Consider the following 56220-nt stretch of genomic DNA (forward strand, 5'->3'; position numbering starts at 1 on the left):
TCGAGAGGCGACGCGCTGAAGGCCGCACCACCAAAGAGATTCGCCGATGCCTGAAACGCTACCTCGCGCGCCAGATCTACAAGATCCTCAACGCCACGACCATGACTGGACAAACATAGAAGGATCCCTATGCGACAACGCGGGGTTCTCAGTTCCATGTCATATTGAACGTTCGGCCGTCGCGGTGCGCGATGTGGTGTAAGGGTCTGCGGCCGGACTGCCTACGGCCGAGGGCGAGAAATACAGTAATCGCGTGGGCTGGTTCGATGTCGGCATGTTCTCGTGATCGACGCTGATGCCGTTGGAGAGTTTGAAGCGCCCGAGGTGCTGCCTGCGTCAGACAGGTCCACGATCACGGTGCCTCAGACTTCTGTTCCGCGCGTGCCTTGACATGCTCGAGACGCCGGTCCCAGCCGCGGGCGACGAGACCGAGCAGTTCAGATATCTCACTGATGCGGGATGGAGCCACTGAGTGCACCCGGCGATGCGATCGGCTGGCGGCCTCCACGATGCCGGCGTTCTCGAGAATCCTCATCTGCTTGGCCACCGCCTGGCGGCTTAGGTCGAGATCGCGCGCCACAGCTCCTGCAGAGTCCGGCGAGCGCGCCAGCCTCACCAGGATGCGGCGTCTGGTGCGGTCTGCCAGAGCCGTGAAGACACGGTCAGCCTCCTCGGAGAGCAGGCTGTCAGCATGATCCTGGCGGGAATCGTCTATCGATCGCATCACACGGTCTCGGCGAGCTTCCGGGCGATGTCGAGTTCCTCCGTCCAGCCCTGGGTGTTGTCCTCGAATCGCTGTCGTCGCTCGGCAGCGTCATCGCTGATTCCTGCGAAGCCTTTTTCGCGGACGGTAAGGAGCACCCCCTCGCCCTCTGGCTCGATGGTGAACTCGATGGTGTTGCTGGGAAAGTCATCGAGGGAGCCGGCGACCCCGCCGAGCCACCGGAACACGGCGCGGTAGGGAGGGTCGAGTTCCTCGGTGCCGATGGTGAACTCTCCGTGCGTAGGGTCGACCACGTGTGAGACTCCGTTTTCCGTGGTGATCTCGTGCTTGGTATAGGTGCCGTCGTTGATGAACCAGCCGGGTTCGCTGATGATGTCCCACACTGTGGGAGCGTCGGCCTCGATGTGAATGCTGCGGATGATTTCGTCGGGCACGTCGTCGGCGCTGATCGGGACGCCGGACTCCTCAGTCATGATGGTTCCTCTCTCCAATGTGATCGCGCTCTTGCCGTCGCTGATTGTCCAGTCTGGCACGCATTCCCTTTAGGTGCAACCATTCAGTTGCACCTAAAGGGCTGGCCCTGCGGCGTCGTATCGGAACGGCGCTGGTCGTCGTCGGCCATATGCTCCCGAAGGTGCGATCAGGGGCGGCGGCGCGATGGCGCTGCGCTACGGGCGCGACACAAGGTTCACCCAAGACCTCGACGCCGCACGAGTCCAGCCGCTTGCCAGGTTCCGAAGTGACTCCGAGGAGTCCCTGACCCTCGGATGAGCAGGCTTCTCCGGAACGCTGGTCGAGAAGGCGGCACCTCGTCCACCGGAGGTGCCCACGACGTATGTGATGCAGCCCTTCGAGGTGAAGCTCGATTATCGGGTCAGACCGTGGTGCACTGTGAAGACCGGGACTACTTTTGCTGCCTCACCGCGTTCTTCCCTCGGAGCAGTGTCGCCCTAGGCTTGTGGAGTCCGCGCTGTACCGAACGGCGTCGGGGCTGGCTGCGTATTCTTGAGGAGTGTCTTTCTTCGCCCCAGATATGAGCGCTGTGCCTGCTGGCTCGATCCTGTTGCGGGATGCGAGAACGAAAACTTCTCGTTTGGTGGAGCTGCGGAGTTTCCGCCTCGCTTCTTATCCGGTGACGTGGGAACTGTATTCGCGTGTGCTGGGTGTCAAGGTACCTGGCAATGAGGAGGCGGATGCGCCAGCACACTCGGTGTCATGGCTTCAAGCCGTGAACTGGTGCAATGCCCTGTCCGTCGAGGCGGGGCTCGCGCCGGCTTATGATGTCGGCCACGCCGGGGTGCTCTGGGATGTGAGCGCCGAGGGGTTCCGGCTACCGACGGAGGCGGAGTGGGAGTGGGCCTGCCGAGCGGAATCGACCGGCCCGCACTACAGTCCACTTCCGAACATTGCATGGACCGATGCTGACGCCGTGACTGGCGCGCAGCGGGTGGGGCGGAAACAGCCCAACGCCTTCGGGTTGTTCGACATGCTGGGCAACGTGTGGGAGTGGTGCTGGGACTACTCCGACCCAGCTCGGTACGCCGACTATCGCGTCCTGCGTGGCGGAGGATGGGCCGACAAGCATTGGAGCGTGCGCGCATCGGTGCGACGAGGCAGCATGCCGGGTGCACAACTGGACGACCTGGGTTTCCGGCTGGCCTTGGGTGCCGTAGGAGATGCCTCCGACCACGCCGCTCAGGGGTGGTCACAGCAGGCCGATCGGGAACGCGCGCAGATCAACGGTCCGATCCCCCCTGGCTGGACGCCGCTTCGGGGGATCTCCTACGGTTCGCCCGAACAAAGCTGAGACAGGGGCATGTGATGACTCCCGGGCAGATTGCGCTCATCGAACGCCTCCGCTCCCTGCTCGCTGACGAGCCGGTGGTGCGCGAAGTATCGATGTTCGGCGGCAGATCAGTGATGGTCAACGAAAAGATGATCGTCAGTGCCCTGAAAGATGGCGGCCTGCTGGTGCGGGTCGATGCCGAACAGCACGACGAACTCCTCGGCAGACCGGGAGCAGTGCAGGCCGAGATGGGGCCGGGGCGCGATATGGGTCCGGGCTGGATAGAGGTCGAGGCCAAGGCGATCAGTGACGATGAGCATCTGTCCTCCTGGGTCGGGATCGCGATGGAATACAACCGCTCGGTGACTGGCGGCCACCCATGAGCGCTCGGGACAGCTCTCCATCACGCACGGCTTGCCTCTCACATTGATGTCAGGTTTTAGCATAGGGGGCATGTCATAAGAACCCCGCAACTCAGCACCCCAGACCCGCGTCAAGCAGCTGCGCCTCGTCGTCCAGGTAGAGGACTTCGATACGGCGCTGGCATTCTACCGAGACGTTCTCGGTCTGCCTGAACGCGCTGCCTTCGAAGGTGAGGACGACGCGCGGGTCGCGATCCTCGATGCCGGCCAGGCAACCCTGGAACTTGCGAACCCCGCGCAGACGAAGATGATCGACGCTATTGAGGCCGACGGGCAGCCCAGCGCACGAATCCGGGTAGCATTCGAAGTTGACGATAGCTCCGAGACAACAGCCGCACTCGTTGAGAACGGAGCAGCCCTGGTCGCAGCCCCGACCGAGACGCCATGGCGATCCATCAACTCCAGGCTGCACGCTCCTGCCGACCTCGAAGTCACCCTGTTCCAAGAGCTTGAGCCGGCATCGACACGGCAGGCTCAATCAGGCTTCAAGCATCCCTGATCTACCCCGCGCGAATTCAACCAATGCGTCGACACCAGGTCGAGACTCTTCGAAGTCACTGCGCGAGCCAGACTGAGAACCGTATCATCACGCGGAAGTAGACGGAGCTATCTTTGCAATCGCATAGCGTTCCTTCCTCCGTGTAGTACCGCGCAAGTGGCGTCGAGAGCGACCGATCTCTGTTCGCGGCGGCAACCGAGGCACAGGGTCATCCTCATGTTCCGCTGCGGAGATTATCGAAAAGGGGTCTTGAACCTACTCACGGCCGCGACTCAAACACTGCCATGAAGCCGGTGGGTGGTCGCGATAACTGTTCATCAGTCGTTGGCGGGGCTTGATCGGAGCCCAAGGATTAGTCGTTGAGCGCTTTGGTGAGTGAGCCGATGGCCGCACGCTGGTCGGGGTCTAGGCGACTCGTGAAGTGCTCGCGGACCGCGCTCGCCAGGGGCTGATGGAGGCTCTCGAACGCTTCCCGGCCTGCTGGCAGGAGGGTCACCTCGACCCCGTTGCGCAGCTTCGTCCGAGACAGGTAGCCGCGATCCTCCATCCGCTTGAGCAGATGGGACAGTCGCGTGCGATCCCAGCCAGCGGCCGCGGCGAGGGCGTTCTGGCGGATCGTCCCCCGGGCGTCGTCGATATGTGCCAAGACCGTGAACTCTGGCTCGGTCAGTGACCCGTGCTGGAGCATGTCGGCGAGGATGCGTCCCTTGACCACCTCGTTGACCCGCTTCCACGCAAGCCACAGCTCGAGGTCACCCTCACCATCTGTTGACATATCTACACCTCCGGACATACTGTCGATGTGTCAACACTACTCGATAGAAGGACGACAATGAACGACTCTGCACCCATGACCACTCCACGCCCTGGTGGGATCTCCCCCTTCAACGGACGCACCGTGTCCCGTATCGGCTTCGGCGCTATGCAACTGCCCCGCCTCCATGAGGACCGCGAGAGTGCCGTTCGCCTGGTCCGCCGCGCCATCGAGCTCGGGGTGGACCATATCGACACCGCGCAGTTCTACGGTCACGGATTCTCCAACGAGGTCCTCTGCCAGGCCCTCGCCGAAGGAGACGACGTCATGGTCGTCTCGAAGGTTGGTTGGGACCCCGAGACCGAGGGCCCGCTGCCCATGCGCCTGGCCCAGCGGCCTGAGCAACTCCGAGCCAGCGTGAAAGAGAACCTCCGCACCCTGGGCCTCGAGCAGATCCCTGTGGTGAACCTGCGTCGCATCGACGTCGGCCCGCAGGTTCCCATCCCAGAGGGGCAAAGCGTGGATCTCGACGATCAGCTCGCCGAGATGGCGGCGATGCGTGACGAGGGCCTTATCGGCGGCATCGGGCTGAGCACCGTCACCGCCGACGTCGTGCGGCAGGCACTTCCTCTTGGCATCGCCTGCGTGCAAAATGCCTATAGCCTCGTCGACCGCTCCGACGAAGACCTCCTCAATCTCTGTGTGACCGAGGGCATCGCCTGGGTGCCGTATTTCCCCCTCGGCAGCGCCTTCCCCGGTTTCCCCAAGGTCGCTGAGGAGCCCGATGTGCAGTCCATCGCCGATCAGCTTGGCGCCAGCCCTGCTCAGGTCGGACTGGCATGGCTGCTTCACCACGCCGCCAACACCCTGCTCATCCCTGGCACCGCCTCGATCGACCACCTTGAAGCGAACATCGCCACCGGCGATGTCCACCTCGACGAAGAGATGACCGGCCGACTCGACCAGATCCCAGTCCGCACACCCGAACAGCACTGACCCCTAGCCAGAACCGACCTTGGCACTGGAGCGAACGTGGTGGTGCACCCGGTGGACCGTGACCTCGATGCACTCGGCCTCTTCAGTCATGATCGCCCCTCGCCCAGTCAGGCTGCACCCAGCGCGGGGAGAGCCAGGAGGCGGGAGCGACCCGCGGGGCCTGGACGAAGGCAGCAACAGCCGCATAAGGCCAGGTCAAGGCGACATTACAGCTCAGAAAATCTAGATGCATTGCAGCGAATACCGCATGTCCTCTTTCCAACCAGTAATGCATAGCCTTCGCTAGATCGAAAGCGGCGTTGCGCACTCTGGGTAGTGCTTTGTGAACAGGATTCTTGTTGCGGCGTGATTGACATGGAGGCGCTACAGCTGCTCGCCGGTCGGCCTGGTCCCCGCGGTCGTTTGTTTGCTCAACGGGGGATACTCCACCTGCGGTGTTCACCGACACGGCGATCGTCAAGCTGGCGGGACAGCATGCGGCGACACCGCGGATAGACCTGCGGTGGGATGAGCTGTCGGCAAGGGAGTCCGTGAGAGAGTCAGATGACATGCACCAGGGTGGACAACCCACAATCAACGGCTCAGGAGCCCGGCTGGATCCGATCAATACTATCGGCTAGATCCGAGAAACAGGCTCGGCTGATTCCGAGAAAAGCAGACGGCTAGTTCCGGATCTGCTGTAGGATCGAAGCATGAACGAGTTGTACTCGCGCCGCCTGAACCCAGCACTTCGGCAACGTCTCGACGAGACGCCAGTGCTGTTGCTCGAGGGACCGCGCAGCGTCGGCAAGTCCACACTCCTCGCCGAATTCGCCCCATCCGAGGAGCAGATAATCTTCGACCTCGACCAGGCGCAGTTCCGGCTGCTTGCACAGCAGAACGAAACCGCGCTCGTTGGCGGCGCAACACCGGTGCTCATCGACGAGTACCAGCGCGTCCCCGCACTCCTCGACGCGATCAAAGCACGCCTAAATCGCGATACCCGCCCGGGCATGTTCGTCCTCGCTGGCTCGGCGAGCTACGACTCCCTACCGAAAGGCACACAGGCGCTCACTGGCCGCATCCAGCGACTCCCGGTCATGCCGTTCACGCAGACCGAGATCGACGGCACCGACAACCACTTCATCGAGCGCGCATTCGAATCAGACATCCCCCACACGGCGACACCCGCGAGAACGACGCGAGCAGACTATGTCGACCGAGTGATGCGCGGGGGCATGCCGCTGGCGATCTCCGCAAGCTCCGCTGACACCCGCAACCGCTGGCTGCAAGGGCACATACGGCAGTCGTTGGAACGGGACGCCGGAGAGATCCGACGCATCCATCGCAAGGCCGACCTGCGGCACATCCTCACCCGGATCATCGGGCAGACAGCTGGGCTGCTCAACGTGAGCAAGATCGCTCAGGGACTAGAAGCCTCACGAGATACGGCGACCGCCTACATCGAGTTGCTGGAGTCTCTGTTCCTGATCAGCACTCTGCCCGCATGGGGCACCACTGTATCGTCGCGGAGCGTGTCTGCGCCGAAAGTGCACGTCCTCGACTCCGGCATCGGCGCGCATCTGCTGCGGCTGAGCAGCGCGAAGCTGCAGCGTCTCGACCCATCGTCGATGACGGAGTTCGGACACCTGCTGGAATCGTTCGTCGTGCAAGAGGCGATCCGGCAGACGACCTGGATGAGTTCGCTGGTCTCCGCCGGCCACTGGCGGACACGCGATAATGATGAGGTCGACCTCGTCCTGGAGCGCCACGACGGAACTGTCGTCGGCATCGAAGTCAAGGCCGGCGATCGAGTGGAGGGCAAGCAGCTCGCAGGGCTGAGAAAGCTACGGGATCGGCTCGGGACGGCATTCGTGGCAGGCATCGCCTTCCACCTCGGCCAAGTCGGCTACGAAACAGAAGACCGCATCCACTCACTGCCTATCGAGCGACTCTGGACCTGACTCACAGCCACCCCCGTGCTGGCCCAGCTGGCCTCTATATCCTCCGCAGTAAACTAAGAACCGCACAAAGAGCCAAAGTAGACGCACTTACTTTTGCGACTGCACGGGGTGCTTTCCTCTGCGTAGTAGCAAGCATGTTGGTTAATCGTTGCCTTGTGTCTGCCCGTCACCTGTGTTCGGGTGAACAGTGCGAGGAGGATCTTGGGTGGATGTATCAGGGGTTTTGGCAGTGCTCTGGCCTGCGGCATAGACGGAGCAGTTCTCACAGCGAGTGATGAGGTCGTGCTTGCAAGTCAGTACGTGAGTCAAGAAGGCTTCGGTGGCGTCGAGTTCCCGTCTACGGCTGCGTATCTGTTTCAGGTGCTGATCGATCACCTCGTCACGTCCTTTTTCATGACGATGCAGGATGAGACGGATCTCGGTCAGGCTCAGACCCACGCGCTGGCAGGCTTGAACGATGTGGAGCTTGCGGAGATGCTCTTCTGTGTAATCTCGATGCCCAGCACGGGTCCGGTCGGGCACGACGACCCTTTCATCCTCCCAGTGACGCAGCACATGGGTAGCAACCCCGAGTTCGGCGGCAACAACTCCAATTCTCATTGATCCATGATGCCACCTTGACTTCAGGTTGACCTGAAGTTCTAGCGTGGATCGCATGCCCAACAGGAACCACCTGCCTTCTCCTCACTACATCGACCTTGATGGAGAACGCATCGCCACCTATGTGCTCGAACCGCTGGACGAGGAGCCCATTGGAGAGGTGGTGCTCTGTCACGGCACACCCTGGTCCTCGGCCGTGTGGGCACCCGTGGCCCGGAAACTCTCATCCACCCGGCGAGTGTTCTTATGGGATATGCCAGGCTACGGTGCCTCCATCAGCGGCCGGCATCCAGATGTTGACCTGGTGACCCAGCGCCGTCGATTTGCAACATTGCTCGAACATTGGGAACTGGTTTGCCCGGACGTGCTAGCGCACGATATAGGCGGAGCTGTTGCCCTCGGGGCTCATCTTCTCGAAGCAGCATCGATATCCTCGCTCTATCTGCTCGACGTTGTCACTCTCGACCCTTGGGGATCGCCGTTCTTCCGACTCGTTGCCCAGCACCAAGAGGTGTTCGCCGCTCTGCCCCGGAATCTTCATGCCGCATTGGTGTGTGAATACATCGCAGGTGCCAGTAACGGACAGCTCGATGCACGCTGGATCGATGAACTCACGAGTCCATGGTGCACCCGGGACGGGCAACGTGATTTCTATAGGCAGATTGCGGAGTTGAGTCCAGCCCACACCAGACCGATCACTGAGAGACTCAGGGATGTGATTTGCCCCGTCCGTATCGGCTGGGGCAAATCTGACCCATGGATTCCAGTGTCGCAGGCTGCTGAGCTTGCCCAGTATCTACCCGGCAATGTTGGTATCTTCACGATCCCCGACGCCGGGCACCTCGTTCCGCTAGAAGCAAGTGAGCTGCTAACCGCCGACATCGCGAGCTGGCTCAACCACGTCAGAAGAGACAAACCCAAGACGATAAATGACAACGCCGCAGGGTGCCTTACGAGCTATAGCAGCCACCGAATTTAGGGCTGGTAGATACGCCATATGGTATTCGCCATAATCCCGCCTACATTTTCAGTCGGTTAAATCACACCTGACTTGCGATTACCCGTTGCTTCCATACGTTGAGCTAGATTGCTCAGCCCTGTACGGATCATGTTCCCGTAACCGTCGTTCCCGAGAACTGCAGCACACGCCTGACCTGCAGCAAGTTGTTCACGGGCAGCTTCGAGCTTGTCTAATCTGTGATACCCGTCAGCGAGGTTCAGACGGAGGGAGGGTTCAAAACCACGCGCAGAAGTAACACCGATAGAGGCCAGTGAATCCTCCTCCAGGTGCCTGTACTCCCCCAGAGCAGCTTCGTCCCAGGCCACTTCTTTCGCTAACTCTTCCTCAGTATCGGCAAGATAGTGGGCCAGCACGCATCGCTGAGCGTGATTCGATGAAGCAGTAGCGCGCCATGATTCCAGCAGAAGCTTATGGCCCTGGCCCTTCTCGCCACTGAGTGCGACACCAATAGCTTCGGTGATGACCGCCCAACCCTCCACGTCCTCCCCTTTCAATTTATCGCCCCTCGTAGAGACTCCACCACCGAGTATGACCGTTGAGTACGCTCACGGACCACCGAGCAGCCCAGGACGCGGCGGCTTTTTTTGATGGCTACGTCGCGCCCCCAACGCTGTTTGTTGGCTTGCAAGAAGGTTCTGGAGTTGTCATGCTTCAGGTCGGTGAAGAAGTCGAATAGGTCCGCTGGGAAGCCTTGGAAGGTGCTCATGGGCTGTCGCCTGTTACGGCTCGGTTGTGCCCCATCGCGATCCCGACCCAGGAAGAGAGCTGCTTATCGTCACTGATGGTGTCGGCCTCGATCCAACCAGGCCCCATGTCACGTCCTGTTCCCATCTCCGCCTGTACCGCTCCGGCTCGGTTCAGGAATTCATCGTTCCGGGTAGTATCGACCCGCACCAGCAGGCCACCGTCTTTCAGGGCACTGACGATCATTTTGTCGTTGACCATGAACGATCTGTCGCCGAACATCGATACTTCACGCATCACCGGCTCGTCAGCGAGGAGCATACGGAGACATTCGATGAGCGCAGTCTGCTCGAGAGTCATCACCTCCTCCCGCCTCAGTCCTGCTCGGGCGGGCCGTAAGAGAGCCGGTCAAAGATCAGCACGCTCTGTGCGATCGTCCCCTCTCTCACCGTAAAGAATTCGGCATCCGGAGTCGTTGAGGTCGCGGCAGTCTGCGGGTAGTAGAACAGCGCGACACGGTCCCCATCGACGAACTCAGCGATATCGCCGATGCCGGTGAGTGCAGGCACGAACCCGGCGATGAAGTCCTGGTAGGCGTCTTTGCCGTTCAGGCCGATACCCGGTGCCCGGCAGGTGATGTCGTCGGCGACGTAGCTCATCGCCTGCTCGACATCGCCGGTGGTCCAGGCCTGGTGGTACTTCTTCACGCTGTCATAGGCGGCGTCTGCGCCATGAGATTCTCCTAAGTCGTTCCACGAACGTGGCGGTTGGACTTGTTCAGTCTGGGAGCGGCTGCCAGTCATCGGGTCCGGGGTCGCCACCTGCCCCGACGACAGCCAGACGGGGCAGGAAGGTCACCCACCCATTGGCGTGACCACGCACTTCAGTCTCGAGCAGATCGGAATGGCAGAGATCAACACGCGTACCGCCTGTGATCGGAGTGAGTCGGAACTCGACCGTCGAGGCTCCCGCTGGCAGATCGTCACTCCCCGTGAACCCTCAGGAGATCACCATGCGATTCGGATGCTCGACGTGGAGATACTCGCCTCGCACGGAGTGACCTGCGATATTGACCGCGAACCTGCCGCAGGGTGTCGGGTCGAGGTCGGCGTATTGACCCATCCACGCCGTCATGCCGGAGTTTGTGGTGAGGTACTCGAATACCGTCTCAGGGGATGCCGCGATGTCGATGGAGTCTCGGAACTCATCCATGATCCTGAGCCCTCTGGTCCGAGGCTTCCCGCGACTCGATAGCGGTCTTGAGGTCAGCCAACTTTCCCGGCCAGAAATCATCCAAGTACGAGCGCTACAACCGGGAACTGATACACGGGATGGTGGAAGCGTCGGCTGTCATCCTAGTGATCATCGAAATAACCACAGCAACCCTGTCTTAGATCACCTTGCCACTTGCGAATCACCAGTTATAGTAAATAAATGGTGACGTTGACTCGTGAACACGACTGGGACCCTTCGACTCCTGCACCGGCCGGTTTGGAACCGGTTCGCCGGCTAGTGAATACACTGGACCTCTACCGCAAACGAGATCACCTCGAAACGGAGGCAGCAGCCCGCTCAATCCTTGCCGTTGACTGGCCCGCTTCCGAGGACGGCCCGCAGATCTCAGAACCAGATCTGTTGCCCCTCCGAGGTGCTCGCACCGCCATCCGCGATCTTCTCGGCGGACGAAGGGGCGGTCTGGAGCAATTCCGCATCCATTTGTCGATCACTGGGGCGGAGATCCGGGTACCACCGGATCTGGATCCGGTTGACGGCTACATCTCGCAGCTCATCCTCGAACTCTACGTCGCAGAACACACTGGGAAGCTGAGACGACTCAAACTCTGCGCCAATGAGCAGTGTCGATGGGGTTTCTGGGATGCTTCACGTCCGGGAACCGGTAAGTGGTGTTCTATGCAGGTATGCGGAGGCCAGCACAAAGCCCGCCAGTACCGCAAACGCAAGCGCGCCCAATCATGACCTCATCTGGGCGCAGTCTCCTCGGCGGCGGACTCGTACTCGCCTCCTGCATCGCCATTCAAGGATCGGCTGCAATCAGCAGCAGCCTGTTCGATGATCTTGGCGCCGCTGCTGTAGCGGGATGGCGACAGCTGATTGGTGCAGCCGTCTTGATCCTGCTGGTGAGACCCCGCCTCCAGGGTCGAGACCGAAACCAATGGACTTGGATACTCCTTCTCGGTCTCGCCATGGCAACAATGAACGTCGCATTCTATTCGGCAGTGGCGTTCTTACCGCTCGGGGTCGCTGCCACGTTGCTCTATCTGGGACCATTCGCCATCGCCGCCTTCGGCTTCAGACGTGGACTACACCTAGCACTGCCTGCCTGCGCCCTGATAGGTGTATTGATGATCAGCAGACCCGGTTCAATCGACAGCCTTACTGGATTGATCGTCGGGCTCATCTCAGGTGCGGCACTGGCGACCTACACCATTGCCGGACACAGACTCGGCCACAAAGGCGGTACTGACACTCTGGCTCTGGCCGTCGCCTCGTCAGCGGTAATCCTGTCCCCCGTGTCGCTGCTCACAACTCCGCACCTTCGATCAGAACACGCAGCAGTACTTCTAACCGCCGGGGTCATCGGCGTAGCTTGCGCTTTCTGGTTCGACTTCACCGCGCTGCAGCTGATCGGAAGCCGTGCCGTCAGTGTTCTCTTCGCCCTCGATCCGGTCGTCGGAGCGATCACCGGTGCGCTGATGCTCGGTCAGCATCTCGACCTCGTCACCACCCTGGGCATCATCGCGATCGTGATATCCGGCGCAATAGCCGCAGGAACTCAGAACGACTCTAGAAAGCCACAGAACTAACGGCAGATGACGTATATAGCGTGTGCTTCGCGCCCACCGGGCTGGGATGTCCGAGATCCACCACTGCTACCGGGCAAAGCGATACCTAAATCTGGGTGGGGTCGCCCCTCCACAGGGTCCGCCATAGTGGTGGCAAATTCGACATGTGGAGATTCGCATGTCTGAGCCACTTACACCTACCATTCCCCGGTGTTGTAGCGAGCGAGGTAAGCGGTGTCTGCTCTCTGGCTATTGCCCATACTCTGGACCAGCATGCCCACGTGCTGGGGCAGGCGCGCGGAATCCACGTGCGGAAACGATGGCGTTACACACCACGATGAGGCCGATACCGATCCACTCGTTCACCGCAAGTGTCTGGTGGAGCACCACCCAACCGGCGAGTGCGGCCCAGACAGGGTTGATGCTGGTGAAGGTGCCGAACATTGACGCCGGAATACGGCGCAGTGCAACCAAGTCTGCGACGTAGGGAACGATCGAAGAAAGAAGACCACACGCCGCAGCGAGCAGCAGCGCCATCAGTGTCGGCGGGTGCGCCAGGAACCAGAGCACAGCGACTGGCAGCCACAGGACCGCGGTGACTGCACTGGCTAGGGCGGTGCCCTGCAGACCGGGAAGGCGTTGCCCCACACTGCGGTTCAGCAGAATGTAGGCACCCCACGCCGTGGCTGCGATCAGTGCGAGCCCGATGCCAAGCACATCCGTAGTAGGGCCGGGGTTGGTGAGTACGACCACGCCGGCCCCAGCTAGGACCGCGCACCCAATGTCGAGGCCTCGGCGCGAGCTAGCGATAGCCACGGCGAGCGGCCCAAGGAATTCCAAGGTGACCGCGAGACCAAGCCCGATCCGTTCGATGGCCGCGTAGAGGGTGAGGTTCATGGCGCTGAACACCACGGCGAGGCCAAGGATCGGCCACCACTGACTCCGGCGCAGCCCGCGAAACCTTGGCCGCACCATCGGCAGCAGAACGAGTGCGGTGATGAGCTGGCGCACCGCAACGACGCCGACCGGGCCGATGGTCGGGAATGCCAACGCCCCCAGAGCTGCACCGGTCTGGTTCGACGCCGAACTGGTAAGCATCATGGTAATGCCCGCTGCCCGTTGCCGCGGCCCCGCGGTCGTGGCAGAGAGTCCTGGGGTCTGCTCGGATGCGGTGACTGGCGTCTGGCTCATGCGATCTACGTTAGGCACTGATAGAAGATTCGCCTAGTGCATATATCGTTCCTGCCATACGATTCAGTTATGGATTGGACGTTGCGAGAGCTGCAAGTGTTCGTCACCGTCGCCGAGGTGGGATCGTTCACCGACGCGGCCGGTGAACTGTATATCTCCCAGGCCGCGGTCTCCCGCACCGTGGCCTCCTTAGAACGCAGTATCGGAGATCGGCTGCTACGGCGGGTGCCACGCGGGTGCGAGCTGACCAGTGCAGGACGTGGAGTTCTGCCACATGCCAGGCGGTTGCTCGCGGAGGCTGGGCGGTTCGAGCAGTTCCTGCAGACCCGGCATGGGCAGCTCCGGCTCGGCTACGCCTGGGCCGCGCTCGGACGCCACACGGCATCTTTACAACGCCAATGGGTGAAGGAGCATGAAGCCACCGAGCTGGAACTGGTGCGCCACAACTCCCCCACCGCGGGGCTGGCCGAAGGACTATGCGATGTGGCGATCGTACGCCGCCCTGTCGATGAACGCCGCTTCGATTCGGTCGTGGTCGGCTTAGAACGCCGGCTCGTCGCGTTCCCGGCCGACGACCCCCAGTGGTCTAGACGACGCCAGCTCAGTATGGCCGAGATCGCCGGGCGGACTGTCATCATAGACCGTCGCGTGGGTGCGACGACCGAAGACCTCTGGCACCACGCCGAGAACACCCCACGGTTCATCGAGTCAACCGACGTTGATACCTGGCTGGACACCATTGCGGCCGGCCGCGGCGTCGGGACCACTGCTGCAGCCACCGCCGACCACCACCCGCGGCCCGGCATCGTCTACCGGCCGGTCAAGGACGGCCCCCGCATCCCAGTTCGGCTGGCCTGGTGGCGCGATTCACGGCCCTCCGCTCTCAGCAAGCTCATCGACTCCGTCACCCGCCTCTACGCCAATGCATCAGACCACTCGTGAAACTGTGTAAGTTACTCACCGACCAGACGGCGTGTTTCCTCGGTGTTGTCAAGGGATCGGATCGGACGCTGAGCAGAGCATCTATGTCTCGTAGCGTTCATACCCGGAATCTAAATGCGGGCAGTTGTACACTCACCGCTGACAGCGCGGCGTCCTGTGCAGTACGAAGTAACTGCCTGAGGCTCTTAGTGTGTCTCACAGAGAACCCAGCAGAGAGAACCGACCATCAACGATCAGCGGGGAGGCCGTTGACTTTCATGCGGCTGTGCAGCTGGTACCACGCCGTGAGGCTCATGACTGCGGCAATGAAGAAGACTGCAGGGAGGCCGATGTGGTCAGCCAGGGCACCCGCAATGGGCGAACCGAGGGTCTGACCGACTCCCAGACCAAAGAAGGACAATGTGACCCCGCGTGCGGGTGACTCCGTGAAGAGCAGTGCGGCCCACAGGATGCAGATACCGGTCAGAGCCATGAAGGTCGCACCGAAGATCGATGCTGAGATCAGCGAGATCACCGGACCGGTAGACGGTAAAGCCAAGAGCACTAGACCGATCGCCCACACGCTCCAGATCACGAGATTGGCCCTGGTCAGCCCGTATCGGTGGCACAGACCGCCTGCCACTCCCCCGAGAGGTCCTGCGATGCCGATGGTCAACCAGAACCAGGCTGAGAAGTGATCGCTTAGCCCGGCTTGCACCACTCGTTCGACCGAGAAATTCCAGTACGGCGCGCTGGTCAGTCCTAACAGGACTGAGTTGACCAACAGCGGCATAAGTCCTGGTCGCAGCAAGGGGCCGGCAACCGGAGTGTTCGCATTCCTGCCGGCCAGTTTGGGAAGAGCGATAAGGGCCATGATGGTGATCGCCGAAGCGATGAGCCCGAACCCCAGCCATGTTTCGCGCCACCCGAACACCAATACCGGGGTGAAGGCCGAGGCGGTCAATCCGAAACTGGTGCCGGTGTTCGCCCAGGTCTGTGCTTGAGCACGCACACCTGGACTCACCGAGTAGGTGATGAGTTCCGCCACTGCGGGTGAGACGAGACCGGCACTGGCACCAGCGATCAACAAGCCGCATGCGAAAACAGGAAGAAGCTCAGACACGCTCATCGTCATTAACCCGATGGCCGCACAAGCACCGGCCATGATCGCCGTCGTCCGCGCGGATCGGCCTGCAAGTCTGGGTGCGGCAAGCAGTCCCAGGGTGTAGCCCAATGTCGACACACCCCCGAGGAGACCCAAGCCGGTGGCGTTGAGGGCGAAGTCCACCGCGAACTGTGGAACGAAGAGACCATAGGCATAGCGGCCAAAGCCGTAGCACACCGCGATCACACTGGCACCCAACGCCGCAGTCACCGTCCACCGCTGCGCGCTACTCACCTTGGCCCTCACATCGAGGAGTCCAGGTGGTCCGCTGGTCCAGCATGTTCACGCTGACACGACCTGAACCCACTCCCTCTGCGTTCGACAGGAACACGCGCCTCGCATTCATGGTTACACTGTTCTGTAAAGTCACCACGTCAGCGTAAGGTATACAGACCTGTGAATGCAAAGATTCCTGATCCAAACACCCTCACACCCAGCGCCCGGCGCATTCTCGAGACGGCCTCCACGCTGTTCTACGAGGGAGGCATCACCGCGGTCGGCGTCGACGTGATCGCTGAGCGCTCGGGGGTGACCAAGCGGACCCTCTACAACCGCTTCGGGTCCAAGGACGTCCTGGTGGCCACCTATCTCCTGAACCGGGAGATGCGGTGGCGCCACCTTGTCGAGACGGCCGTCTCAGACCCAGAGCTGACGGCGATCGAGCGGGTCACTGCACCGTTTGACGCTCTAGGCGAATGGGTCCAACAGAGTCCTCGCGGCTGCGCGTTCATCAACGCACTCGCCGAACTCCCTGACCCCGAACATCCCGCCCATCGCGTAGCAGCCGAAGAGAAGCGCTGGCTGTGCAGTCTGTTCGAACGACTCGCGAACGATGCACACATAACAAACCCGGCCGACCTAGCCAAGCAGCTGGTGTGCCTCCATGAAGGGGCGTTGGCCATGCGCGCCGCGCTGCCCGAGATCGACAGCGTCACCATCGCCAAGGACACCGCACGCTACCTCATAGCCGCCGCCACAACTTCAAGCACCAATATCAGGGCTTAAAGACGAACCGCGCTAACTGTGGAGACTCACCCTGCTACCTACCCGGGGCGTTTTCTACTCGGCGCACTGCCTCGTCAACGATGTGCCGCGATGCGGTAAAGCCAACTGCGCCTGTTCCTGTACTGATAAGTTCCGTCGTATCGGGATGCCGGAGGCTGACAGGCGGTTTGTGTCCTATTACGCCTGGTTTAAGTGACGCGCAGTCTCCTAGTGCATGGGTAGCTGCGATACCGACAGCCTCTTCCCTCGCTTCATCTTTCTGAGCGATTGGGGTCCGATCAGCGTGAGGTGTGGGCGATGACCTCATCGATCGTCAAGTCCCAGAGAGGTTCGGGCGGGTATTGATGGCCCATGCCTGGCAGTGACACTAGTCGGGCATGGGCTATCTCTGCGGCCAGGGCCTCGCCATGCGCATAGGGAAACAGCGGGTCCTCGGTTCCGTGGAGCACCAGTGTCGGTGCGGTGATCTCGTTCAGCTGTTTCTGTGTGGGCTGGCCGCTGTCCAGGATCCAGTGGTTGGTCTGCATAGCAGCCATGTTCGTGGTGCGGTCATAGCAGCGGGCCGCGATGCGCCGCATTCGCTCGGCGTCGAACGGCACGCTGCCGGTGAATAGCCGCTCACCCTCGACCATCGCCTCGATGGCGGCCGCGCGGTCCGACCAGTCCGGACCGTCATCATCGACGGCGAACACCGCGGCCAACCGGGGCTCCATGGGCGGCAACTCGGGCCGATTCTGTGGAGCGGCGACGGCGGGGGTTGTCGACTGCAACACGAGGCTAACGGCCCGCTGGGGGTGGTCGAGGGCGAGCCTTTGCGCGATAGCCCCACCCATCGAGACACCGACCAGATGCGCCGCTCCTACGCTGAAACCGTCGAGTACGACAAGCGCATCAGCTATCAGTTCCGTGCTGGTGTAGCCGGGTTCCCCGACTGGATAAGTGGTGGAGCGCCCGGTGTCGCGTAGGTCGTAGCGGATCACGTACCGATCGGCATCTGCCAGGCGCGAGCAGAACTCGTCTTCCCAGAAGTCCATGGAGGTCGCCGCACCGCCGATCAGCAGAACCGCCGGGTCATCGGGGCGACCGAACGCCTCCGCGCAGATCCGCGCATCACCTGAGGATACGAACTGTTCACCGGATCGGAGAGTCATAACAGAACTCCTAACTATCATAGATATAGTATTTACTATACTTAAAATAGTCTAGTGAGGTGACTGATGGCTAGAACCTATGGCGAGGGATGTCCGATCGCCCTGTCGCTCGACATCCTGGGCGAGCGGTGGGCGCTGCTGGTCGTGCGTGAACTGCGACTGGGTCCACGCCGCTACCGCGACCTCCAGGAAGCACTGCCAGGCATCACCCCGGCCGTGCTTTCACGACGGTTGAAGGAGCTGGAGGAGACCGGGGTTCTGCGCCGTCGTCAGCTGCCACCACCGGCGTCGGCCCAGGTCTATGAACTCACCACCTGGGGTGCGGAGCTGGAACCGGTCTTCCAAGCGCTCGCCCGTTGGGGCGTTCGCTCCCCGGTGGTGCCGCTGACCGGCGAGATCAGTGCCGACTCTGCCATGCTGGGCCTGCGCACGTTCTTCAACGCCGATGACCGAGATCATCAGCCGTGGACGGCGACCTACGAGGTCTGGCTCGATCGTGAACCGTACCGGTTGAACGTCGATAACGGACGGCTGGTCGAGGTGGCTCGCGGGCCGTCACCCGACAGACCTGCGGATGTCGTGGTACACACCACCAAGAACACCTGGCAAGCAGTACTGGGGCGCAAACAGACACTGAGCGAGGCCACTGCTGCCGGACTGCTCGAGGTAACCGGAGACTTCGATACTCTTCAACTCCTCATCGACGCACCGACGCGTATCCCGACCTCAGGACGGCACACGCCGGAAGGCTGAATCACCCGCACTCAGAATAAGCACCCAGGAGGTTTAAGCTGGTCAACCTGTCACTGGGCTGCACTCGGCACTGTCGTGGTTCGCCGCCCCAGGCACCGGCTCCTACTCCGTTGCCAAAGCTGCGGAGTGGAACATGACCAATGGTGTACGCCTGGAGCTCGCGGCTCAGGACACCCTCGTTCAGGGTGTCCTCCTCGGCGCTGCCAACACGGACATCGCCCCCGGATATGACGGACCCAAGATCAATCCCCGCGAGGTGCCGCGCCTCTCACTCGATGGCCTGGCCGCCGGATCGATCGAGGTGATCGTCGATAACTGGACCGCTATGGTAAAAGCATCACTGGCCGGCGACCCCGCCTCGTTCTATGCACAGATCACCGAACTGCTCGGCACGAACTGAGCGAACTTCGCCGATGATGTCGCTGAAGACAACACCACCGCTGATCAGGCCTGGGCGCTCACTAGGCCGCCAGCCTGAAACTCACAGGGATCAGCCAAATCCCTGCAATCCCACCTACATTTTCCCCACGAGATATGACGACTGACCTGGACGTATAGCGACTCTTGCGACCGGATGGTCGATCAGATCCGCAGCTTCCTTCACGGACGTGGCCTAACGAGTCATCAGGAGTTGCTGACGGTGCCGCTATACTAATGTGAGCGGTGCTAACTCTTGGGAAGGGGTGACTTTGCTTACGATGTCGAGGAAGTCCGGCTATCACCACGGTGATCTGCGAGCGGCGCTGGTTGCCGCCGGGATCGAGATGCTTGAGGCTGGCGAGCCGTTCTCGTTGCGGGCACTCGCCCGTCGAGCAGGTGTGTCAACAGCCGCCCCGTACCGGCATTTCGCAGACCGCGAGGCGCTGGAGTCTGCGTTGGCCGTCCAAGGACTAAGGGAGTTGATGAGCGAACTCACCTCAGGCAGGCCCGTTTCTTCGTCCGTTGCCGAGGTCACCGAGCTTGCTGCCGGCTATGTGCGCTTCGCGCTGCGGCGGCCCGCATTATTCCGACTCATGTTCGGGCAAGCGTGCGACGATGAGGATGACCAGAGAGTGGCTGCAGCCGGTGCGCTGCATGATTATCTCGAATCGGTCATGGCCGAGGTCTTTCCACAGTCCGATCCGGTCGCCATGGCCACCGCCGGGTGGTCGCTCGCCCACGGACTGGCCTTCCTCCACCTCGATGGCAAGCTCCCCAACACCGACCAGTCCGCCATTGACCAACGCGTGCGCTCGACGTTCGCCGTTGTTTTCCCATCCGCCGTCTAGTCCAGAATCGAGGACTTTTATGAGCAAGCGCGTCCTGGTCGTCGTTACCAACGTCGACCACTATGAGACCGAGCCGTCGCACCCGACAGGGCTGTGGCTCTCGGAGCTGACCCATGCCTACGACATTTTCGAAAAGCACAGCTTCGAGCAGACGATCGTGAGCCCCGCAGGCGGGAAGTCGCCGCTGGAGCCGCGGTCGCTGAAATTCCCCAACTACGACAAATCCGCCAAAGCCTGGCGGAACAACCCAGCACGGATGGCACTGCTCGACGACACCACCAGCCCCGAGCAGATCGACTCCGCCGACTACGACGCGATCTACCTCACCGGCGGCCACGCCGTGATGTTCGACTTCCCCGGCAGTGAGGGGCTGCAGCGGATCACACGAGAGATCTTCGAGCGCGGCGGTGTCGTAGGTGCGGTCTGCCACGGCTACGCCGGCCTGCTCGACACCACCCTCTCCGACGGCAGCTACCTGGTCGCCGGCCGCAACCTCACCGGGTTCTCCTGGCGCGAGGAAGTCCTGGCACGCGTGGACAAACTCCTGCCCTACAACGTCGAGGAGCAGATAAAGGAGCGTGGAGCGCTCTATTCGAAGGCGCTGCTGCCGTTCGTCTCCAACACGGTGGTCGATGGCAGGCTCGTCACCGGCCAGAACCCAGCATCGGCCAAGGAGACCGCCACCGAGGTCGCCGCACTCCTCTGAACACCACCGAGACCACACTCACACTTCAACCCGAAGGGCAGAACCGTATGCAGACAGTGCTCGGATCAGGCGGCCAGATCGCCGAAGAGCTCACCCGCGAACTGCACCGCAACTTCACCCACGACATCCGCCTGGTGAGCAGAACCCCCCGCAAGGTCCACGAGACCGACCAGCTCATACCCACTGACCTCATGGATGCCGAGGCGACAGACAAGGCGGTAGCGGGAAGCGACATCGTCTACCTCACCGTGGGCCTGCCGATGAACTCCGGACTCTGGGAGCAGAAGTTCCCGACCATGATGGCCAACACCATCGCCGCATGCCAGAAGCACGACAGCAAGCTCGTCTTCTTCGACAACACCTATATGTACCCGCGCACCGCAGCCCCACAGACTGAGGAGACCAGGTTCGTGCCCATAGGGCGCAAGGCCACCGTACGGGCACAGATCGCCACGATGCTGCTGACACAGATGGAGGCGGGCACGATCGAGGCGGTGATCTGCCGAGCACCTGAGTTCTACGGCCCCGGCAAGACCCAGAGCCTGACCAACTCGGCCATCTTCAACCGCATCAAGGCGGGTAAGCGTCCGGTGGTGCCTTTGAACGCGCGCACCCTGCGCAGCCTGATCTGGACCCCGGACGCCAGCCGGGCCATGGCGCTCATCGGCAACACGCCCGATGCCTACGGGCAGACCTGGCACCTGCCGATCGACCAGGACCGCTTCACCTACCAGGACATGATCACCATCGCCTCGCAGATCACAGGCAATAAGGTCCGCTCCATGACCGTCCCCAGGTGGGCGTTCAAGCTCGGAGGGCTTGTGAGTCCAGCGGTCAGAGAAGCGGGAGAGCTACTGCCCCGCTACCGGCAGGACAACATCTTCGACTCCTCAAAGTTCACAGAGCGATTCCCCGACTTCCAGACCACGAGCTATCGCCAGGGTCTCTCACACCTTCTTGCGGTCTAGTCAGGGCCTCCCGGCTGCCCTCATGAGACTCAACCATGATCCTCGAATAGTGCAGCGCAGTGTCAATCGCAACGCCAGGCAGCTCGGCCTGCGGATTCTTGTGATTCGGCAGAGCCCCCTGTGTCGCGGGACAAGGTCGCACCGCGCTGACGCATGGGGAGGCTGGGTCTTCCTCAGCCCGCTGAGTGGGGAATGCCCCATGGGCCACCACAAAGCCTGAACCCCCTTTGCCCCTTCGCCTCGTGATGTGGCCGCCAGCACGTGGAGCAGACTAGGGTGAGGCCATGTCTGCACCTCAATCCGGCTCGTGGCATCGCCTAGCGGCGATGTCGGTCCATGCCTATACAGCACTGGGTGTGGTCCTTGCCCTGCTGATGGTGCACATGTCCTATGCCGGTGAAGTTCAGATTGTGCTGTGGCTCTTCCTCGCCGCAATGATCATCGACGGCTCTGACGGTTTCTTGGCGCGCCGTCTCCGCGTCAAGGAGGTGGTGCCGGGATTTGACGGTGCGCTGCTGGACAACATCATCGACTACATCACCTATGCCTTTGCACCGATGGTGCTCCTGTGGAGCGCAGGCTATCTGCCGGGCGGTTGGCTCGGCGGCGTCGTGGCATCCGTGCCTCTGCTCGCGTCCTGCTATCAGTTCTGCCGCAGCGACGCGAAGACCGACGACCACTTCTTCGTCGGGTTCCCCAGCTACTGGAACATTGCGGCGTTTTACCTCATTGTCCTCGGCGCCAGCACTGCGGCGACCACCACCACGTTGCTTGTCCTGACAGTGCTCGTCTTCGTTCCGGTCAAGTACGTCTACCCCTCCCGAACCGAGACCGCGTGGTGGCCGACCATGACGCTCACCACGCTGTGGTTGGGCCTATACGCACTGATTCTTGTGCAGTACCCCTCACCGAGCCTGTGGCTGATCGCCTTGTCCGGCGGCTACCTGCTCTACTACGCAGTCCTGAGCCTGCACCTGACGCTGAATCGGCGAAGTCAGGATCGGAGTGCGGCGGGCTCAGCCAGGGCGGGTGACAGAAACATTCACGGGCAAGTCCCTATGAGCATCTTCGTGAGGCGGAGGCGATAACACGAAACTCCGCTCTCACACGGGGCACAGCCGAGATCGCCAACTCATCAGCCGGTGGCCTCATTGCGGCCATGAGTCAATGACGTCGCCGAGTGTAGTTGTTATCTCGCGTGCCTCAGCGCCTAATGGAAAGTACACCCCGGTTGACAAGACTCTGTCAGCGTATCCGTCCTGACTCGTTGCGCCCACCACGAGGACCTAAGACTCTTCTGAACGATGTGTCAGATAGCGTCCTGTCACCGGGACAGTTCACCGGAGGGGTCTTACGGGACACCCACTCTGGGCTCTTGCCGTTATGCCAGGTCACGGCCGGTGTGACCGGTAGGGGTTCCCCTGTGGTGCGGATCGGGCGTGTTCACTAGCGGTTAGCTTAGTAGTGGTTGCTCGTGTTGCGTAGATGCCGGAGTCTGCTCCTAGGATAAAAGCTCATCCCGCAAGGTGACGGCCGCGATAAGGCCACAGAACACGAACACCGTGGCCCCTACAGCGACGGGGATCGCAAGGTGGATCGTGCCTAGAATCCCGCCGAGCGCTGACCCGAGGGCAAGTCCTAGGAGCCCGAGCACGCGGGCTGCGCCACCGACGCGTCCCAACAAGTGATCCGGAACGAGCCGCTGCCGCAACGAGACTGAGCAAATGTTCCAGACGACAGCGTGCAGGATGTAGAGCGCTAAGAGCACCCCCGCGAGGATCGCATTTGTCGTCAGGGCAAGACCGCCAAGAGTCAGCGCCCCCAGCAGCAGACTAGTCACGATCGTCCACCGGTACCCGAGACACCTGCGGAGCCGAGAAGCGAGGACCGAGCCCAGCAACCCACCCAGGGCAGAGAAGGCAAGCAGCAGTCCATAGCCTGTGCCAGTCAGCCCAAGACGCTCCTGGGCGAAGAGTACAAGGATCGAGAAAGCCAGCATGTAGCCCACACTCGCCAGTGCCCCGATGAGCGCCAGGCCACCAACCACGTGGTGGCGCGCCAACCATACGATCCCTTCGGCCGCGTCGGTGTACACCGAGCGTCGAACCGCAGGCGCTTCAACAGGTGCTCGCGACGAGCCTCGGATGGGCAGCGCCAGGGCGACTAGGCCCGCAACGGCCCACAGCCCACCCATCGCGAAGACCGGCGCGGCCGCTGCGAGGGCGAAGAGGAACCCGCCCAGTGGAGGGCCGGCGAATTCATCAGCGACAAGCTGTACAGCAGCGACCCGCCCGTTCGCGGAGTCCAGTTGTTCACGCTTCACCAGAGAGGGCAGGATGGCCACTGCAGCGTTATCAGCCAGGCTCTCTAATGTCGCGACAACAGCCATAGTCGCGTACAGCACCACCAGCGAAGATGGCCCGAACTGAATGCTCAACGCTAGTCCCACCAAAGCGACACCCCGCAGCAGATTGGCGGCGACAATCAGGGTGCGGCGGTCGAACCGATCAACCCAGACACCGATCGGCAGGGCAACGAACAGGCGCACCAGGGCGTAGAGCGTCGCCAGGCCTGCGACCAGACGCGGATCCTCGGTCATCGAGGCCGCAAGCAGCGGCATCGACACGAAGGCCAGGCCATCGGAGAGGTTCGACAGAGCGTTCGCGCTCCAGAGCACTCCGAATCCGCGACCAAGTGCCATCCGCACAGCCTATTGGAAACAGCAATCAGATGCTGACCAGGTCAGGGCCCTCCGGTAGAGGATCCGCTTACGGCACACCGGCCTCGTAGCCCTCGCCCGCATCGACCCTGAGAGTGAGAGTCCGCCACAGAGCATCGAACGAACCCCGCCATTTATCGGCAGAAGTCACACCGTTATGGGTGCAGTTGTCATCTCGCGTGCTTCGTCCATGAACAGCACTCCACAGTGCGCTCTGGTCACTGCACCGGGCCCGGGGATCCGGGAGCCGCCGCCCAATAGGGCTGGAACGGTGGCGCTGTGGTGCGGCGCTTCGAAGGGCCGGTGCCGCTGCAGCCGGGTGACGTTCGCTGCCCCTGAGCTGATTGAGGAGATCGCGGTGACCGCCATGGACTCCTCATGGCGCAGGGGCGGCAGGATGGAGGGAAGCCGTTCGGCGATCATCGTCTTGCCCGCACCAGGGGCACCCATCAGCAGCATATGGTGACCCCCGGCAGCAGCCAGCTCCAGGGCGAACCGGGCCTCTGCCTGTCCGCGCACTTCGGCGAGGTCCTTCACCGGGCCGGAGCCGGCGTCGTCGTCCTCTTTCCGGGAGCCGGCAGTGACACGTTGGATCTCGGCTCCCGGTTCGGCGGGGATCTCCGCCGCCTGCGGGGAGCGGAAGTAGGAAGCCACCTGGAGTGCGTGCTCGGCAGCCAGTACTTCCACCCCGCGCACCAAAGCAGCCTCAGCGGCGTTCTCCGCGGCCACCACCACCGTCTGGGCCCCGGCCGCTGATGCAGCGCTGACCGCAGGCAGGACGCCTCTGACCGGCCTGAGCCGACCGTCCAGTCCCAGCTCGGCCAGGAACACCACGGTGTCGGTACCGGCCAGATACCCGTCTGCAGCCCAGGCCGCAACCAAAATAGCCAAGTCCAGGGATGAGCCGGATTTGGGCAGCGAGGCGGGGAAGAGATTGACGGTCAGCCGCCGCCGGGGCAGCTCGATGCCGGCATTCTTGGCCGTAGACCGGATCCGGTCCTGGCTCTCGCGCAGAGCGGCATCGGGTAAGCCAAGCAGCACAAAGGCGGGCAGACTCTGCCCGATATCCGCCTCAACCTCAATGAGGTGGCCCTCCATACCGATGAGCACCACTGACCGGGCCCTGCCCATACTCATGGCAGATCCTTGAGGTGATCAATGACAGCTCGTGGCCGGGCTGAGCTTGTGCTGCATTCCAAAATCACTGAGACGGCGTCGATCCGCCGGCTGACCGGCCACATCTGGTGAGTGGCGGCGTATTCGCTGAGCAGCCGTTGGATGCGGCGCAGTTTGGCATCGTTGATGTGCTCGAAGGGGTGCCCGTAGCTCAGGCCGTGCCGGGTTTTGACCTCTACAGCCACCAGCTGCTGGTCGTCCATGGTGATCAGGTCGAGTTCGCCGGTCCGGGTCCGCCAACGGCGCTCCAGGATGTGGTGCCCGTTCTGCTCAAGGTATTCGGCGGCTCTGTGCTCGCCGAGCAGCCCGGTGTGGTCTTTGGCCCGCATAGGTGCTCCTCTCACTGAAGTGGTGAGCACCAGCTTGGGGTCTACGACGGCAGCACGGGAGACACAGTCAGCTCGCTGTGGACGGCACGGCGTGTCGCGGCGGCTGCCCCTCAACCTGGGGAAAACTCTACGGCCAACCGAGGCCAGTACCTATAGACCAGGCAGAGCGTGTTGAGTCAGCTTCCAGGTATGCCGGTGGTAGCGAGTGGGTCCCGAGACGCTGATGGCTTCGCGGTGCCGGGCCGAGCCATAGCCCTTATTGGACTCCCACCCGAACTCAGGGTGCTCACCGGCCAGATGCTCCATCAGCTCATCGCGCTCCACCTTGGCCAGCACCGAGGCGCAGGCCACCGACAGCGCCAGGGTGTCGGCTTTGGCCATGGTCCGCACCGGGATATCCGGGGTCTGCAGCCAGTTGTGCACCCCATCCAGCAGCACCACCTCCGGGGTCCGTCCCAGTTGCTGGACCACCTCCTGAAGCCCAGCGCGCCCAGCGGCACCCATGGCGGCGCTGAGCCCCACCGCGTCAATCTGCTCGGCCTCCGAGTGCTGCACGCTGAACGCCCGGGCATGCTGGCAGATCACCGGATGCCAGGTCTTCCGCGCACCGGGGGCCAGCAGCTTGGAGTCGCGCACTCCGTCCAGTTCCGGCCATACCCCGGTGCCGGCGGTAAGCGCCTCTGCCGGCAGTGCGTCCAGATCGACGACGACTACGCCCACTGTCACCGGACCGGCCAGGGCTCCCCGACCCACCTCGTCGATCCCGGCGATGAGCCGCGCACCGGTTTCGGCGGCCAGGGCCAGCTCAGGCCGCAGGGTGGCGTTGGCTGCAGCCGGGCTCATGGCGAGTCGGGGACCTGCTCGAAGGGTTCCCGTTCGCTGCCTCCGCCGCTCCACCGGTCGATGGGCCAGACGACGCTCAGGGTGCGCCCGATGATGTCTTCCTCCGGGACCGCCCCTTGGTCGGGCTCGCTGACGTGGGACCGGGAATCGGCTGAGGCTGCACGGTGGTCGCCGAGCAGCCAGACGTGGTCATCCGGGACGGTGACGCTGAACTCTGCTTCGGAGGGCGCATTGCCGGGGTAGAGATAGGGCTCGTCGATGGGCTGGTCGTTGACCAGTATCCTGCCCTGTTCGTCACAGCACTCCACCGTATCGCCCTCGAGCCCGATCACACGCTTGACCACATAGTGGCTGGAAGTATCCGGCACCAGGCCGATGAAGATCAGCGCATCCTGCACGGCATTGGTCTCAGGCGCCGGGCCGCCCCACCAGTTGCGGGTGTCTTCGAACACCACCACATCTCCGCGATGGATGTCCATCATTCCCGGTGCAAGCAGATTGACCACGATCCGGTCATCCACCTCCAGAGTAGGCTGCATGGATTCAGAGGGGATGTAGAAGGCGCGCAGGAAGAACGTCTTGATGATGAAGGAGATGACGATGGCCAGCCCCACAATCACCACCAGTTCAATGAGGAAGCTGACGGCCCAGTGTCGCTTCTTCCGCCGGGTCTTTCCGCAGTCGGGTTCGGCGGCCTGGTGCTCGTGCTCAGCAGCAGTCACTGCGTGTCTCCTTCAAGCTCGCGCCGTTCCGCCCAGGGCCAGACCACCTGGGTGGCCTTACCTATGATTCGGTCCTGGCTGATCATACCGCCGCCGGGGGCCCCGAGCAGATCGCGGGAGTCTACGGATTCGTCCCGGTTGTCCCCCATCACCCACATCCGGCCCGCCGGGACCTGGGCTTCGAAGCTCAGCTGGGAGGCAGGGGTCTCCGGAGTGATCTCATAGTCGAGGTAGGGCTCGGCCAGTTGCTCACCGTTGAGGGTGAGGTGACCGGTCTCATCGCAGCAGATCACCAGGTCCCCGTCCGCACCGATCACCCGCTTCACGTAGACCCCAGGCGGGGCGCCGATGCCGAACCAGTGGCCTACCCTCTCCAGGCTGCGGCCCAGGCTGGGGCCACCCTGATAGGGGTCGAAGGAGCCCTCCCCGTCGAAGACCACCACATCCCCGGGCCGCACCCCGGTCTCCCCCGGATAGTCCTTGACCACCAGCATCCGCTCACCATCACTCAACGTAGGCTCCATGGAGTCCTGGTTCACGGTGTAGACATCAGCGACAGACACCCGCACCAGTGTGCTCACCAGAACAGCCAAAACAACGACGACGCCGACGCTGATGATCCAGCGCCGACGTCGTGTCACGGTTTCGAAGAGTTGACGAAGGTCTAGGCCTCGACAACTTCCTCCACCTTCTCGCCCTGGGCGCGGGCCACCTGGGACTCGCGCTTCTCGCGGATACGGGCGGCCTTGCCGTGGCGGTCGCGCATGTAGTACAGCTTGGCGCGGCGCACGTCACCGCGGGCCAGCACCTCGATCTTCTCGATCACCGGGGAGTGCACCGGGAAGGTACGCTCCACACCGACCCCGAAGGACACTTTGCGCACGGTGAAGGTCTCGCGCACACCGGCGCCCTGGCGGCCGAGCACATAGCCTTTGAACACCTGGACACGGGAGGTCTTGCCCTCCACGATGTTCACATGGACGTTGACGGTGTCGCCGGGGGCGAAGTCAGGAACGTCGCTGCGCAGACTGGCGGTGTCAACAAAGTCGAGCTTCTGCATGGTTTCTCCTCCAGGGCACTGCCACAGGTCAGCTCCCTGATGTCAGGGACGCGGGCTGAGCACGCAGGCTCAGCGCGGGTCATAAGCTTGGGTTCCGCCCTGCGAAGATGAACACCAGTGGGCGGGTGCTGTCTGTGCGGCGCCTATCCCCTGTGGCAGAGTCGGCACCCAGCAGGCACAGCGCTCAATCTTACGCGGGATCCGCGGCTTTCTCAATCTGCGTTCAATCTGCGGTGTAGCGCGTCCAGAGATCCGGGCGAGTGGCCCGAGTGCGGGCCTCAGCCTGCTCACGCCGCCACTGAGCGATCTTGGCGTGGTTGCCGGAGAGCAGCACCTCCGGGATCTGGTGCCCGCGCCATTGAGCGGGCTTGGTGTAGACCGGGTACTCCAGCAGCCCGGTCTCTCCGTGGGACTCCTCATTGAGTGAAGCCTCGTTGCCGATCACCCCGGGGATCAGCCGTGTGATGGCCTCGATCATGACCACGGCGGCCGCCTCTCCTCCGTTGAGCACATAGTCTCCGATGCTGCACCGGCGTAGCTGGAAATGCTCGGCGGCCCACTCTGTGACCCGCTCATCGATCCCCTCGAACCGGCCGGGGGCGAACACCAGGTGCTCTGCCCCGGCCAGTTCCTCGGCATGCCGCTGGGTGAACGCCTCTCCCGAGGGCGTCGGGATGATCAGGGTCGGTTTAACCGGAAGTGCACGAGTGACTGAGCCGAGCGGAGAGCCGAGCTCGCTCGAGCTCTCCGACGACGATTGGGCAAGAGGCGAAGGCCGTGAAGCCGTATCCTCCAACACGGTCTCTAAGGCCTTCGCCCAGGGCTCGGGCTTCATCACCATGCCCGCACCACCGCCGGCCGGCGGTGAGTCCACGGTGCGGTGCTTGTCCTCGGTGTAGTCACGCAGGTTGTGCCGGCGGATCTCCAGCAGCCGGTCGGCCTGGGCCCGGCCGATCAACGAGAGGTCCAGCACGTCGAAGAACTCCGGGAAGATCGAGATCAGGTCAATTCTCATCAGCTGCTCCCTGAGTTTTCAGGGGGTTGTTGGAAAATCAGGCCCCCATGGACAGCTGAAATTCCAAAAACTGCCTGATATCGCGCAGGCATCATGGGAAGAGACCTTCAGGCGGGGTGAGCGTGATCCGGCGCGCCTCCGCATCGATCTCAGGCACCAGCTCCGCCACAAAGGGCACCATGACCTCATCACCGCTAAGAGTCTTCACCATCAGCAGGTCCTGGGCATCACCGGTGCGCAGTTCTATTACGACGCCGTAGTCCCGCCCGTCTGCCCCGAGGCAGGTGAAGCCCTCCAGCTCGTGGGAGTACCAGCCCTCGTCTGCGTCCTCGGGCTCGGCCGGGACGTCCACATAGAGCATCGAGCCGCGCAGCGCCTCAGCGGCATTGCGGTCCCGGATCTGCTCAAACCCGAGCAAGCAGATGGACTTGTTCCAGCGCTGGGACACCACAGTGAGCGGCGTCGTCGTCTGATCCTCGGTGTCCCTGCCTGGTTGGCGGATCAGGGTCTCGCCGGGGGCAAGCCGTTCGGCCGGTTCGTCAGTGTAGAGCTGTACGGTGACCTCGCCGCGGATGCCGTGCGGCTTTCCGATGCGAGCGACCCGCAGGCGTTCTTCCTGAGCGGAAGTCACCTGCGGGTCGTTATCGTATTCAGCGTGTGCCATGGGCGCGCCCTTAGGCGTTTCAGCGGCGGCGGTCGGTGTCGACCACGTCCACGCGGACGCCTTGGCCGCCGGGTAGTGCTGCGACCACCGTGCGCAGAGCCTTGGCGGTGCGGCCGGCCCGGCCGATCACCCGGCCCAGGTCCTCGGGGTCAACCCGAACCTGGAGGGTGTCGTAGCGGCGGCCGTTCTTGCGGCGCACATCGACCTCATCGGGTGAGTCGACGATCCCGCGGACCAGGTGCTCCAGTGCGTCGGTGAGTGCAGCGTCGGTGCTCATGCCTCGGCCTTCTCCTCGGCGCCGGGCTCCTCGGCAGGTGCTTCGGCCTCTGCCGGGGTCTCCTCAGCAGCGGGCGCCTCGGACTTCTCCACAATGACCGAGTCCTTGGAAGGAGTCACGAACTCTTCCTTGGGCGCTTTGGTCTTCAGAGTGCCCTCAGTGCCTTCAATGCCCTTGAACTTCTGCCAGTCGCCGGTGATAGTCAGCAGCTGCTTGACCTGGTCGGAGGGCTGGGCGCCCACACCGAGCCAGTGCTGGGCGCGCTCAGAGTCGATCTCGATGAACGAGGGGTTCTCGGTGGGATGGTACTTGCCGATCTCCTCGATGTTCTTGCCGTCACGCTTAGTGCGGGAATCGGCAACAACAACGCGGTACTGGGGGGCAAACTTCTTGCCCATTCGCTTCAGACGAATCTTGACTGCCACTTGTGTGGTTACTCCTGTAGGTATTGGGGTGCATGTCTCTGCCGGGACCGTGTGGGGTATGCAAACAGCTCCGGGCTACATGCGTGAACGTTGGTCAGGCCGGCGAGGGTAGAGGGTGCTCCCCGAACCTGAGCAAAGTACCTGCCTATTCTGCCACTACTTCAAGTACTTTTCGAATCCGCTGGGCAGGTTGAGCTCCTCGGGGTTGAAGTCGTCGGTGCCGGTCCCGAAGCTGGAGCCGTCCATCTGCTTCTGGCTGCGGCGCAGCTCCGCCTCGCGGGCCTGCTGAGCTGCCTTGGCGGGGTTGCCGGACTTCCCCTTCTGCTTCTTGCCCTTACCTTTGGCCTTCTTCTTCCCGCTATGGCCAGCCATACCGGGCATCCCTGGCATCCCGCCGGGCATTCCCGGCATTCCGGGCACCCCGCCCCCGGAGGCCATCTTCTTCATCATCTTGGCGGCCTGGCCGAAGCGTTCCAGCAGCTGGTTGATCTCGGAGACGTGCACGCCGGAGCCTTTGGCAATACGTGCCCGGCGGGAGCCGTTGATGATTTTGGGGGCGTTGCGCTCATGCGGGGTCATCGAGTTGATGATGGCTTCCACCCGGTCCAGCTGGGAGTCGTCGAACTGCTCGAGCTGCTGGCGCATTCCGGCGGCTCCGGGCATCATGCCCAGCAGCTTCTTCATGGAGCCCATCTTCTTGATCTGCTGCATCTGGGCCCGGAAGTCCTCCAGAGTGAAGTCCTCCTGGTCGGCGAACTTCTTGGCCATCTTCTCAGCTTCGGCCCTGTCCCAGTTGGCCTCGGCCTGCTCGATCAGGCTCAGGATGTCGCCCATGTCCAGGATCCGCCGGGCCATCCGGTCGGGATGGAAGACCTCAAAGTCCTTCAGCCCTTCACCGGTGGAGGCGTACATCACCGGTTTGCCGGTGATTGAGGCCACCGAGAGGGCGGCGCCGCCGCGGGCATCACCGTCGAGCTTGGTGAGCACCACGCCGGTGAAGTCCACGCCCTCGTTGAAGGCCTGTGCAGTGGTGACCGCATCCTGACCGATCATCGCATCGATCACGAACAGGGTCTCATGGGCACCCACGGCGGATTTGATGTTCGCGGCCTGGGTCATCAGCTCCTGGTCCACGCCGAGCCGACCTGCGGTATCGATGATCACCACATCGTGCAGCTTCTCCCTGGCATGGGCCACACCATCGCGGGCCACGACCACCGGATCGCCGGTGGGCACTTCAGCCTCAGAGGAAACACCCGGATGCGGGGCGTAGACCGGGACCGAAGCCCGCTCACCGCCCACCTGCAGCTGCTTCACGGCATTCGGGCGCTGTAGATCGCAAGCCACCAGGAGCGGAGTATGCCCCTGGTTCTTCAGATGTGCGGCAAGCTTGCCGGCCAGGGTGGTCTTACCAGCACCCTGCAGACCGGCCAGCATGATGATGGTCGGCGGGGTCTTGGCGAACTCCAGCTGGCGGGTCTGCCCGCCGAGGATGCCGACCAGCTCCTCGTTGACAATCTTGACCACCTGCTGGCCGGGGTTCAGCGCACCGGAGACCTCCGAGCCCAGGGCACGGGCCTTGATCCTGGCAATGAACTCACGGACCACCGGCACGGCCACATCGGCGTCCAGCAGGGCCCGCCGGATTTCACGGGCGGTGCCGTCGATATCGGCCTCGGTGAGCTTTCCTTTGCCGCGGAGATTCTTGAACGTCGCGGTGAGGCGATCAGAGAGCGAGTTGAACACGTCTGGTGCGTTTCCTTACAAGACTGGAGGTGGCGTCGTCGTACTCCGTTCAGCCCCAGCTTGAAGCCGGGCCCGCACGGTGAACTGTCGAACCCCTAGAGTAACAATGTGAGCCAAAATCCTGACGCACAGGTTATCCAGTCTGCGCTGGGAACCCACCTGGGGTACCTGCGTGCGGCGGAATCTGCTCACCGCTCTGCCGGCAGGGCACTGGCTGCCCACCCAGAGCTTCCCGAGCTGGTACGCAGCCGTGTCTCACCGATCGCGGTCTCTGCGGCACATCGTGCCCGCAGCGCCTCCTTCGGTCAGCGTGCAGAGTTTGTGGAGCAGCTGCTGGACTTCCCAGCCTCGGGCCTGCGGGTGCTCGCTGAGGGCGATATGCGCTCCCTGCAGGTGCCGGCGCATATCGGTCAGGCGGCCCTGCCGCAACCAGTGGCCCAGGGGATCAGTGAGCGGGAGGCCCGGGCCCGGCTTGCTGCTGCCCGTCCCGCAGCACGGCCCGCCACTGACCGGGACTCTGTGCTCAGTGCCGCCGGCGATGCCCCGGCAGTCCCCCAGGAGCAGCCGGCTCCAGCGGAGCAGAAGCAGGATAATTTCGCCGCCGAGCCGCGCCAGAAGAAGGCGCCCTGGCATAAACGCAGCTTCAACGACATCCTTCTGGGCCGCAAGTAGGATCAAGATATGACTGAGCACAGAGATCCCGCTGAGGCTACGGAGAACGACGACGCCACGGCACCACAGGCCGCAGCGTCAGAGAGTGCCCAGGATTCGGAGGGCTTCCCTCTGGCTGATCCCGAGTTTGAAGACCTGCTCGATGAGGCCGACCAGCAGATCGAGCCGCCTTCTGATATCGGGGAGAACGCCCAGCAGGTGGTGACCGCGCTGCTGGGCCACCAGCAGGATCTGGTCGCCGAGCTGCGCAGCGTCTACGAGCGGCTGGAGCAGGTCCGCGAGGTGGACTATGCGGCACTGGAAGACCGGGTCAACCAGGCCGAGGCCGTGGTGGAGGCGGCTCCCTCCACCGCTGAGCTGGAGGAGCTGGTGGGCCTGCTGGAGGGTGTGTCCGGCTCATTGCAGGAGCATGAGAGCAAGCAGGCGGAACTGGAGCAGAATCTGCGCGAGACCGCTGAGCATCAGGCCGCCCAGCTGGCGGAGCGAGATGCCCGGATCGCTGCGCAGAATGCTCGCATCGAGGAACTGGAGGCAGCGATCACGGCTGCTGCGGAGTCTGCAGAGTCCGCCCATGAGAAGCTGCAGGTACTGGCCAAGGAGACCAATTCCAGCCTGATCCACCGCGTAGGTGAGCGGGTCTCCCCCGCCGCCCAACAGGCTAAAAGCGCCCTAAGCAACATCCGCAACCGCTTTAGGCGGTAACCTCAGCAACTCCCTGTGGGAGACTTGAGACGATGGAAACCTCAGTCTTTGTTACGTTCATAGTTCTCAGCGTTGTACTGGTCGGGCTGCTGGGCCTGTTCCTGGTCAAGGGCCGCCCGCTGCCGACTGGAAAGCCCAAATCGGAGCTTCCCGCTGAGCGGGATGCCGATGATCTGCCCCCAGGCGCCCCGGATGAGCCCGACGGCGACACCCTGGTGGCCGACCGGCCCGAGGGCACCCCCACTGATCTGGACACTGACGCCCCGGATCTCAGCGTTGAGACGCTGGAGAGGCCGGAAGCCCCAGAGACCCGGCTGGCCCGCCTGCGTGCCCGGCTGGTGAAGTCCAACAACATCTTCAGCAAATCGCTGCTGGCCCTGCTGAGCCAGGACGAGATCGACGATGACGTCTGGGATGAGATCGAGGAGACCCTGCTCTCTGCTGATCTGGGCGCGGACCCCACCTTCGAGCTGGTGGAGACCCTGCGCGAGCGGGTGAAGGTAGCCGGTTCCAAGGAGCCGGAGCGGGTCAGGGCCATGCTCCGTGAGGAGCTGATCAAGCTGGTGGACCCGGCGTTCGACCGCAGCCTGAACGTGCAGAACCCCGGACGACCCTCGGTAGTGCTCGTGGTGGGTGTCAACGGGGTGGGCAAGACCACCACTGTGGGCAAGCTGGCCCGGGTGATGGTGGCCGAGGACAAGGATGTGATCCTGGGTGCGGCCGATACTTTCCGCGCAGCAGCCGCTGAGCAGCTGACCACCTGGGGCTCCCGGGTCGGTGTGCCCACTGTCTCCTCAGAGAAGGAGGGCGCCGACCCGGCTTCGGTGGCCTTTGACGCGGTGGAGAAGGGCATTGAGCTGGAGTCCGATGTGGTGATGGTCGATACCGCCGGGCGACTGCAGAACAAAGCCAATCTGATGGACGAGCTGGGTAAGGTCAAGCGGGTCATTGAGAAGAAGTCCCAGGTGGACGAGGTGCTGCTGGTGTTGGACGCCACCACCGGGCAGAACGGGCTGAACCAGGCCAAGGTCTTCTCCGAGGTGGTCGATGTCACCGGGATTGTGCTGACCAAACTGGATGGCACTGCTCGCGGCGGAATCGTGGTGGCTATCCAGAAGCAGCTGGGGGTTCCGGTCAAACTCGTCGGCCTGGGCGAGGGCCCTGATGACCTGGCTCCCTTTGACACAGAAGAGTTTGTAGACGCCCTTTTGGAGGAGTAGCCCAAAATTGCTCCGAGGTGCTGCGGCGCCCTTACTGCCTTGAATTGCGGGAGGTAAGTGGGGCGTCGTCGTACTTTAAATGCTATTTCGCCGGAGAGATTTAACCAACGCGTTACATTCGGGCACCTGAAGTGAAACACGGCACAGGAAGCATGGAGACCAGCTCGCGCCGGTGAGAGTCATCGGTGAGTGATGTTTCCTGGAGGGACACATGGAAATACCTGATGTTGTATGGGTGATCGTGGCCGGCGCGCTGGTGCTGTTCATGACACCTGGACTTGCACTTTTCTACGGTGGTCTGACTCAGACCAAATCCGCGGTGAACATGATGATGATGAGCTTCGCGGCTATGGGCCTGGTGGCTCTGACCTGGGCGCTGTGGGGTAATGCTGTGGCGGGCGCGGACGCTGTTGCCGGCGGCCTGTTCGGCAACCCGGCTGCGGACTTCGCCTTGTTCGAGTCCTTCACTGAGCAGGAGAGCCTGCTCGATGTCGGATTCGGCGCGACATTCGCCATCATCACCACCGCACTGATCTCCGGTGCGATCGCTGATCGCGCCAAGTTCTCCGCATGGATGATCTTCGTGCCGATCTGGATGACCCTGGTCTACGCCCCCCTGGCCTTCTGGGTCTGGGGCGATGGCGGCCTGCTCACTGAGGGCTTCATCGGCTCCGCTGTGGGCGAGGCCGTTGACTTCGCCGGTGGCCTGGTGGTGCACATGTGCGCTGGCCTGGCCGCGCTGGCCCTGGTGCTGGTCATCGGACCGCGTTCGAACTTCGCTCCGACCAAGCCGCACAACGTTCCGTTCGTGCTGCTGGGCGCCTCTATCCTGTGGTTCGGCTGGTTCGGCTTCAACGTCGGCGAGGCCGGCGACGCCGCCCAGGCCGGCATCAACTGGATCAACACCATGCTGGCACCTGCTGGTGCCCTGGTGGCCTGGCTGATCACCGAGTGGGCCCGCGGCAAGAAGCCCACCCCGGTGGGCGCAGCCTCCGGCATTGTGGCTGGCCTGGTGGCGATCACCCCCGCCTGTGCCTATGTCACTCCGCTGGGTGCGATCATCCTCGGTATCATCGCAGGTGTCATCTGCTGCTTCGCCGTGGACTTCAAGTACGGCAAATACGACGACACCCTCGATGTGGTCGGCCTGCACTTTGTGGCTGGTCTGTGGGGCACTATCGCGATCGGCCTGTTCGGTAGCGAGGAGCTCATCCAGGTCGACTTCCCGGATCACTCCGGCGGCCTGCTGCTGGGCGGCGGAATCGAGCTGCTCTGGGCCCAGATCGTGGCCTGCGTGGTCACTCTGGTCTTCACCTTCGTGCTGACCTACATCATCGGTATGGCCATCCACAAGACCATCGGGTTCCGTGTGGAGTCCGACGTCGAGGAAGGCGGCATCGACTCGGTGGCCCACCAGACCGAAGCCTACATCCTGGCTCCTACCGAGACAGTCACTAAGTAATCAATCACATACACGATCATTAACTGATCGGTTGCACAGGTAAGTCCCGGGTCGGTTCGCTCACCACGAGCGTTCCGCCCGGGACTTTCTGGTGTCCGGGCTCAGTTCGGGGAGTCGGCTGGGGGTGTCTGAGCTGTTCAGCTATTTGTTCCAAGCGCTGGCCTTCTGCACTACCTGGTTGGCCAGCAGGATGGAGGGGTCGATGAGCGGACGCGGGGAATCCTCAGCGGAGAGCGCCAGCGGGATCTCAGTGCAGGCGGCCACGATCACATCCGCTCCCTGACCAACCAGGGACTCCGCCACTTCCACCAGGGCACGCTCCTGTTCGGCGGTCAGACTACCGGCCTTCACCGCGTAGATCGCCTCCATCACCGCATGCTGTCCGGCTGCGTCGGGCAGCACCGGGGTGAGGTTCGACGCCGCCAGGCTCTCCTGGTAGAGCCCAGCAGTCAGGGTGGCGTCGGTGGCCAGCAGCCCGGCGGATGAGACATAGGGCAGGGCAGCGAGGTGCTCTGCGGTGACTTCTACGATACTCAGGTACTCCAGATCCACCTGCTGGCGGACCCGGGGAAGAAAGGCATGGGCCCCGTTGCAGGTCACCACGTAGAAGGCTGCGCCGGCATCTTTGAGGCGCTGGGCGCCGTTGACCAGCTTGGGAGTGGGATCCTCTCCCCCGCGGACGATAGCTTTGGTCCGGTCGGGGACGGAGGGATCAGCCCAAATCATGACTTTCAGATGCTCTTCGTCAGTCGAAGCCGGGGTGGCAGCGATCAGCTTGGAGTAGAAGTCCACGGTTGCTGCCGGCCCCATACCGCCCAGAATCCCTACCAGGGGTCGCTCTATCATCACCGGTCTCCTCATCGTGGTCCTTTACTGCAAGCTCAGTAAAGTTTTCCCCAGCTTCACCGTTTGCCGCAACGCCACGCCGCCCTCTCCACAAGTTGCCAGATCCGTGTCCGGTGTGCCGGCCATCGTCCCTGGGTTCAGAAGTATGGCGCTACACCACAAATACACGGACATAACCGGCGAGTTCTGGCAACTCGACTCCGTGGAATCACTCTTTCCACTAGTTACAGTTCTGGCGGTGCTTGCTGTGCCTGGGCTGTGGTCCAAAAGCAAAAATCTGACACTAGAGCCGCATGGTGGGCCCGTGTCCAGTGGTCTGCCCAGAAGGCCCTGCAGGAGCCCGAAGACCGGACGAAGGCCGGGGCAAAGGCAATGCGAGAACTGGCCAAGTCCCGGAAGGTTCACGGTGAAGACCTCAAGCTCTTTGACGCTGTCATGGAAGTGATCCAGAGCGACGACAGTTCTGCGCGGACTGATGACATCGAACCGGAGGTGCGACATAATGACGACCATGAAGAATCCTGACGTGGAGACGTTCCCGTTCTACGCGGATCCGATCAATTCTGTGCCAAAGACAGATCGGGGATACCCTGTACGTCTCCCGAGCTGGGACAACCAACTCCGCTTTACCGAGACAGAGTCTGCTCGGGAAAGAGTACTCCTGGCAGAAGAGGTGCGCACCATCGTTCGAGACAGACTGAATGAGCCGTGGTGGCACAAAACTTGGGACCACATCTGGTATTAGCCCTCTCGAGGCTGCCTGAGGTTCAGGCCGATTCTCTGCTCAGCTTCTGAGAAACGACTCTGGTGGAGCCGTCCTGTCGCATGGATACTCCGTAGAGGGCGTCGGCGATCTCCATAGTGCGCTTCTGGTGGGTGATCACGATCAGCTGGGAGCTCTCGCGCAGTTCCTCGAAGATCACCAGCAGCCGGGAGAGGTTGGTGTCGTCCAGGGCGGCCTCCACCTCGTCCATCACGTAGAACGGGGAGGGCCGCGCCTTGAAGATGGCCACCAGCAGGGCCACTGCAGTCAGCGAGCGCTCTCCGCCAGAGAGCAGACTCAGCCGCCGGATCCGTTTGCCGGGCGGTCGGGCATGGACCTCAATGCCGGTGTTGAGCATGTCCTCCGGGTTGGTCAGCTCCAGGCGGCCCTCACCGCCGGGGAACAGCCGGGAGAAGACCCGCTCAAACTGCACCCGGGTGTCCTCCCAAGCCTCGGAGAAGACCTGATGAACCGTGGAGTCCACCTTCGCGATGATGTCCAACAGATCTTGGCGGGATTTCTTCAGATCGGCCAGCTGGCCCTGCAGGTAACTGTGCCGCTCCTCCAGGGCCGCATGCTCCTCCAGGGCCAGTGGGTTCACCTTGCCCAGTGCTTTGAGGTCGCGGCGGGCGGCGGCCAGGCGTCTCTCCTGCTCAGCCCGCACATAGGGCACTGACCGCTCGGCATCATCCTGATCAGCTTCGGGGTCCGGCACCGGCTGATCAGGCCCGTAGTGCTCAATGAGATACTCCGGGGTCAGGCTGAGCTCCTCCTCAGCCCGAGCCTCGGCTGCCTCCATGGCCAGCCGCAGCTCGGTCTGCTTCAGCTCAGCCTGGTGCAGCCGGGCGGTGACCTCCTCCAGCTGCTGGGCCTGCAGGGCACGTTCCTGGAGGGCCCCAGCGGCCTGGGACTTCAGCTGGGTGTGCTGCTGCTGAGCCGCCTGCCGCGCCTCATCAATTGCCGCCAGCTGAGCCTCAATCCTCTCCACAGCCTCCTGCGCCTGGTGTGCGATCTGGTCGGCCTGCTCTGCCTTCTCGCGGCGTGCCGCAGCTGCCCGTTTGGCCTGTTCACGGCGGTGCTCCTCGGACTGGGCGGAGCGGCGCAGCCCGGCAGCCCGGTCAAACAGCTGTTTGTGCTGCTCCTCTGCGGCACGCAGAGCCAGCCTGGCGTCTACCTCATCCCGCCTCGCCGCAGTTGCCTGCTCTGCCAACCGGTCACGCTCCTCAGTGGAGGGCTCCTCCGGCAGATCATCGTTCTCAGCGGCTTCAAGCCGAGCTGTGACCTCGCGCAGCTGCCCAGCGGCGTCTGCAGCGGCTGCCTCGGCCTCCTGGATCTCCTGGGTGAAGCCGGCGATCCGGTCCTGTGCCCGGCTGATCTCCTTCTTCAGCCGGGCCAGCTGCTCCGAAGCCGAGGCCAGGGATGACTCATTGGCCTGCACCACATCCGAGGTCTCGTTCACCTCCAGCTCGGCGGCACTGACCTCCGCCTGGCTCTTCTCCACCTCGGCGCTGACTGTGGCCAGATCCTTCTGTGCTGCACCCAGTCCTTTGTGCAGCTGCTCCACCTGTTCGGTCAGCGTGGCCCGGGACCGGCCTGCAGATTCGCCGCTGATCCGTTCACCTGCCCGGATCACCGCCTTGTCCAGGGCCAGGGCGGCAGCGGCCTCACCACTGTCTACCAGCTGGGCGCCGAAGCTCTTGTCATCCACCAGCACCACCTCGGCCAGAGCTCTGCGCAACTGCGCATCCAGCTCTCGAGCAGCCTGGACCACCTCCACGCTGAAGGCCGCACCGGGTTCATTGAGCTTGACCGGATCCTCGGCCGCAGCGATGGCCGATTCCAGGGCGGAGAGCTTGGCCCGGGTCTCACTGACGGTGATCTCCAACCCCCGTTGCTGTGCGACAAGCTCATCGTGGGCGGCTTTGAGCTGCTGATAGTTCTGCTGGGTCTGCTGATAGTTCTGCTGCACGGCGGCATCGCCGGTCTCGATCTCTGCAATTCGCTGCTCGAGTTCAGCCAGCTCAGCCTGGGAATTCTCCAGGGAGATCTGCTCGGCCTGAAGCTGCTCAGCGGCACGACGACGCCGCGACCCGGCAGCATCTGCCCTTCCCTGGGCGGTTTCTACCCGGCCCTGCAGGGTAGCCAGTCCGGCCCGGCGGTCCGCCTCTGCCCGCAGCTGCTCAGTAACCCGGGTCTCCTCGGCCTTCAGCGCCTCCTCAGCCTCGGCCCGGGCCTGGCTGATCTGTTCAAGGGCGCGCTGGGCCTCTCCCACTGCAGTACGTTGGGTCTGCGCCTCTGCCGCCACCTGCTCGGCCTGCTCGCGCAGTGCCTTCGGGTCACCGCTGCCGGTGAAGTCCACCGCTGAGCTGCTGCGCAGGCTCAGGGCCCGCTCGGCGGCCAGGGAGGCCACCGAGCGCAGCTTCTCCTGAGCCTGGGAGAGGCGGTGCTGGCAGTCAGCCAGCTGATCTGCCCGGCTGCGCTGGGCCTCTGCCTGGGCGTTCAGCTCGCTAAGCTGGGCATCGCAGTCAGCCAGGGCAGACTTCAGCCGGGCGGCGGCGTCGTGGTCGGTCTGTTCCCCCTGGGAGGAGGCGTGCAGGGCGGAGGCTGCGGCCACCAGGTCATCAGCGATGAGCCGGGAGAGAGAATCACGAACATCGTGCTGGATCCGCTGGGCGCGCCGGGCGACTTTCGCCTGCCGGCCCAGGGGCGCCAGCTGTCGGGAGATCTCCCCGATGAGGTCTTCCAGCCGCTCCAGGTTGGTCTGCATGGACTCCAGCTTGCGCACCGAACGCTCCCGGCGGCGGCGATGTTTGAGCACACCGGCGGCCTCCTCGATGAAGCCGCGGCGCTGTTCGGGCGTGGCGTGCAGAATCTGGTCAAGCTGGCCCTGGCCGACGATCACGTGCATCTCCCGGCCCAGCCCAGAGTCGGAGAGCAGCTCCTGGATGTCCAGCAGCCGGCATTTGGTGCTGTTGATGGTGTACTCCGAGCCCCCGGAGCGGAACATGGTCCGGGAGATGGTGACCTCGGTGTAGTCGATGGGCAGGGCACCGTCAGTGTTGTCAATAGTCAGCGAGACCGATGCCCGGCCCAACGGCTGGCGTTCAGCGGTGCCGGCGAATATCACATCCTCCATGGATCCGCCGCGCAGGGACTTGGCCCCCTGCTCCCCCATCACCCAGGCCAGGGCGTCGACCACATTGGACTTCCCCGAGCCGTTGGGACCCACCACCGCGGTGACCCCGGGCTCGAACTCGAAGGTGGTGGCCGAGGCGAAGGATTTGAAGCCGCGGACGGTCAGGGTCTTCAGGTGCATCTGCCTCCGCGGCCTCCCCTCAGCTGCTGTTGCGGTCTTGCGGTGCGGGCAATGCCCACTATTCTGCCTCATCGGCGGGGGTACGCTGTGGACGGACGCCGCTCAAGGTCCCGTTCTGCTTCCGCCGCAGCCCAAAAACTCAGCCGCCCTCATGGTGCCGCTTCCACTGTCAGCAGTGAAGTATGAGTAGAATGCTTGGTCGGCCACTGTGGTTTCGACCGTTGCCTGCCGCCACTCGCTGAAGAGGTACTCCCAGCCCTATGCCTACCAAGAACCCCGAGCCCAAGCTGCTTCAGGGGCTGCCCGAACGCAGCTACCGCCCTGAACTGCACGGTGTCCGAGGATTGGCAATCTTGGGAGTAGTGCTGTTCCATCTTTTTGGGCAGGGCCGGGTCTCCGGCGGCATCGACATCTTCTTGACCATCTCAGGATTTCTGTTCACCGCGATGCTGCTGCGCGAAGCCGCCGAACTAGGTGGGAAGATCCGTCTCGGGCACTATTTTGCCCGGCTCTCGCGCCGAATTCTCCCGCCTGCAGCGTTAGTAGTCGCTGTCACAGCAGTAGCTGGCTACTTTATTCTGCCTTCGACCCAACATCACCAGCTGTTTCGGGAGGCGCGGGCTTCCCTGCTGTACTTCGAGAACATCGAACTGATCAACTCCCAGCTCTCCTATGATGCGGCAGGACCTGACTCCAGCCCGTTCCAGCACTTCTGGTCTTTATCAGTGCAAGGTCAGTTCTATCTCATCTGGCCTGTGGTGGCGGTTCTCGCCGTACTGCTAGCTCGTGGCCTGCAGCGCTCAGCGACCAACACGATGACAATGCTGGTCTGCTTGGTCTTCGCAGCATCATTCACCTATGCGCTCATCATGGGCACGGTGAACCAGGACGAGGCCTATCTGATGACCCGGACTCGCCTGTGGGAACTGGCCTTCGGCGGATTACTGGCGCTTGCCGGAGCTCGACTGACACTGCCGAAACCGCTGCGTCTTCCCGCCGGGTGGGCTGGCTTCACCCTCATCGTGCTGTGCGGGTTCTTCCTCGACGGAGCCCAACTGTTCCCCGGCCCCTGGGCATTGTGGCCGCTGGCGGGGCTGGCCTTAGTGCTGGCCTCAACTCGTCCGGGAGATACCGACGCTGACACCTCCTTCTCTGCGGTGAGAATTCTCTCAGCTCGGCCCTTCGCCTGGCTCGGCGGGATCGCCTACGGACTCTACCTGTGGCACTGGCCCGTACTGATCTTCTGGCTGCAACTGCGTGAGACTGATCATGTGGGCCCGTTCAGCGGAGCCGCTGTGCTGCTGATCTCCCTGACCCTGGCCTGGGTGAGCCTGAGCTTCGTTGAGAAGCCCTTTGCCAGGCCACGGCGCCGCCGAGCACGCGTCCAGGTCTCTCTTGCTGCAGGGGTCCTCATCATCGGAGGGGCAGGCGCCAGTGCAGCGGTGACTCATACCGCCGTTACCACGCCGACCGGCTACGCCATGTCGGAGGTGGACCACCAGATCTATCCAGGGGCAGCTGTCACTGGGGTAGGGGCTAATGAGGCACCCGCAGACGTTGACTTCATACCGACTCCTGAAGAACTTGCCATTCAGGCGCCACTGACGGCCGAATGGGGCTGCGTTCAGACAGGACAGCAGGTCGCAGGCGCCCACGAGGTGCTGGTGTGCGAGGATCCAGAGAGGCCGGAGGATCCCGCCGCAACCATCGTCCTGTCCGGTGGCTCCCACTCGGTGCATTGGCACGCAGCCTTCACCGTCTTGGCGGAGGCCAATAACTGGGAGCTTCTGGTCATCTCTAAAAATGGGTGTCGGTTCGGGGTTCATACCGCGAACGAGCAGTGCGCTAGTTGGCAGGATGAGTTCATGGACGTGCTGGCTGAGCGGGCACCTGATGTGGTCGTGACAACAGGTACTGTGTCCTTCGGTTCAGACTCTGAGGAGCATATACACCGCGGCGCTCCAGAACGCTGGGCTGAAATCACCGATACCGGAGCAGAGCTCCTGCTGCTGCGCGGCATAGTGCGTCCTGACCAGAACGTTGCAGACTGCCTAGCCCTGCACGGGGCCTCCCCTGAATGTGGTGCCCATTTTGGATCCTACGCTGAGACAAACCCGCTCCTAGAGACTGACCTGCCCCAAAGCGCCTACGTTCTGGACCTGACTCCGCATATATGCCCGGACCAGAGCTGTCCGCCTGTGGTGGGCAATGTGGCGGTCTACCGGGACGAAAGTCATTTCTCCAATCACTACATGGAGACTCTGGTGCCCTTCATCGACGAACAGCTCAGGGAAGAGATGCCCCACCTGTACGAGCAGTGATCAGCTACTCGTACAATGATGCCGGCTGCGTCACGGGCGAGAATGTCAGTTCAGAGCAAGAATGCTGCTCCGCAGCGCAAACCAATTGATAGAGTCGATCAGGCTCAGTACTGCAAAGTACTATGACGATCCAGCCCCAATACTGACGCCATTCCCTAGACCAACGTCGAAAGTCATTCATGCCTAAAAAACTCGATCTCGGCGAGCATCCGTCCTCAGGCAACGGCCGCAATCTCCCGGTGAGGGGAAGATGACTGTGGCAGCTCGGTCCACCCCACAGATATTGACATCCTCCGGAGAGCCCCAGCGGCCTCTGCTGCGGTTCCTGGCCGAACATGGCCAGGCTTCACCGGAGGCTTATGGAGGCGAGGCATACTCTGCGACCAGGCTGCTCGTAGGTGCTGTCCGCCGGAGAAAACTGGGGCTCAAGCGGGTACCTCCCAATTTCCACATCATCAACAACGGTGCGCATGTGCTTGGGGGATTCAGTGATCATCTGACCAGTCTGGTCAGCGATCAAGCTGCCGGCGCGGCCTACTCCATCCCAACGGTACGGGAGCTTATGGACCGAGCGGAGTTGCCCATTCCAGAGGGACGAGCCTTCTTTCCCCATGCGAAGGAATCGGCACTGGCCTGGTTCACCGCGTTGGGGGCCGCCGCGGTCGTCAAGCCGGCCTATTCTGTGGCCGGCGCCGGGATCACACGCGATGTCAGGTGCAATGATGGATTCTTAGCGGCCTGGGACTCCGCTGTGACAGAAGGAGACCGAGCCGATCGAGCCGATCCGTCGGTGGTCGTAGAGCGACAGCACCCGGGCTTCGACCTCCGGATTTTCGTCATCGGCGAAGGGGTGGTGGCCGCGGCTGCTCGTGTGCCACTGTTCTGTGTCGGGGACGGGTACCGCACGCTGCGCCAACTCATCGACGACGCCGTCCAGCACCGTGAAGCTCACCCTCAACTCAGCGCATACTCCTATGACGCTCTCGGCCACGCACGAGCCACCGGACTCCCCCTTGACGGTCTCTCCGAGCCTGGTCATCCTTACCTGCTGGGCCATCACCCCTCTGCGCGCGCGGGAGGCGTCACAGTAGACGTCACTGAGCTGCTTGACGAAGGTCTGCAAAACCTGGCGATAGACGCTGTGTGGTCTCTTCCAGGCTGCACGGTCGCGAGCGTTGACCTACTGGTCCAGGGGGTAGACACCGCAGAGGGCGCCTTGATTCTCGACGTCGACTCCCGGGCGGACTTCACGCTTCACTACTACCCATGGATGGGGCGCCACCGTCCAGTCGCCAAGTCCTTAATCCAGCACATGGTGGCAAGTTCCAGGCTATGAGAGAGGGTGGGCAGCCGATAGCGCCATCAACTCGGAGAGCCTGTATATTTACGGAAAACAGCACATTGAGCAGATATCTAGATACCTAAGCATCTGTCTCACTTCGATTGGAATGAGGAAATTTAGGCGTGAGCTATAAGAAGCGAGCCGTGATCGTCGGACCGTACCGTAAGCATAACTTCGGTGATGACCTGGTCGGCGGGATCATCGCAAAACACCTTCAGCGGTCCGGACACGATGTCTCAATTCCCCTGCTCGGCAAAGAGAACGCAAAGTGGCTCGGAATCGATCACGCCGATCGTTACGGGAGACTGATCGAACAAGCGGACACTGTCGTCGTCGGCGGAGGCGGGATCTTGTCTGACACCTCCGGCCCAAACCCGGGGATGTCCTTCTTGGAACCCATCGCTCGTTCCGCTCTCAACGGAAAACTGGCGGAGAAGAAGACGTTCGTCACCAGCGTCGGAGCTGGGCCGTGGATTCTTGAGTCATCAAAGTTCATGACGCTGATCGTCACCATGATGGCTGACAAGATTGGCGTCAGGGATGACGAGTCCTACAAGCACCTACGCAGCCTGGGAGTCAATACCAGCAAGGTTGTTCAAGGCGCCGACCTTGCTCTTCTGACCTCGGATTACCTGGAGTTCGAGCCTGTCCTGCAGGATAAGATCGGTCTGCAGTTTGATATCTGGAGCTTCAGAGATGTTCTCAACAATCCAGAAGCAGACAACATCCGGGAAACTGTGAGGTCCTACGCTGCGAGCAACAGCGCGAACGTCGCACTCGTGGGCAACACTGCGAGAAATTCTCAGATTCACGGTCCCGGAACCGAAGACTGCGAGCTCTTGAACTACGAGCATCTGCAGCGTTTCCTGCCCCGACTGGCAGGCCTGAAGGCGATGTTTACTTCTCACCTCCACCTTGCCATCGTGGCGCATTCCCAGCGCATCCCCTGCTTCTCGCTATATGTTCGCGAGAAGACAAAGCGGTTCTACGACCAAATTGGTCACCCCGAACGCGCCATCGACCTGAGCACTGCCACTGTTAGTGATTTTAAAAAGCTCATTGAAATGGCTGAGGAAGCAGAATGGACGGAGCAGGACGAAGCGACTCTCCTTTCACTTCAGAAGCAGTCCCGTACGCTTCTAGAGTTCGTCAAATAACAATCTCAGTAGTGCTGCGCTCCGCGCCCCAAACTAATAGGTGCGGAGCGCAGCACTACTTATTGCGCCCAACGACCTGGTGAGTCATCCGACGCGCGGCAAGGACACCTCGACGAGGATCCTGGGCTACCGCTTTGAGTCTACGTCCGTTTGACCGGATGAGCTTCTTCGCTGCTCCCTTGGCAACCGCGACCGAGCTCGTAAGGTTTCGACTCCTCCGGGACCGATTTATTCTACCGACGTTTTGTTCGTGGAAAGCGATGGCCCGATTGATGATCAGATCAGACATTTCAGGGGTGGGTTCAGGGCGAAACTCTGATGACAGGTGACCAGTAAGCAGATCAGCGTAGAGAGCAGCGAAGTCATAGGACAGCGCTTTTTCTGCCGCAACTAACGAAGCCTCGGAACGCTTCCGGTATGTATCCCGATCACGGACGAGGTTGGCGATCTCCTTCGCCAGGGCACGGCTGTCTCGCTGGGCCACGGCGATCAGCCCTTCATTGTCCTCGGCAACGGCCAGCCACGGAAGTTCATACATCACCACAGGCATTCCGAGCGCCTGTGCCTCGACCAAGGTCAGAGGGTACCCTTCAATGGCGCTGGTGCACACATAGAGGTCTGACTGCTCGAGTTCGGACATAAGTTCTTCACCCAAGAGGGGCCCAGTCACTCTGAGTGCATCATCAACTCCATGCTGAGCTGCCTCCCGGACCAGTTGCTCCAAGGTCAGGTCCTCGGAGTCTGGGCCAACGATAGTCAGCTGGAAATCGACATTCAGTCGACGCAAGGCAGCAGCGACGTAAATGAGCTCCCGTACTCGTTTAGTGTGTTGCTGGATGCGACCCCACCAGACCAGCCGAATCGGCGCAGAGTCTAGAATTCTCGGTTTAGTCCGCAGCGATCCCTCAAGCAGCCAAGGGGATGCCGGGTTCGGCAAGTACACCGCCTGCTCGATGCCCTGAGACTTCCAGAACGCGACATCGGTAGCAGACAAGGTGACGACTGTCTCAAACACCGGAAGATGGTCAGTCAGGAACGACGTCCGAAGGCTGAAGTCAAACATCGGGCGGAGGCAGAAGTTGTGAAGCCACGCGATCGAGCTGATGCCGACGCTGCCCGCCAACAGTGCGAAGTATGGCCACTCCTCGTTATAGAGAATGTGGTGGTCGATGACCCTATCGACCTCATACTTCTCGCAGATCTCAAGGAACGCTCCGAGCTTGTCTGCAATCGAGGGTCCTTGGATCGCCACCAGATCCACACCTTTGGGCAGCTCGTAGACGATTCCCTCCAGGGTCCTCACCGCGACAACTACGCGGTATCCAACCTTTTGCAGCTCTTTTGCCTGGGAAATCAGCACTCCTTGAACGCCGCCGCTTCGAAGATTCCCCGTGTACAACAGAATTGTTTGCGGATTCTCCCGGGGAGCGGCCAGAAAGACTTCCCGGTGCTGACTCAGGAATGGCAGTGCCTGCGGGTAGAACAATGCCGCAGCGCGGATGACATCGGTAGCACCCACCTTCTGCGCGAGCAGCTCAAGACATTGCTGCTGATCCCCTTCGTCCTCGACTTCTACTGCGTATCGGAGGATTACCTGGATGGAAGACAATCTGGCAGATTCATAGGATGCCAGGACGCTGCTCGGATCCGGAAGTGAACTGACATGTTCGTGGATCGGTTTGCGGATTGCCTCAATAGAGTCCAGTCCTCTGAGGTAAAACGCGAAGGAATCCAGATTTGGTGCTCGACGACCACTGACCCCAAGACGGAAATAGTACCGGTAGAGGCGATCCGGCATAGACACGTATTTGCGTGCATGGGCGACGCCCAACATAGTGATTGGGATGTCATTTGCACGATACAGCTGGAGATCCTCAGGGACGGCTTCATATGCAGCGCGCAACAGTTCTCGGCTCCAGAGATATCGCCACAAGTGGCCCTGGGCCACTTCATTGGCTGGAAAAAGTTTGGGCAGGATCTCTTCGCCAATGAGATGGGAATACTTCGGCTGGAGGGCCTTTTCGAACCTTCGAGGGACGGGACCATCGCCTACCACGAACTGGACACCAAAACCGACGAGATCTGCCTGCTGGGCACGCGCCCTGCGGAGCGTGCGGCGGGCAGCGTCCTCAGCCAGCTCATCATCACCGTCAAGGAACAAGATATACGGAGCTCTGGCCTCCATGACACCAACCCGACGCGCCTGGAAAGCCGACTGATTGGTCTCATGGCGAATGAGTCGGATCCTTGAGTCCCGAGTCCGGAAGCTGTCCACCACATCGACAGTGCCATCAGTCGAAGCATCGTCGACACAGATAATCTCGATATCGGCCAGCGTCTGGGCGAGGCAGCTCTCAAGCGCTCTGCCCACCCAGTCCTCATCGTTGTGGACGGGGATCACGATCGACACCGCAGGCGACACCTGCGGCTTTGACAGCTCACGGGTGCTGCGTGCCTTGAATCTCATCGTAGATGAGAGTATCAGGGACTGACCGTACTGGCGGCGTGTTGCACATTCACCGGCCCGAGGCTGTGTTCAGAGGGCGGGCGAAGAGCGACTCGCTACTGCAGAACGATCTGTTGCTGAGTGCACTGGCGCTGCGAGCAGCCAGAAGGCTGAGCCAACACCGGAGATCTCCCTGGTCTACTCAGCCGGTCCGCCGGGCGATGAAGAAGATTCTGCGGAAGGGCAGGATGGTGCCGATGCGGGTCTGCGGATAGGCGGCCCGGAGCGCGGCCTTGTACTCGGCGGTGAACTGCTCCAACTCTGCGGGCGGGAGCGCGCTCAGCACCGGGCGGGCCGCCGCCGCGGAGATCCATTCGAAGACCGGGTCCTCGCCCTGCAGAACATGCTGGTAGGTGGTCTCCCAGGCCTCGACCGTCCAATCTTGGCCGCTGACATCGAGCATATAGTCGATGACCGGCGCGGTCGGGTTCAGCAAGGTGCCTGGATCAATATGTTCCGCGTAGGGGCTGCGGCCGGCCAGTTCGTAGAGCAGCCGATGGCTGGGGGCAGCGTAATTCCCGGGAACCTGCACCGCAAGCACTCCGCCGGGGGCGATATTCCGCTGGATCACCGGCAACAGCTCACGGTGATCGGGCAACCACTGCAGTGCGGCGTTGGATACCGCCAGGTCTACCGGTTCAGACGGGATGAAAGTCCGGATGTCCGCCCGCTGATAGGTGATCTTGGCGTCGTCGTGGGTTGATACACGGGCGCTCTCCAGCATTTCCTGGCTGGAGTCGACCCCGGTGATATGCGCTGCCGGCCAATGGTGCCGCAGCACAGGCATCCCGTTGCCGGGTCCGCAGCCATAGTCGACAATGCTGCGCGCATTGGGATGGTTGACCCGGCTGAGCAGGTCGATGAACGGGCGAGTGCGCTCTGAGGCAAAGGCAAGGTAGCGGGTCGGGTTCCATATGGTGTCCGCGGAATCCCCGCTTGAGGAGATGGGCATGGAGTGAGTCTAGAGAGAACAGCGCTGCTGGGCCCAGGTCGATGACACTTAACGCAATGAACGAGCCCTGACTCACCTGCCGCACGCGCCACTGTTCCTCACTTCCGGGGAAGCCCGCTGATAGACTGGGGCGCGCTTTGCCGTGCGGATGGAGCAAGGGCACGCATTCTCATTCGGGAGGAACGTCTATGGCAGCACCGGCTGCTGAACAGCGGCATACGCCGCGCTTTGAGCTGGGGCCACAGCGCATTGTGCAGATGGACGGAAGCGAGCTGGTGCGGGTCGGCGCCCGGCCCGGCTTCTTCCAGTATCTGCGTGATATTTGGCGGTTCCGGCACTTCCTGCAGTACGACGCCCACGCCCGCACCTCCTCGCAGAACAACCTGGACTCCATGGGCCGGGTCTGGATGGTCATCAACCCGCTGCTGCAGGCCGCGGTCTACTTCTTCATCTTCGGCTACATCCTTGAGACCCACCGCGATGTGGTGAACTTCATCGGCTACCTGATCATCGGGGTGCTGACCTTCCGGTTCATCCAGGGGGCGGTCACCAGCGGCTCCAATTCGATCGCCGGCAACCAGAACGTGGTGCAGTCCTTCAACTTTCCACGGGCCTGCCTTCCCATCTCCGCCACTGTCCGGGAGCTCTTCGCCACCGTACCCACCTTTGTGGTGATGGCTCTGCTGGTGTACTTCATCGGCGACTACCAGGTAGGCGATATGGAGCGGGCAGACATCACCCTGGACTGGAAATGGCTGATGTTCTTTCCCGCCATCTTCCTTGCCCTGCTGGTGATGACCGGCCTGGGTCTGATCCTGGCCCGCATCGTGGCACATTTCAACGATATGAAGCACATCATCGCCATCGGTGTGCGGCTGTGGTTCTACGCCTCGGCGGTGATCTTCAGCGTGGACCGCTTTGCTGACCGAGGGCACGATTGGATCATCACGGTGATGCACTTCAACCCGGCCTTCTGCGTACTGGACATCATCCGCGACGCTTGGCTCTACGACGGGCTGGGCGACCCCTTCCGCTGGCTGGTGCTGGGCGGCTGGGCAGTCGGAGCCCTGACGATCGGCATGGTCATCTTCTGGCGCGGGGAAGAGACCTACGGACGGGAGCGCTGAGCCGATCACTATGAGCACCCCGACTTCCAGCTACACCCCGCGGCGGGCCAACTGGCTGACCAGCAGCCCGCAGACCAGCGAAGGTCTGGACCTGGACCCGGAGACCTTCGACGACGGCTTCGGCTTCGACGAGATCGAAGAGATCGCCTGGGACGACGCCCCCCTGACCCAGAACGCCCCCCAGGTGGTGACCCTAGACCCCGCACAGATCTCCGTAGTGGTGGACAATGCCTCCAAGATCTACCGCATCCGTTCCAGCACCGAGCACAAGAAGAACACCAAACGGGTCAGCCGGCAAGTGCAGAAAGTGCTCGGCTCGGGCTGGGCAGAGATCCCCGCCCTGGAGAGACTCAGCTTTGTGGTCAACCGCGGCGAGACCGTAGGCGTCATCGGCACCAACGGTTCCGGCAAGTCCACTCTGATGAAGCTGCTTACTGGCAAGATCCGGCCCAGCACCGGGGAGGTCTATGCCACCTCCACCCCGATCATGCTGGGCGTCAACGCCGCCCTGGTGCGGCAGATCTCAGGCCGGGAGAACATCCGGCTGGGCTGCCTGGCCATGGGACTCTCCCCCAAACAGGCAGCGGAGCGATTCGACATGATCGTGGAGATCTCCGGGCTCCACGACGCCCTGGACATGCCGCTGAAGGCCTACTCCTCGGGTATGCAGTCCCGCCTGCAGTTCGCCATCGCCACCGCTGTGGATCCCGACATCCTGCTCATTGATGAGGCGCTGAACACAGGGGATGCCCAGTTCCGCAGCCGGACCAAGAAGCGTCTGGACGAAGTCCGGGCCCAGGCCGGCTGCGTGTTCCTGGTCAGTCACTCCCTGGGCACCATCAAGCAGATGTGCACCCGGGCGATCTGGATTGAACAGGGCCGCATGCTCGCCGACGGGGACCCCGAATGGGTGTGCTCCCAGTACGAGGAGTACACCGACCATAAGTCCAATGGGCGGATGCGCTCAGCACAGATCGTCTACGATCGCACCCTGCTCAAACTCGCTCCGGTCCAGATCGAATTCCAAGAAGGCACCCGCCCCACCAAAGCCGGCTGAACTGCAGTTTTGCGCAGTGCTCAGGAGAACCAGATAGAAATTTCCCGCTCAGCGGATTCTACTGAGTCTGAGCCGTGGACCAGGTTCTTCTGGACCTTCTCCCCCCAGTCCCGGCCGAGATCACCGCGGATGGTGCCCGGGGCGGCCGTGGTGGGATCGGTCTGCCCGGCCAAGGAGCGGAAACCCTTGATCACCTCCTGACCCTCCACGATGGCGGCCACAATGGGCCCGGAGAGCATGAAGTCCACCAGCGGCTGATAGAAGGGCTTGCCCTCATGCTCGGCATAGTGGGCGGCCAGCTGCTCAGGGGCAGCTGAGAGCTTCTTCAGCTCAGCGATGGTGTAGCCCTTGGCCTCGATCCGGCACAGGATCTCACCGGTGAGTCCACGTTCCACGCCGTCGGGCTTGATCAGCACCAGGGTGCGCTCGCTCATAAGTCCTTCTCCTCACTTCTCAGCAATGAAACTGCACTCAGCTTACTTGACCGTGCAGCAGGCTACGCACCTCTCATTTGCCCGCTAGACACCAACCTCATATGTGTCACGCTCCAGAGTGGTCTCACTTATTCCCGTAGCATTTCTATAGGTATCGGTGAAGCCAAAGAACTTATCAGTTGCCCCAAGACTGCATAGGATCTCGAGAGCCTCCTTAAACTCCACAGATGAGTAGTACTGTGCAGATTCGGGCTCGGTTACCCATTGTTCTGCCACAGGCTGACCCAACAAGGGCTCTGAAACCTGCGCACAGCGCATGATCATCTCAGCCGCGGCCGCAGAAGGCTCCACGGCCCACTCCGCTTCCTCTAGGGAGCTCGTTGTCACCAGAATGGACCGTAAAGTCCGCTCAGCCCGTTGAACTGCGTGCAGCATTAGAGTCCCTGAGCTTCTTGGTCGGCGAGGCAGGATCAACCGAGTGATGCCTCGATCATTGATCGCGGCCAAGAGAGCCTGCGGGTCACGGGGAACAACTACCTCTTTGCTCTGCGGCCATATATCGAGTTTGCTGTGGAACCCTTGCATACCACCCACGTGAAAGACATAAAACTCTGGATAGAGATAGAAATCCTCTTCTGTGTCCTTCAATTCCTCATAGAAGGCACCAATAGCAGCAAGTAGGAGTGCCGAGGCACTTAGTGCGTCTCCCGGCTCTACCGCCACAATGCCGATACGATCGCGGGAGTCGAAGTGAGGGAGCAAATCAGCGAATTCTGAGTCCTCTCCTCGCGCCTTGAACCCGAACTCTCTTGTCCGCATAAGCCCTGCTGTATGCATAACTGACTTTCCTCCTTTAGGTACTTCATGTATCAAGATCAACTGCCAGCAGAGGCTGGAACTTCTGCTGGGGCTGGCGTTTTCCGGCTGAGCGTGAAACGAGCAACCACAACGATGACAATCGCTGTAGCAACGAGTACAAGAGCTGCCGGCCATGCCATGCCACCCATCACTAGCAGAGGCAAAAGGGTGATCAGCAGGACCTCCGCAGGACTCAACACCATGTAAGCGATCCCGTAATAGTCCAGTGTCTTCGACCTCATCTCTGGGTCAACAATGCGCAACAGAGCAATACCCATCGGCACCGTCCCCGTGTTCCATCCCCAGAGGAAGAGCGACTGCTCCACGGGGTGGTCTTGGAAGAGTCTCTTGGCGATGAAGAAGTAGAACGAAAGAATTACCGCTAGGCCGAAGACAAGCAACATGGCCAACGGCTGCGCATACGCTACAACAATCGCTGGATCAATGGAGGCAATTCCGAAGGCAACTAGAAGGTCAGTGGTTGAGCTGGAGGTTCTCTCAAAAAGCCGACTGTCAAAGTATTTTATTGCCTTGAATTTCAGGAGCACAAACAAAACTGCCCAACCCACAAGGAAGCCAAGCGGGAAAACGGGCACACTGTATCCGTCCCCAAAGCCGTCCAACCATTCGGCAACAAGGTAGGCGAGGCCCGCAACACCAAAGACCAATCCAGCGTGGTACATGAGGGGGTCGATGGACATAGTGTTGACAGGACTGACGCCTACAGGTTTGCGGTCCTTCTCCGCAACGAGACCTGAACGCACGTCATGAGGAACCGCCTTGAAGTCCGCCAAGTACGTGGTATTCCCGCGCATTGACTCCCACTTGATGATGAGGATTCCGCCAGTAATGGCCACAAGAATCCCTACAGTGGCCGCCGTCATACCGATGCTTGCAGCATCTTCCCAGTAGTCGCCGTATACTTCCGCAATCCCGGCGGCCGTGCCATGTCCGCCCATAAAACCAGCAGCGAGCATGAGCCCGAAACCATCTGGAATATCTGCGAAGACGACTGACAGCACACCTAGTGTGAACAGCAGTCCAAGACCATATTGAAACAGGATGATGGACTGAGAAGCTGACCACGTAGTTCCCACAGACTTTATGACGCTTCTGAGGGAAGCAACCTTTGAGGTGAAAGGAAGTGCGGCGAACACCACAACAATCAGTATTCCAGCATATTGACTCAGTGTTTCTGAGAAAGGAATCACCCCCAGGGCATTGGGACCGAGGGCTAGTCCCATGAGCCCTGCCATGAGGCTAGCAGGAAGAAAGAGTGCCTGTATAGGTTTCACCTTAGCTCTCAAAAAAGAAGCTACTAAAAGAAGTATAGAGATCCAAGCAATATCATTGAATACGTCCCACGCCGTCATGTTACTACCTTCCTGTACAAATAATTCTCAGACTTTAGTTATTTACAATCAGACTTCTGCGAGTCTTGTTAATTTACCTCCAGCTCTCACTTCTTTACCCAACTCGATAACCTCTTGCGCTGCAGCGTCAGCCTCTCCAAGGGTTTCGGCGGAGGCGAACGTCGATCCACCAGCCTCAGCGGCAATCGCGGTTGTCAGCTGCACTGCGGTGAGCTGAAGACCAAGTACATAGAGTCCTTGTCGGGTCTGACCATCTGCCCCTATCAGTCGCCTAGGCTTTTTGGTCACGTCGAATCCATCCCGACCTTCCAAGGCATGCGACTCTTCCTCTCTGGTACTGCGAGCTAACCCAGTTTGCAAGAGGCTCTGAACAAGTGAGGATTGAGAGATCGAGACTTTATTGATCGGTACCATCGCTTCGACCATGGAACATCCTTGGTAGGTAACAGGAACACGTGGCGAATAGGCCACATATGTGACTCGCCCCTCGCCTTGATCTTGAACTGAATATCTGGGATTGGGGCCTAGAAACTCGATCAGTCCACAGCGTGCCACGGCCGCTAACTCCTCAATCCGCTGGGGAGGAGGACCCCCCGCGAGTCCGCTGACTAACGCGTCAAATTCTTGGAATGACTTGTCATTGAGGAGCGTCGGTGGGATTTGGCCTCGTGCCATGTCCTTTCGCAACGTGAGTCGGGCCTCCTGCAGTATCTTCACAGTTGCCAGCTGAGGATTGCTGTAGCCCTCCTCGGCTGAGGCCGCATCCTCCTGCAGGTACTGCAGGACATATGTTTGGTATTCCTTTTCTGTTGAGAAAGTCCGCTCACCGACGGGGGAAGCTAATTCCGTCAGTCCTGAGCACTGCACCAGAGGCACGAACGTGTTGAGGAGGTAAGCGACCCCGTTACCAAGAGCTTGTTCGTCCAACGAAGCGTCCAGAAGAAGCTCTGCTACCTCTCTTGTGAACTCCGCCGCTTGGTGCGACGCTCCCAGTACGCCAAATAATTCGGGTCGTTCGCGGCAGAGAGTCATGCAGTAAGTATTCAAGGCATCACGGAGAATCAGTGGCCACAGACATCTGCGAAAATCTGCTGACTTGTCCGAGGTGACGGCGGCGAGAATGCTACGGCTAGTGAGAAATCTCAGCTGGCTGTACGTACCCTCACTCCTGGGAGATATTGGCTTCGAACGATAAGGAACGCCTCGGCGCGATCCTACAATCAGTATCGGTTCTTGACCCGACGGCAAATATCGAAGTCTTTGCCCCGGAGTCGCTCCGGATACTTCGCAGAATGACCCACCTCGACCGGCGGTTAGCTGGATCATCAAGTCGAAGAAGTTAAGGCCCATCCCGCGTACTAACACCCTCTCCCCGGCAGGGAAGACCGAATAGTCTATGTCTCCCGGCAGACTCGGTGGTATGTACCTGAGGTCAGAGTGCCGAGCGGCGTCACACAACTCTTGCTTCGCTTGGTCTAAAGCAGCCGGAATATGCCCGAGGGCAAGCACAACACTGTTTGTCACAAGATGCGCTCCTGAGGAGAGCCGCAAACCGTATTGATCTCCCTGAGGATAAATCGAGACGACATGCTCATGAATCTGTTCAACCGACACCCCAAGCACCTCAAGCTTCTCAATGGTCCGGTCGAGTATCCACTGGAGGTAACGGCCATAATCTTGGCGCGGCGGATAATCGTCTGCGCCAGTAATCCCACAGAACTGAGATCGCCATTCTCGAAAGCTCAATGACACGCTCGATGGAGGCAATTCCTGCG

Annotated in this window: 57 protein-coding genes and 3 pseudogenes (1 of these 60 only partly in view); 27 read left to right on the top strand and 33 right to left on the bottom strand. The window is 61.7% G+C overall.

The features are described from left to right. A pseudogene (locus F0311_RS00005) lies at positions 1 to 119 on the top strand (IS110 family transposase); the annotation flags it as partial. A 233-nt stretch (positions 120 to 352) separates the two neighbouring features. Here F0311_RS00005 and F0311_RS00010 read toward each other — a convergent pair. Together F0311_RS00010 and F0311_RS00015 are read right to left on the bottom strand one after the other, a co-directional pair. Beyond that, positions 353 to 724 carry an ArsR/SmtB family transcription factor gene (locus tag F0311_RS00010; RefSeq protein WP_150460043.1) on the bottom strand — a complete coding sequence of 124 codons (372 nt, stop codon included), beginning with the start codon at positions 722 to 724 and terminating at the stop codon, positions 353 to 355. Further along, positions 724 to 1197, bottom strand: coding sequence for an SRPBCC domain-containing protein (locus tag F0311_RS00015; RefSeq protein WP_150459927.1), 474 nt, complete (start codon positions 1195 to 1197; stop codon positions 724 to 726). Before F0311_RS00015 ends, F0311_RS00010 begins: the two co-directional genes overlap by 1 nt. Before the next feature lie 560 nt (positions 1198 to 1757). Between F0311_RS00015 and F0311_RS00020 the strand changes: the two genes are divergently transcribed. The 3 genes from F0311_RS00020 (at position 1758) to F0311_RS00030 (ending at position 3431) form a co-directional block, all read left to right on the top strand. Continuing rightward, a complete protein-coding gene (locus F0311_RS00020) occupies positions 1758 to 2531 on the top strand; it encodes a formylglycine-generating enzyme family protein (RefSeq protein WP_150460044.1) in 774 nt (257 codons plus the stop codon). 14 nt (positions 2532 to 2545) lie between these two features. Then, complete coding sequence (locus tag F0311_RS00025) at positions 2546 to 2893, top strand: TfoX/Sxy family protein (protein ID WP_150459928.1); 348 nt, start codon at positions 2546 to 2548, stop codon at positions 2891 to 2893. A 157-nt stretch (positions 2894 to 3050) separates the two neighbouring features. After that, positions 3051 to 3431, top strand: a complete 381-nt coding sequence (locus F0311_RS00030; RefSeq protein ID WP_396897404.1) for a VOC family protein — start codon at positions 3051 to 3053, stop codon at positions 3429 to 3431. A gap of 352 nt (positions 3432 to 3783) precedes the next feature. Here the strand turns inward: F0311_RS00030 and F0311_RS00035 are convergent, their stop codons facing one another. Next, positions 3784 to 4206 carry a MarR family winged helix-turn-helix transcriptional regulator gene (locus tag F0311_RS00035; RefSeq protein ID WP_191089657.1) on the bottom strand — a complete coding sequence of 141 codons (423 nt, stop codon included), beginning with the start codon at positions 4204 to 4206 and terminating at the stop codon, positions 3784 to 3786. 75 nt (positions 4207 to 4281) lie between these two features. On the opposite strand from F0311_RS00035, the gene F0311_RS00040 reads away from it, so the two are divergent. Beyond that, the gene (locus tag F0311_RS00040) at positions 4282 to 5181 is read left to right on the top strand and encodes an aldo/keto reductase (RefSeq protein WP_150459930.1); all 900 of its coding nucleotides are present in this window, start codon (positions 4282 to 4284) and stop codon (positions 5179 to 5181) included. 692 nt (positions 5182 to 5873) lie between these two features. Then, positions 5874 to 7124, top strand: a complete 1251-nt coding sequence (locus tag F0311_RS00045) for an ATP-binding protein (RefSeq protein WP_150459931.1) — start codon at positions 5874 to 5876, stop codon at positions 7122 to 7124. Positions 7125 to 7265: 141 nt separating this feature from the next. On the opposite strand, the gene F0311_RS18860 is transcribed toward F0311_RS00045, so the two are convergent. Then, entirely contained in the window at positions 7266 to 7781 is a 516-nt protein-coding gene (locus F0311_RS18860) for a MerR family transcriptional regulator (protein WP_396897405.1), read from the bottom strand. Here F0311_RS18860 and F0311_RS00055 point away from each other — a divergent pair. Then, positions 7780 to 8703: an alpha/beta fold hydrolase gene (locus F0311_RS00055; RefSeq protein WP_150459933.1), complete on the top strand. Its 924-nt coding sequence runs from the start codon at positions 7780 to 7782 to the stop codon at positions 8701 to 8703. The genes F0311_RS18860 and F0311_RS00055 overlap by 2 nt on opposite strands. A 56-nt stretch (positions 8704 to 8759) precedes the next feature. On the opposite strand, the gene F0311_RS00060 is transcribed toward F0311_RS00055, so the two are convergent. From F0311_RS00060 to F0311_RS18245, 5 genes are all read right to left on the bottom strand, one after another. Next, on the bottom strand, positions 8760 to 9239 hold the full coding sequence (locus F0311_RS00060; protein WP_223881025.1) for a hypothetical protein: 480 nt from the start codon (positions 9237 to 9239) through the stop codon (positions 8760 to 8762). Then, entirely contained in the window at positions 9236 to 9451 is a 216-nt protein-coding gene (locus F0311_RS00065) for a DUF2461 domain-containing protein (RefSeq protein WP_150459934.1), read from the bottom strand. The genes F0311_RS00060 and F0311_RS00065 overlap by 4 nt, the downstream gene beginning before the upstream one ends. Then, complete coding sequence (locus tag F0311_RS00070) at positions 9448 to 9789, bottom strand: TfoX/Sxy family protein (protein WP_150459935.1); 342 nt, start codon at positions 9787 to 9789, stop codon at positions 9448 to 9450. Before F0311_RS00070 ends, F0311_RS00065 begins: the two co-directional genes overlap by 4 nt. 14 nt (positions 9790 to 9803) lie before the next feature. Beyond that, on the bottom strand, positions 9804 to 10232 hold the full coding sequence (locus F0311_RS00075; protein ID WP_150459936.1) for a nuclear transport factor 2 family protein: 429 nt from the start codon (positions 10230 to 10232) through the stop codon (positions 9804 to 9806). 196 nt (positions 10233 to 10428) lie between these two features. Beyond that, the gene (locus F0311_RS18245) at positions 10429 to 10641 is read right to left on the bottom strand and encodes an SRPBCC family protein (protein ID WP_223881026.1); all 213 of its coding nucleotides are present in this window, start codon (positions 10639 to 10641) and stop codon (positions 10429 to 10431) included. A 222-nt stretch (positions 10642 to 10863) separates the two neighbouring features. Between F0311_RS18245 and F0311_RS00090 the strand changes: the two genes are divergently transcribed. Together F0311_RS00090 and F0311_RS00095 are read left to right on the top strand one after the other, a co-directional pair. Further along, on the top strand, positions 10864 to 11406 hold the full coding sequence (locus F0311_RS00090; RefSeq protein WP_150459937.1) for a CGNR zinc finger domain-containing protein: 543 nt from the start codon (positions 10864 to 10866) through the stop codon (positions 11404 to 11406). A gap of 236 nt (positions 11407 to 11642) precedes the next feature. Further along, the gene (locus F0311_RS00095) at positions 11643 to 12254 is read left to right on the top strand and encodes an EamA family transporter (protein WP_191089658.1); all 612 of its coding nucleotides are present in this window, start codon (positions 11643 to 11645) and stop codon (positions 12252 to 12254) included. A 228-nt stretch (positions 12255 to 12482) separates the two neighbouring features. Here the strand turns inward: F0311_RS00095 and F0311_RS00100 are convergent, their stop codons facing one another. Beyond that, positions 12483 to 13424, bottom strand: a complete 942-nt coding sequence (locus F0311_RS00100) for an EamA family transporter (protein WP_223881027.1) — start codon at positions 13422 to 13424, stop codon at positions 12483 to 12485. Positions 13425 to 13493: 69 nt separating this feature from the next. Between F0311_RS00100 and F0311_RS00105 the strand changes: the two genes are divergently transcribed. Further along, the gene (locus F0311_RS00105; RefSeq protein WP_150459939.1) at positions 13494 to 14366 is read left to right on the top strand and encodes a LysR family transcriptional regulator; all 873 of its coding nucleotides are present in this window, start codon (positions 13494 to 13496) and stop codon (positions 14364 to 14366) included. Positions 14367 to 14592: 226 nt separating this feature from the next. Here the strand turns inward: F0311_RS00105 and F0311_RS00110 are convergent, their stop codons facing one another. Then, complete coding sequence (locus tag F0311_RS00110) at positions 14593 to 15744, bottom strand: MFS transporter (RefSeq protein WP_150459940.1); 1152 nt, start codon at positions 15742 to 15744, stop codon at positions 14593 to 14595. A gap of 162 nt (positions 15745 to 15906) precedes the next feature. Here F0311_RS00110 and F0311_RS00115 point away from each other — a divergent pair, with 162 nt between their 5' ends. Further along, positions 15907 to 16515, top strand: a complete 609-nt coding sequence (locus F0311_RS00115; protein ID WP_223881028.1) for a TetR/AcrR family transcriptional regulator — start codon at positions 15907 to 15909, stop codon at positions 16513 to 16515. A 278-nt stretch (positions 16516 to 16793) separates the two neighbouring features. On the opposite strand, the gene F0311_RS00120 is transcribed toward F0311_RS00115, so the two are convergent. Beyond that, positions 16794 to 17666, bottom strand: coding sequence for an alpha/beta fold hydrolase (locus tag F0311_RS00120; protein WP_150459941.1), 873 nt, complete (start codon positions 17664 to 17666; stop codon positions 16794 to 16796). Positions 17667 to 17732: 66 nt separating this feature from the next. Between F0311_RS00120 and F0311_RS00125 the strand changes: the two genes are divergently transcribed. The 7 genes and pseudogenes from F0311_RS00125 to F0311_RS00150 all read left to right on the top strand — a co-directional run bounded on the left by F0311_RS00125 (position 17733) and on the right by F0311_RS00150 (position 22449). After that, positions 17733 to 18419: a winged helix-turn-helix transcriptional regulator gene (locus F0311_RS00125; RefSeq protein WP_150459942.1), complete on the top strand. Its 687-nt coding sequence runs from the start codon at positions 17733 to 17735 to the stop codon at positions 18417 to 18419. 133 nt (positions 18420 to 18552) lie between these two features. Next, entirely contained in the window at positions 18553 to 18819 is a 267-nt protein-coding gene (locus tag F0311_RS00130) for a Rossmann-fold NAD(P)-binding domain-containing protein (protein ID WP_150459943.1), read from the top strand. A 364-nt stretch (positions 18820 to 19183) separates the two neighbouring features. Continuing rightward, positions 19184 to 19246: pseudogene (locus F0311_RS18665) on the top strand (TetR family transcriptional regulator); the annotation flags it as partial. A 75-nt stretch (positions 19247 to 19321) separates the two neighbouring features. Continuing rightward, on the top strand, positions 19322 to 19687 hold the full coding sequence (locus tag F0311_RS18255; RefSeq protein ID WP_223881038.1) for a TetR-like C-terminal domain-containing protein: 366 nt from the start codon (positions 19322 to 19324) through the stop codon (positions 19685 to 19687). Between the two features lie 19 nt (positions 19688 to 19706). Next, on the top strand, positions 19707 to 20393 hold the full coding sequence (locus tag F0311_RS00140; RefSeq protein ID WP_150459944.1) for a type 1 glutamine amidotransferase domain-containing protein: 687 nt from the start codon (positions 19707 to 19709) through the stop codon (positions 20391 to 20393). A gap of 47 nt (positions 20394 to 20440) precedes the next feature. Beyond that, entirely contained in the window at positions 20441 to 21361 is a 921-nt protein-coding gene (locus F0311_RS00145; protein WP_150459945.1) for an NAD-dependent epimerase/dehydratase family protein, read from the top strand. A gap of 284 nt (positions 21362 to 21645) precedes the next feature. After that, a complete protein-coding gene (locus F0311_RS00150; RefSeq protein ID WP_150459946.1) occupies positions 21646 to 22449 on the top strand; it encodes a CDP-alcohol phosphatidyltransferase family protein in 804 nt (267 codons plus the stop codon). A 413-nt stretch (positions 22450 to 22862) separates the two neighbouring features. On the opposite strand, the gene F0311_RS00155 is transcribed toward F0311_RS00150, so the two are convergent. The 12 genes from F0311_RS00155 to ffh form a co-directional block, all read right to left on the bottom strand. Further along, complete coding sequence (locus F0311_RS00155; RefSeq protein ID WP_150459947.1) at positions 22863 to 24062, bottom strand: MFS transporter; 1200 nt, start codon at positions 24060 to 24062, stop codon at positions 22863 to 22865. Positions 24063 to 24227: 165 nt separating this feature from the next. Further along, entirely contained in the window at positions 24228 to 25217 is a 990-nt protein-coding gene (locus tag F0311_RS00160; protein ID WP_150459948.1) for an ATP-binding protein, read from the bottom strand. Beyond that, on the bottom strand, positions 25214 to 25585 hold the full coding sequence (locus F0311_RS00165) for a YraN family protein (protein ID WP_150459949.1): 372 nt from the start codon (positions 25583 to 25585) through the stop codon (positions 25214 to 25216). Before F0311_RS00165 ends, F0311_RS00160 begins: the two co-directional genes overlap by 4 nt. Before the next feature lie 150 nt (positions 25586 to 25735). Then, complete coding sequence (locus tag F0311_RS00170) at positions 25736 to 26428, bottom strand: ribonuclease HII (RefSeq protein ID WP_150459950.1); 693 nt, start codon at positions 26426 to 26428, stop codon at positions 25736 to 25738. Further along, positions 26425 to 27150, bottom strand: a complete 726-nt coding sequence (lepB, locus tag F0311_RS00175) for a signal peptidase I (protein ID WP_150459951.1) — start codon at positions 27148 to 27150, stop codon at positions 26425 to 26427. Before lepB (F0311_RS00175) ends, F0311_RS00170 begins: the two co-directional genes overlap by 4 nt. Next, positions 27147 to 27791, bottom strand: a complete 645-nt coding sequence (gene lepB, locus F0311_RS00180; protein WP_150459952.1) for a signal peptidase I — start codon at positions 27789 to 27791, stop codon at positions 27147 to 27149. Before lepB (F0311_RS00180) ends, lepB (F0311_RS00175) begins: the two co-directional genes overlap by 4 nt. Positions 27792 to 27814: 23 nt before the next feature. Then, positions 27815 to 28210, bottom strand: coding sequence for a 50S ribosomal protein L19 (rplS, locus tag F0311_RS00185; protein WP_150459953.1), 396 nt, complete (start codon positions 28208 to 28210; stop codon positions 27815 to 27817). A gap of 223 nt (positions 28211 to 28433) precedes the next feature. Continuing rightward, positions 28434 to 29225 (bottom strand): tRNA (guanosine(37)-N1)-methyltransferase TrmD, encoded by a 792-nt coding sequence (gene trmD, locus F0311_RS00190; RefSeq protein WP_150459954.1) that lies wholly within the window; start codon positions 29223 to 29225, stop codon positions 28434 to 28436. A gap of 91 nt (positions 29226 to 29316) precedes the next feature. After that, entirely contained in the window at positions 29317 to 29889 is a 573-nt protein-coding gene (gene rimM, locus F0311_RS00195) for a ribosome maturation factor RimM (RefSeq protein ID WP_150459955.1), read from the bottom strand. A gap of 19 nt (positions 29890 to 29908) precedes the next feature. Further along, entirely contained in the window at positions 29909 to 30166 is a 258-nt protein-coding gene (locus F0311_RS00200; protein WP_150459956.1) for an RNA-binding protein, read from the bottom strand. Then, the gene (gene rpsP / locus F0311_RS00205; RefSeq protein ID WP_150459957.1) at positions 30163 to 30591 is read right to left on the bottom strand and encodes a 30S ribosomal protein S16; all 429 of its coding nucleotides are present in this window, start codon (positions 30589 to 30591) and stop codon (positions 30163 to 30165) included. The genes F0311_RS00200 and rpsP overlap by 4 nt, the downstream gene beginning before the upstream one ends. A gap of 156 nt (positions 30592 to 30747) precedes the next feature. Next, on the bottom strand, positions 30748 to 32337 hold the full coding sequence (gene ffh, locus F0311_RS00210) for a signal recognition particle protein (protein ID WP_150459958.1): 1590 nt from the start codon (positions 32335 to 32337) through the stop codon (positions 30748 to 30750). A gap of 108 nt (positions 32338 to 32445) precedes the next feature. Between ffh and F0311_RS00215 the strand changes: the two genes are divergently transcribed. The 4 genes from F0311_RS00215 to F0311_RS00230 all read left to right on the top strand — a co-directional run bounded on the left by F0311_RS00215 (position 32446) and on the right by F0311_RS00230 (position 36393). Beyond that, the gene (locus F0311_RS00215) at positions 32446 to 33009 is read left to right on the top strand and encodes a hypothetical protein (protein WP_150459959.1); all 564 of its coding nucleotides are present in this window, start codon (positions 32446 to 32448) and stop codon (positions 33007 to 33009) included. 9 nt (positions 33010 to 33018) lie between these two features. Then, complete coding sequence (locus F0311_RS00220) at positions 33019 to 33711, top strand: hypothetical protein (protein WP_150459960.1); 693 nt, start codon at positions 33019 to 33021, stop codon at positions 33709 to 33711. 32 nt (positions 33712 to 33743) lie between these two features. Continuing rightward, positions 33744 to 34931 (top strand): signal recognition particle-docking protein FtsY, encoded by a 1188-nt coding sequence (gene ftsY, locus F0311_RS00225; protein ID WP_150459961.1) that lies wholly within the window; start codon positions 33744 to 33746, stop codon positions 34929 to 34931. Between the two features lie 211 nt (positions 34932 to 35142). Then, a complete protein-coding gene (locus F0311_RS00230; RefSeq protein ID WP_150459962.1) occupies positions 35143 to 36393 on the top strand; it encodes an ammonium transporter in 1251 nt (416 codons plus the stop codon). Positions 36394 to 36534: 141 nt separating this feature from the next. Here F0311_RS00230 and F0311_RS00235 read toward each other — a convergent pair whose 3' ends face one another. Together F0311_RS00235 and F0311_RS00240 are read right to left on the bottom strand one after the other, a co-directional pair. After that, positions 36535 to 37239 (bottom strand): cysteate racemase, encoded by a 705-nt coding sequence (locus F0311_RS00235; protein WP_150459963.1) that lies wholly within the window; start codon positions 37237 to 37239, stop codon positions 36535 to 36537. Between the two features lie 767 nt (positions 37240 to 38006). Then, positions 38007 to 41318, bottom strand: a complete 3312-nt coding sequence (locus F0311_RS00240; protein WP_150459964.1) for a chromosome segregation SMC family protein — start codon at positions 41316 to 41318, stop codon at positions 38007 to 38009. A gap of 260 nt (positions 41319 to 41578) precedes the next feature. Between F0311_RS00240 and F0311_RS00245 the strand changes: the two genes are divergently transcribed. The 3 genes from F0311_RS00245 to F0311_RS00255 all read left to right on the top strand — a co-directional run bounded on the left by F0311_RS00245 (position 41579) and on the right by F0311_RS00255 (position 46138). Next, positions 41579 to 43639: an acyltransferase family protein gene (locus tag F0311_RS00245; RefSeq protein ID WP_150459965.1), complete on the top strand. Its 2061-nt coding sequence runs from the start codon at positions 41579 to 41581 to the stop codon at positions 43637 to 43639. Between the two features lie 250 nt (positions 43640 to 43889). After that, entirely contained in the window at positions 43890 to 44975 is a 1086-nt protein-coding gene (locus F0311_RS00250; RefSeq protein WP_150459966.1) for a hypothetical protein, read from the top strand. Between the two features lie 128 nt (positions 44976 to 45103). Beyond that, on the top strand, positions 45104 to 46138 hold the full coding sequence (locus F0311_RS00255; protein ID WP_150459967.1) for a polysaccharide pyruvyl transferase family protein: 1035 nt from the start codon (positions 45104 to 45106) through the stop codon (positions 46136 to 46138). Positions 46139 to 46193: 55 nt separating this feature from the next. Here the strand turns inward: F0311_RS00255 and F0311_RS00260 are convergent, their stop codons facing one another. Further along, on the bottom strand, positions 46194 to 48605 hold the full coding sequence (locus F0311_RS00260) for a glycosyltransferase (RefSeq protein WP_150459968.1): 2412 nt from the start codon (positions 48603 to 48605) through the stop codon (positions 46194 to 46196). 181 nt (positions 48606 to 48786) lie between these two features. Further along, a complete protein-coding gene (locus F0311_RS00265; RefSeq protein ID WP_150459969.1) occupies positions 48787 to 49596 on the bottom strand; it encodes a methyltransferase domain-containing protein in 810 nt (269 codons plus the stop codon). A 188-nt stretch (positions 49597 to 49784) separates the two neighbouring features. On the opposite strand from F0311_RS00265, the gene F0311_RS00270 reads away from it, so the two are divergent. Continuing rightward, positions 49785 to 50723 carry an ABC transporter permease gene (locus F0311_RS00270; RefSeq protein ID WP_223881029.1) on the top strand — a complete coding sequence of 313 codons (939 nt, stop codon included), beginning with the start codon at positions 49785 to 49787 and terminating at the stop codon, positions 50721 to 50723. Between the two features lie 10 nt (positions 50724 to 50733). Further along, entirely contained in the window at positions 50734 to 51780 is a 1047-nt protein-coding gene (locus tag F0311_RS00275; RefSeq protein WP_191089659.1) for an ABC transporter ATP-binding protein, read from the top strand. A 20-nt stretch (positions 51781 to 51800) separates the two neighbouring features. On the opposite strand, the gene ndk is transcribed toward F0311_RS00275, so the two are convergent. The 5 genes and pseudogenes from ndk to F0311_RS18865 form a co-directional block, all read right to left on the bottom strand. Continuing rightward, positions 51801 to 52214: a nucleoside-diphosphate kinase gene (gene ndk / locus F0311_RS00280; protein ID WP_150459970.1), complete on the bottom strand. Its 414-nt coding sequence runs from the start codon at positions 52212 to 52214 to the stop codon at positions 51801 to 51803. An 84-nt stretch (positions 52215 to 52298) separates the two neighbouring features. Then, the gene (locus tag F0311_RS00285; protein WP_150459971.1) at positions 52299 to 53051 is read right to left on the bottom strand and encodes a hypothetical protein; all 753 of its coding nucleotides are present in this window, start codon (positions 53049 to 53051) and stop codon (positions 52299 to 52301) included. 38 nt (positions 53052 to 53089) lie between these two features. Further along, positions 53090 to 54445, bottom strand: a complete 1356-nt coding sequence (locus F0311_RS00290) for a sodium/glutamate symporter (protein WP_150459972.1) — start codon at positions 54443 to 54445, stop codon at positions 53090 to 53092. A 48-nt stretch (positions 54446 to 54493) separates the two neighbouring features. Beyond that, complete coding sequence (locus tag F0311_RS18260; protein WP_223881042.1) at positions 54494 to 55477, bottom strand: FAD/NAD(P)-binding protein; 984 nt, start codon at positions 55475 to 55477, stop codon at positions 54494 to 54496. Between the two features lie 471 nt (positions 55478 to 55948). Continuing rightward, positions 55949 to 56220 (bottom strand): annotated as a pseudogene (locus tag F0311_RS18865) (FAD/NAD(P)-binding protein) (its annotated part continues 256 nt past the right edge of the window); the annotation flags it as partial.

The sequence above is a fragment of the Nesterenkonia ebinurensis genome (genome assembly GCF_008711175.1).
Lineage (GTDB): Bacteria > Actinomycetota > Actinomycetes > Actinomycetales > Micrococcaceae > Nesterenkonia > Nesterenkonia ebinurensis.

Bases quoted from the DNA above. Each gene is read 5' to 3' on its own strand.
- F0311_RS00010 (WP_150460043.1), bottom strand. From the start codon at position 724: ATGCGATCGATAGACGATTCCCGCCAGGATCATGCTGACAGCCTGCTC.
- F0311_RS00015 (WP_150459927.1), bottom strand. From the start codon at position 1,197: ATGACTGAGGAGTCCGGCGTCCCGATCAGCGCCGACGACGTGCCCGAC.
- F0311_RS00020 (WP_150460044.1), top strand. From the start codon at position 1,758: ATGAGCGCTGTGCCTGCTGGCTCGATCCTGTTGCGGGATGCGAGAACG.
- F0311_RS00025 (WP_150459928.1), top strand. From the start codon at position 2,546: ATGACTCCCGGGCAGATTGCGCTCATCGAACGCCTCCGCTCCCTGCTC.
- F0311_RS00035 (WP_191089657.1), bottom strand. From the start codon at position 4,206: ATGTCAACAGATGGTGAGGGTGACCTCGAGCTGTGGCTTGCGTGGAAG.
- F0311_RS00040 (WP_150459930.1), top strand. From the start codon at position 4,282: ATGACCACTCCACGCCCTGGTGGGATCTCCCCCTTCAACGGACGCACC.
- F0311_RS00045 (WP_150459931.1), top strand. From the start codon at position 5,874: ATGAACGAGTTGTACTCGCGCCGCCTGAACCCAGCACTTCGGCAACGT.
- F0311_RS00055 (WP_150459933.1), top strand. From the start codon at position 7,780: ATGCCCAACAGGAACCACCTGCCTTCTCCTCACTACATCGACCTTGAT.
- F0311_RS18860 (WP_396897405.1), bottom strand. From the start codon at position 7,781: ATGCGATCCACGCTAGAACTTCAGGTCAACCTGAAGTCAAGGTGGCAT.
- F0311_RS00065 (WP_150459934.1), bottom strand. From the start codon at position 9,451: ATGAGCACCTTCCAAGGCTTCCCAGCGGACCTATTCGACTTCTTCACC.
- F0311_RS00070 (WP_150459935.1), bottom strand. From the start codon at position 9,789: ATGACTCTCGAGCAGACTGCGCTCATCGAATGTCTCCGTATGCTCCTC.
- F0311_RS00075 (WP_150459936.1), bottom strand. From the start codon at position 10,232: ATGACTGGCAGCCGCTCCCAGACTGAACAAGTCCAACCGCCACGTTCG.
- F0311_RS18245 (WP_223881026.1), bottom strand. From the start codon at position 10,641: ATGGATGAGTTCCGAGACTCCATCGACATCGCGGCATCCCCTGAGACG.
- F0311_RS00090 (WP_150459937.1), top strand. From the start codon at position 10,864: ATGGTGACGTTGACTCGTGAACACGACTGGGACCCTTCGACTCCTGCA.
- F0311_RS00095 (WP_191089658.1), top strand. From the start codon at position 11,643: ATGAACGTCGCATTCTATTCGGCAGTGGCGTTCTTACCGCTCGGGGTC.
- F0311_RS00100 (WP_223881027.1), bottom strand. From the start codon at position 13,424: ATGAGCCAGACGCCAGTCACCGCATCCGAGCAGACCCCAGGACTCTCT.
- F0311_RS00105 (WP_150459939.1), top strand. From the start codon at position 13,494: ATGGATTGGACGTTGCGAGAGCTGCAAGTGTTCGTCACCGTCGCCGAG.
- F0311_RS00120 (WP_150459941.1), bottom strand. From the start codon at position 17,666: ATGACTCTCCGATCCGGTGAACAGTTCGTATCCTCAGGTGATGCGCGG.
- F0311_RS00125 (WP_150459942.1), top strand. From the start codon at position 17,733: ATGGCTAGAACCTATGGCGAGGGATGTCCGATCGCCCTGTCGCTCGAC.
- F0311_RS00130 (WP_150459943.1), top strand. From the start codon at position 18,553: ATGACCAATGGTGTACGCCTGGAGCTCGCGGCTCAGGACACCCTCGTT.
- F0311_RS18255 (WP_223881038.1), top strand. From the start codon at position 19,322: ATGAGCGAACTCACCTCAGGCAGGCCCGTTTCTTCGTCCGTTGCCGAG.
- F0311_RS00140 (WP_150459944.1), top strand. From the start codon at position 19,707: ATGAGCAAGCGCGTCCTGGTCGTCGTTACCAACGTCGACCACTATGAG.
- F0311_RS00145 (WP_150459945.1), top strand. From the start codon at position 20,441: ATGCAGACAGTGCTCGGATCAGGCGGCCAGATCGCCGAAGAGCTCACC.
- F0311_RS00150 (WP_150459946.1), top strand. From the start codon at position 21,646: ATGTCTGCACCTCAATCCGGCTCGTGGCATCGCCTAGCGGCGATGTCG.
- F0311_RS00155 (WP_150459947.1), bottom strand. From the start codon at position 24,062: ATGGCACTTGGTCGCGGATTCGGAGTGCTCTGGAGCGCGAACGCTCTG.
- F0311_RS00160 (WP_150459948.1), bottom strand. From the start codon at position 25,217: ATGAGTATGGGCAGGGCCCGGTCAGTGGTGCTCATCGGTATGGAGGGC.
- F0311_RS00165 (WP_150459949.1), bottom strand. From the start codon at position 25,585: ATGCGGGCCAAAGACCACACCGGGCTGCTCGGCGAGCACAGAGCCGCC.
- F0311_RS00170 (WP_150459950.1), bottom strand. From the start codon at position 26,428: ATGAGCCCGGCTGCAGCCAACGCCACCCTGCGGCCTGAGCTGGCCCTG.
- rplS (WP_150459953.1), bottom strand. From the start codon at position 28,210: ATGCAGAAGCTCGACTTTGTTGACACCGCCAGTCTGCGCAGCGACGTT.
- trmD (WP_150459954.1), bottom strand. From the start codon at position 29,225: ATGAGAATTGACCTGATCTCGATCTTCCCGGAGTTCTTCGACGTGCTG.
- rimM (WP_150459955.1), bottom strand. From the start codon at position 29,889: ATGGCACACGCTGAATACGATAACGACCCGCAGGTGACTTCCGCTCAG.
- F0311_RS00200 (WP_150459956.1), bottom strand. From the start codon at position 30,166: ATGAGCACCGACGCTGCACTCACCGACGCACTGGAGCACCTGGTCCGC.
- F0311_RS00220 (WP_150459960.1), top strand. From the start codon at position 33,019: ATGACTGAGCACAGAGATCCCGCTGAGGCTACGGAGAACGACGACGCC.
- ftsY (WP_150459961.1), top strand. From the start codon at position 33,744: ATGGAAACCTCAGTCTTTGTTACGTTCATAGTTCTCAGCGTTGTACTG.
- F0311_RS00230 (WP_150459962.1), top strand. From the start codon at position 35,143: ATGGAAATACCTGATGTTGTATGGGTGATCGTGGCCGGCGCGCTGGTG.
- F0311_RS00235 (WP_150459963.1), bottom strand. From the start codon at position 37,239: ATGATAGAGCGACCCCTGGTAGGGATTCTGGGCGGTATGGGGCCGGCA.
- F0311_RS00240 (WP_150459964.1), bottom strand. From the start codon at position 41,318: ATGCACCTGAAGACCCTGACCGTCCGCGGCTTCAAATCCTTCGCCTCG.
- F0311_RS00245 (WP_150459965.1), top strand. From the start codon at position 41,579: ATGCCTACCAAGAACCCCGAGCCCAAGCTGCTTCAGGGGCTGCCCGAA.
- F0311_RS00250 (WP_150459966.1), top strand. From the start codon at position 43,890: ATGACTGTGGCAGCTCGGTCCACCCCACAGATATTGACATCCTCCGGA.
- F0311_RS00260 (WP_150459968.1), bottom strand. From the start codon at position 48,605: ATGAGATTCAAGGCACGCAGCACCCGTGAGCTGTCAAAGCCGCAGGTG.
- F0311_RS00265 (WP_150459969.1), bottom strand. From the start codon at position 49,596: ATGCCCATCTCCTCAAGCGGGGATTCCGCGGACACCATATGGAACCCG.
- F0311_RS00270 (WP_223881029.1), top strand. From the start codon at position 49,785: ATGGCAGCACCGGCTGCTGAACAGCGGCATACGCCGCGCTTTGAGCTG.
- F0311_RS00275 (WP_191089659.1), top strand. From the start codon at position 50,734: ATGAGCACCCCGACTTCCAGCTACACCCCGCGGCGGGCCAACTGGCTG.
- ndk (WP_150459970.1), bottom strand. From the start codon at position 52,214: ATGAGCGAGCGCACCCTGGTGCTGATCAAGCCCGACGGCGTGGAACGT.
- F0311_RS00285 (WP_150459971.1), bottom strand. From the start codon at position 53,051: ATGCATACAGCAGGGCTTATGCGGACAAGAGAGTTCGGGTTCAAGGCG.
- F0311_RS00290 (WP_150459972.1), bottom strand. From the start codon at position 54,445: ATGACGGCGTGGGACGTATTCAATGATATTGCTTGGATCTCTATACTT.
- F0311_RS18260 (WP_223881042.1), bottom strand. From the start codon at position 55,477: ATGACTCTCTGCCGCGAACGACCCGAATTATTTGGCGTACTGGGAGCG.